At 68.3% G+C, this 53,909-nt stretch carries 61 protein-coding genes and 2 tRNA genes (1 of these 63 cut by a window edge); 28 read left to right on the top strand and 35 right to left on the bottom strand.

The window, feature by feature from the left end; all coding sequences use genetic code 11:
- The first annotated feature begins 127 nt into the window (after window positions 1-127).
- Genes ABD808_RS29015 through pknB form a run of 7 tightly spaced genes read left to right on the top strand, consistent with a single transcriptional unit; the run spans window position 128 to window position 9,300 of the window.
- Window positions 128-883, top strand: coding sequence for an FHA domain-containing protein (locus tag ABD808_RS29015; RefSeq protein WP_328360038.1), 756 nt, complete (start codon window positions 128-130; stop codon window positions 881-883).
- Window positions 884-894: 11 nt separating this feature from the next.
- Window positions 895-1,395, top strand: coding sequence for an FHA domain-containing protein FhaB/FipA (locus tag ABD808_RS29010; RefSeq protein WP_344903065.1), 501 nt, complete (start codon window positions 895-897; stop codon window positions 1,393-1,395).
- A complete protein-coding gene (locus tag ABD808_RS29005) occupies window positions 1,392-2,972 on the top strand; it encodes a Stp1/IreP family PP2C-type Ser/Thr phosphatase (protein ID WP_344903062.1) in 1,581 nt (526 codons plus the stop codon). The genes ABD808_RS29010 and ABD808_RS29005 overlap by 4 nt, the downstream gene beginning before the upstream one ends.
- Complete coding sequence (locus ABD808_RS29000; protein ID WP_344903059.1) at window positions 2,973-4,559, top strand: FtsW/RodA/SpoVE family cell cycle protein; 1,587 nt, start codon at window positions 2,973-2,975, stop codon at window positions 4,557-4,559. It begins immediately after the preceding gene.
- A gap of 10 nt (window positions 4,560-4,569) precedes the next feature.
- On the top strand, window positions 4,570-6,057 hold the full coding sequence (locus ABD808_RS28995) for a penicillin-binding transpeptidase domain-containing protein (protein WP_344903056.1): 1,488 nt from the start codon (window positions 4,570-4,572) through the stop codon (window positions 6,055-6,057).
- Entirely contained in the window at window positions 6,054-7,472 is a 1,419-nt protein-coding gene (locus tag ABD808_RS28990; protein ID WP_344903053.1) for a serine/threonine-protein kinase, read from the top strand. Before ABD808_RS28995 ends, ABD808_RS28990 begins: the two co-directional genes overlap by 4 nt.
- A gap of 22 nt (window positions 7,473-7,494) precedes the next feature.
- On the top strand, window positions 7,495-9,300 hold the full coding sequence (pknB, locus tag ABD808_RS28985; RefSeq protein WP_344903050.1) for a Stk1 family PASTA domain-containing Ser/Thr kinase: 1,806 nt from the start codon (window positions 7,495-7,497) through the stop codon (window positions 9,298-9,300).
- Between the two features lie 174 nt (window positions 9,301-9,474).
- Here pknB and ABD808_RS28980 read toward each other — a convergent pair whose 3' ends face one another.
- The 4 genes from ABD808_RS28980 to ABD808_RS28965 all read right to left on the bottom strand — a co-directional run bounded on the left by ABD808_RS28980 (window position 9,475) and on the right by ABD808_RS28965 (window position 11,919).
- Window positions 9,475-10,614 carry a methyltransferase domain-containing protein gene (locus tag ABD808_RS28980; protein WP_344903047.1) on the bottom strand — a complete coding sequence of 380 codons (1,140 nt, stop codon included), beginning with the start codon at window positions 10,612-10,614 and terminating at the stop codon, window positions 9,475-9,477.
- On the bottom strand, window positions 10,607-11,011 hold the full coding sequence (locus ABD808_RS28975; RefSeq protein WP_344903044.1) for an SPASM domain-containing protein: 405 nt from the start codon (window positions 11,009-11,011) through the stop codon (window positions 10,607-10,609). The genes ABD808_RS28980 and ABD808_RS28975 overlap by 8 nt, the downstream gene beginning before the upstream one ends.
- 8 nt (window positions 11,012-11,019) lie before the next feature.
- Window positions 11,020-11,508, bottom strand: a complete 489-nt coding sequence (locus ABD808_RS28970; protein WP_344903041.1) for an HAD family hydrolase — start codon at window positions 11,506-11,508, stop codon at window positions 11,020-11,022.
- A 129-nt stretch (window positions 11,509-11,637) separates the two neighbouring features.
- A complete protein-coding gene (locus ABD808_RS28965; protein ID WP_344903038.1) occupies window positions 11,638-11,919 on the bottom strand; it encodes a hypothetical protein in 282 nt (93 codons plus the stop codon).
- Window positions 11,920-12,064: 145 nt separating this feature from the next.
- Between ABD808_RS28965 and ABD808_RS28960 the strand changes: the two genes are divergently transcribed.
- Window positions 12,065-13,255 carry an NsdA family TPR-like regulatory protein gene (locus tag ABD808_RS28960; protein WP_344903035.1) on the top strand — a complete coding sequence of 397 codons (1,191 nt, stop codon included), beginning with the start codon at window positions 12,065-12,067 and terminating at the stop codon, window positions 13,253-13,255.
- A gap of 339 nt (window positions 13,256-13,594) precedes the next feature.
- Here ABD808_RS28960 and ABD808_RS28955 read toward each other — a convergent pair whose 3' ends face one another.
- The gene (locus ABD808_RS28955; RefSeq protein ID WP_344903033.1) at window positions 13,595-13,900 is read right to left on the bottom strand and encodes a DUF1330 domain-containing protein; all 306 of its coding nucleotides are present in this window, start codon (window positions 13,898-13,900) and stop codon (window positions 13,595-13,597) included.
- A 201-nt stretch (window positions 13,901-14,101) separates the two neighbouring features.
- On the opposite strand from ABD808_RS28955, the gene ABD808_RS28950 reads away from it, so the two are divergent.
- Window positions 14,102-14,989 (top strand): LysR family transcriptional regulator, encoded by an 888-nt coding sequence (locus tag ABD808_RS28950; protein WP_344903030.1) that lies wholly within the window; start codon window positions 14,102-14,104, stop codon window positions 14,987-14,989.
- A 341-nt stretch (window positions 14,990-15,330) separates the two neighbouring features.
- Here ABD808_RS28950 and ABD808_RS28945 read toward each other — a convergent pair whose 3' ends face one another.
- Window positions 15,331-15,735 carry a MerR family transcriptional regulator gene (locus tag ABD808_RS28945; protein ID WP_344903028.1) on the bottom strand — a complete coding sequence of 135 codons (405 nt, stop codon included), beginning with the start codon at window positions 15,733-15,735 and terminating at the stop codon, window positions 15,331-15,333.
- A gap of 133 nt (window positions 15,736-15,868) precedes the next feature.
- Between ABD808_RS28945 and ABD808_RS28940 the strand changes: the two genes are divergently transcribed.
- Window positions 15,869-16,816 (top strand): alpha/beta hydrolase family protein, encoded by a 948-nt coding sequence (locus tag ABD808_RS28940; RefSeq protein WP_344903025.1) that lies wholly within the window; start codon window positions 15,869-15,871, stop codon window positions 16,814-16,816.
- Between the two features lie 456 nt (window positions 16,817-17,272).
- On the opposite strand, the gene ABD808_RS28935 is transcribed toward ABD808_RS28940, so the two are convergent.
- The 11 genes from ABD808_RS28935 to ABD808_RS28885 form a co-directional block, all read right to left on the bottom strand.
- Complete coding sequence (locus tag ABD808_RS28935) at window positions 17,273-17,566, bottom strand: hypothetical protein (RefSeq protein ID WP_344903021.1); 294 nt, start codon at window positions 17,564-17,566, stop codon at window positions 17,273-17,275.
- A gap of 135 nt (window positions 17,567-17,701) precedes the next feature.
- A complete protein-coding gene (locus tag ABD808_RS28930; protein WP_344903018.1) occupies window positions 17,702-17,839 on the bottom strand; it encodes a hypothetical protein in 138 nt (45 codons plus the stop codon).
- A 76-nt stretch (window positions 17,840-17,915) separates the two neighbouring features.
- Window positions 17,916-18,557 carry a dTMP kinase gene (gene tmk / locus ABD808_RS28925; protein WP_344903015.1) on the bottom strand — a complete coding sequence of 214 codons (642 nt, stop codon included), beginning with the start codon at window positions 18,555-18,557 and terminating at the stop codon, window positions 17,916-17,918.
- Window positions 18,554-19,402 (bottom strand): aldo/keto reductase, encoded by an 849-nt coding sequence (locus ABD808_RS28920; protein ID WP_344903543.1) that lies wholly within the window; start codon window positions 19,400-19,402, stop codon window positions 18,554-18,556. The genes tmk and ABD808_RS28920 overlap by 4 nt, the downstream gene beginning before the upstream one ends.
- Window positions 19,389-19,964, bottom strand: coding sequence for a 3'-5' exonuclease (locus ABD808_RS28915; protein ID WP_344903012.1), 576 nt, complete (start codon window positions 19,962-19,964; stop codon window positions 19,389-19,391). Before ABD808_RS28915 ends, ABD808_RS28920 begins: the two co-directional genes overlap by 14 nt.
- Complete coding sequence (locus ABD808_RS28910; protein ID WP_344903010.1) at window positions 19,957-21,114, bottom strand: hypothetical protein; 1,158 nt, start codon at window positions 21,112-21,114, stop codon at window positions 19,957-19,959. The genes ABD808_RS28915 and ABD808_RS28910 overlap by 8 nt, the downstream gene beginning before the upstream one ends.
- A gap of 135 nt (window positions 21,115-21,249) precedes the next feature.
- Window positions 21,250-22,167, bottom strand: a complete 918-nt coding sequence (locus tag ABD808_RS28905; protein WP_344903007.1) for a helix-turn-helix domain-containing protein — start codon at window positions 22,165-22,167, stop codon at window positions 21,250-21,252.
- A complete protein-coding gene (locus ABD808_RS28900; RefSeq protein ID WP_344903540.1) occupies window positions 22,100-22,570 on the bottom strand; it encodes a DUF6879 family protein in 471 nt (156 codons plus the stop codon). The genes ABD808_RS28905 and ABD808_RS28900 overlap by 68 nt, the downstream gene beginning before the upstream one ends.
- Before the next feature lie 68 nt (window positions 22,571-22,638).
- Window positions 22,639-22,875, bottom strand: a complete 237-nt coding sequence (locus tag ABD808_RS28895; protein ID WP_344903005.1) for a hypothetical protein — start codon at window positions 22,873-22,875, stop codon at window positions 22,639-22,641.
- Between the two features lie 226 nt (window positions 22,876-23,101).
- Window positions 23,102-23,305, bottom strand: a complete 204-nt coding sequence (locus ABD808_RS28890; RefSeq protein ID WP_344903002.1) for a hypothetical protein — start codon at window positions 23,303-23,305, stop codon at window positions 23,102-23,104.
- Entirely contained in the window at window positions 23,302-23,664 is a 363-nt protein-coding gene (locus tag ABD808_RS28885; protein ID WP_344902999.1) for an ATP-binding protein, read from the bottom strand. Before ABD808_RS28885 ends, ABD808_RS28890 begins: the two co-directional genes overlap by 4 nt.
- Window positions 23,665-23,810: 146 nt before the next feature.
- Between ABD808_RS28885 and ABD808_RS28880 the strand changes: the two genes are divergently transcribed.
- The 3 genes from ABD808_RS28880 to ABD808_RS28870 are packed head-to-tail and all read left to right on the top strand — an operon-like array spanning window position 23,811 to window position 25,003.
- Window positions 23,811-24,599 carry a helix-turn-helix domain-containing protein gene (locus tag ABD808_RS28880; RefSeq protein WP_344902996.1) on the top strand — a complete coding sequence of 263 codons (789 nt, stop codon included), beginning with the start codon at window positions 23,811-23,813 and terminating at the stop codon, window positions 24,597-24,599.
- A complete protein-coding gene (locus ABD808_RS28875; RefSeq protein ID WP_344902992.1) occupies window positions 24,587-24,781 on the top strand; it encodes a DUF397 domain-containing protein in 195 nt (64 codons plus the stop codon). Before ABD808_RS28880 ends, ABD808_RS28875 begins: the two co-directional genes overlap by 13 nt.
- A gap of 9 nt (window positions 24,782-24,790) precedes the next feature.
- The gene (locus ABD808_RS28870) at window positions 24,791-25,003 is read left to right on the top strand and encodes a DUF397 domain-containing protein (protein ID WP_344902990.1); all 213 of its coding nucleotides are present in this window, start codon (window positions 24,791-24,793) and stop codon (window positions 25,001-25,003) included.
- Between the two features lie 102 nt (window positions 25,004-25,105).
- On the opposite strand, the gene ABD808_RS28865 is transcribed toward ABD808_RS28870, so the two are convergent.
- Genes ABD808_RS28865 through ABD808_RS28850 form a run of 4 tightly spaced genes read right to left on the bottom strand, consistent with a single transcriptional unit; the run spans window position 25,106 to window position 27,246 of the window.
- Entirely contained in the window at window positions 25,106-25,675 is a 570-nt protein-coding gene (locus ABD808_RS28865) for an anthranilate synthase component II (RefSeq protein WP_344902987.1), read from the bottom strand.
- A gap of 1 nt (window position 25,676) precedes the next feature.
- Window positions 25,677-25,865 (bottom strand): hypothetical protein, encoded by a 189-nt coding sequence (locus ABD808_RS28860; RefSeq protein WP_344902984.1) that lies wholly within the window; start codon window positions 25,863-25,865, stop codon window positions 25,677-25,679.
- Window positions 25,866-25,874: 9 nt separating this feature from the next.
- Window positions 25,875-26,498, bottom strand: a complete 624-nt coding sequence (locus tag ABD808_RS28855) for a class E sortase (protein ID WP_344902981.1) — start codon at window positions 26,496-26,498, stop codon at window positions 25,875-25,877.
- A gap of 13 nt (window positions 26,499-26,511) precedes the next feature.
- Window positions 26,512-27,246 carry a DUF881 domain-containing protein gene (locus ABD808_RS28850; protein ID WP_344902978.1) on the bottom strand — a complete coding sequence of 245 codons (735 nt, stop codon included), beginning with the start codon at window positions 27,244-27,246 and terminating at the stop codon, window positions 26,512-26,514.
- 81 nt (window positions 27,247-27,327) lie between these two features.
- Here ABD808_RS28850 and ABD808_RS28845 point away from each other — a divergent pair, with 81 nt between their 5' ends.
- The gene (locus tag ABD808_RS28845) at window positions 27,328-27,585 is read left to right on the top strand and encodes a cell division protein CrgA (protein WP_344902975.1); all 258 of its coding nucleotides are present in this window, start codon (window positions 27,328-27,330) and stop codon (window positions 27,583-27,585) included.
- A 113-nt stretch (window positions 27,586-27,698) separates the two neighbouring features.
- Here the strand turns inward: ABD808_RS28845 and ABD808_RS28840 are convergent, their stop codons facing one another.
- Both ABD808_RS28840 and ABD808_RS28835 read right to left on the bottom strand, forming a co-directional pair.
- The gene (locus ABD808_RS28840; RefSeq protein WP_344902972.1) at window positions 27,699-28,595 is read right to left on the bottom strand and encodes a rhomboid family intramembrane serine protease; all 897 of its coding nucleotides are present in this window, start codon (window positions 28,593-28,595) and stop codon (window positions 27,699-27,701) included.
- Between the two features lie 40 nt (window positions 28,596-28,635).
- Entirely contained in the window at window positions 28,636-29,217 is a 582-nt protein-coding gene (locus ABD808_RS28835) for a peptidylprolyl isomerase (RefSeq protein WP_425548990.1), read from the bottom strand.
- 114 nt (window positions 29,218-29,331) lie between these two features.
- On the opposite strand from ABD808_RS28835, the gene ABD808_RS28830 reads away from it, so the two are divergent.
- Window positions 29,332-29,796 (top strand): hypothetical protein, encoded by a 465-nt coding sequence (locus ABD808_RS28830; protein WP_344902969.1) that lies wholly within the window; start codon window positions 29,332-29,334, stop codon window positions 29,794-29,796.
- An 84-nt stretch (window positions 29,797-29,880) separates the two neighbouring features.
- Window positions 29,881-30,681 (top strand): acyltransferase, encoded by an 801-nt coding sequence (locus ABD808_RS28825; RefSeq protein ID WP_344902966.1) that lies wholly within the window; start codon window positions 29,881-29,883, stop codon window positions 30,679-30,681.
- A 45-nt stretch (window positions 30,682-30,726) separates the two neighbouring features.
- Here ABD808_RS28825 and ABD808_RS28820 read toward each other — a convergent pair whose 3' ends face one another.
- Together ABD808_RS28820 and ABD808_RS28815 are read right to left on the bottom strand one after the other, a co-directional pair.
- Window positions 30,727-32,220, bottom strand: a complete 1,494-nt coding sequence (locus tag ABD808_RS28820; protein ID WP_344902963.1) for a DEAD/DEAH box helicase — start codon at window positions 32,218-32,220, stop codon at window positions 30,727-30,729.
- 257 nt (window positions 32,221-32,477) lie between these two features.
- Window positions 32,478-32,741 carry a hypothetical protein gene (locus tag ABD808_RS28815; RefSeq protein WP_344902960.1) on the bottom strand — a complete coding sequence of 88 codons (264 nt, stop codon included), beginning with the start codon at window positions 32,739-32,741 and terminating at the stop codon, window positions 32,478-32,480.
- 255 nt (window positions 32,742-32,996) lie between these two features.
- Here ABD808_RS28815 and ABD808_RS28810 point away from each other — a divergent pair, with 255 nt between their 5' ends.
- From ABD808_RS28810 to ABD808_RS28785, 6 genes are all read left to right on the top strand, one after another.
- Window positions 32,997-33,857, top strand: coding sequence for a S1 family peptidase (locus ABD808_RS28810; RefSeq protein ID WP_344902957.1), 861 nt, complete (start codon window positions 32,997-32,999; stop codon window positions 33,855-33,857).
- Window positions 33,858-34,051: 194 nt separating this feature from the next.
- Window positions 34,052-35,467 carry a cytochrome ubiquinol oxidase subunit I gene (locus ABD808_RS28805; RefSeq protein ID WP_344902954.1) on the top strand — a complete coding sequence of 472 codons (1,416 nt, stop codon included), beginning with the start codon at window positions 34,052-34,054 and terminating at the stop codon, window positions 35,465-35,467.
- A 15-nt stretch (window positions 35,468-35,482) separates the two neighbouring features.
- A complete protein-coding gene (cydB, locus tag ABD808_RS28800) occupies window positions 35,483-36,499 on the top strand; it encodes a cytochrome d ubiquinol oxidase subunit II (protein ID WP_344902951.1) in 1,017 nt (338 codons plus the stop codon).
- Window positions 36,496-38,151 (top strand): thiol reductant ABC exporter subunit CydD, encoded by a 1,656-nt coding sequence (gene cydD, locus ABD808_RS28795; protein WP_344902948.1) that lies wholly within the window; start codon window positions 36,496-36,498, stop codon window positions 38,149-38,151. Before cydB ends, cydD begins: the two co-directional genes overlap by 4 nt.
- Window positions 38,148-39,926: a thiol reductant ABC exporter subunit CydC gene (gene cydC / locus ABD808_RS28790; RefSeq protein WP_344902945.1), complete on the top strand. Its 1,779-nt coding sequence runs from the start codon at window positions 38,148-38,150 to the stop codon at window positions 39,924-39,926. Before cydD ends, cydC begins: the two co-directional genes overlap by 4 nt.
- A 102-nt stretch (window positions 39,927-40,028) precedes the next feature.
- Window positions 40,029-40,163, top strand: coding sequence for a hypothetical protein (locus ABD808_RS28785; RefSeq protein ID WP_344902942.1), 135 nt, complete (start codon window positions 40,029-40,031; stop codon window positions 40,161-40,163).
- On the opposite strand, the gene ABD808_RS28780 is transcribed toward ABD808_RS28785, so the two are convergent.
- Entirely contained in the window at window positions 40,147-40,455 is a 309-nt protein-coding gene (locus ABD808_RS28780; protein ID WP_344902939.1) for a putative quinol monooxygenase, read from the bottom strand. The two genes, ABD808_RS28785 and ABD808_RS28780, sit on opposite strands and share 17 nt — an antisense overlap.
- A gap of 170 nt (window positions 40,456-40,625) precedes the next feature.
- On the opposite strand from ABD808_RS28780, the gene ABD808_RS28775 reads away from it, so the two are divergent.
- Window positions 40,626-41,486 carry a helix-turn-helix domain-containing protein gene (locus ABD808_RS28775; RefSeq protein WP_344902936.1) on the top strand — a complete coding sequence of 287 codons (861 nt, stop codon included), beginning with the start codon at window positions 40,626-40,628 and terminating at the stop codon, window positions 41,484-41,486.
- A 280-nt stretch (window positions 41,487-41,766) separates the two neighbouring features.
- Here the strand turns inward: ABD808_RS28775 and ABD808_RS28770 are convergent.
- The 3 genes from ABD808_RS28770 to ABD808_RS28760 all read right to left on the bottom strand — a co-directional run bounded on the left by ABD808_RS28770 (window position 41,767) and on the right by ABD808_RS28760 (window position 42,560).
- A tRNA-Ala gene (locus ABD808_RS28770) sits at window positions 41,767-41,839 on the bottom strand.
- A 126-nt stretch (window positions 41,840-41,965) separates the two neighbouring features.
- Complete coding sequence (locus ABD808_RS28765) at window positions 41,966-42,343, bottom strand: HAD family hydrolase (protein WP_344902933.1); 378 nt, start codon at window positions 42,341-42,343, stop codon at window positions 41,966-41,968.
- 97 nt (window positions 42,344-42,440) lie between these two features.
- Window positions 42,441-42,560, bottom strand: a complete 120-nt coding sequence (locus ABD808_RS28760; RefSeq protein ID WP_211342807.1) for a DLW-39 family protein — start codon at window positions 42,558-42,560, stop codon at window positions 42,441-42,443.
- A gap of 228 nt (window positions 42,561-42,788) precedes the next feature.
- Between ABD808_RS28760 and ABD808_RS28755 the strand changes: the two genes are divergently transcribed.
- Window positions 42,789-42,998 (top strand): hypothetical protein, encoded by a 210-nt coding sequence (locus ABD808_RS28755; RefSeq protein WP_344902930.1) that lies wholly within the window; start codon window positions 42,789-42,791, stop codon window positions 42,996-42,998.
- A 924-nt stretch (window positions 42,999-43,922) separates the two neighbouring features.
- Window positions 43,923-45,716 carry a M64 family metallopeptidase gene (locus ABD808_RS28750; RefSeq protein ID WP_344902927.1) on the top strand — a complete coding sequence of 598 codons (1,794 nt, stop codon included), beginning with the start codon at window positions 43,923-43,925 and terminating at the stop codon, window positions 45,714-45,716.
- A 339-nt stretch (window positions 45,717-46,055) separates the two neighbouring features.
- Here the strand turns inward: ABD808_RS28750 and ABD808_RS28745 are convergent, their stop codons facing one another.
- Genes ABD808_RS28745 through ABD808_RS28735 form a run of 3 tightly spaced genes read right to left on the bottom strand, consistent with a single transcriptional unit; the run spans window position 46,056 to window position 48,177 of the window.
- On the bottom strand, window positions 46,056-47,027 hold the full coding sequence (locus ABD808_RS28745) for a DMT family transporter (protein ID WP_344902924.1): 972 nt from the start codon (window positions 47,025-47,027) through the stop codon (window positions 46,056-46,058).
- 42 nt (window positions 47,028-47,069) lie between these two features.
- Complete coding sequence (locus ABD808_RS28740) at window positions 47,070-47,981, bottom strand: helix-turn-helix transcriptional regulator (RefSeq protein ID WP_344903534.1); 912 nt, start codon at window positions 47,979-47,981, stop codon at window positions 47,070-47,072.
- Window positions 47,944-48,177, bottom strand: a complete 234-nt coding sequence (locus ABD808_RS28735) for a hypothetical protein (protein WP_344902921.1) — start codon at window positions 48,175-48,177, stop codon at window positions 47,944-47,946. The genes ABD808_RS28740 and ABD808_RS28735 overlap by 38 nt, the downstream gene beginning before the upstream one ends.
- 264 nt (window positions 48,178-48,441) lie before the next feature.
- Between ABD808_RS28735 and ABD808_RS28730 the strand changes: the two genes are divergently transcribed.
- Together ABD808_RS28730 and ABD808_RS28725 are read left to right on the top strand one after the other, a co-directional pair.
- Window positions 48,442-48,792, top strand: a complete 351-nt coding sequence (locus ABD808_RS28730; protein ID WP_344902918.1) for a VOC family protein — start codon at window positions 48,442-48,444, stop codon at window positions 48,790-48,792.
- A gap of 1,048 nt (window positions 48,793-49,840) precedes the next feature.
- A complete protein-coding gene (locus ABD808_RS28725; protein ID WP_344902915.1) occupies window positions 49,841-50,107 on the top strand; it encodes a hypothetical protein in 267 nt (88 codons plus the stop codon).
- A 162-nt stretch (window positions 50,108-50,269) separates the two neighbouring features.
- Here ABD808_RS28725 and ABD808_RS28720 read toward each other — a convergent pair.
- Window positions 50,270-50,343: transfer RNA gene (locus ABD808_RS28720), tRNA-Ile, on the bottom strand.
- Between the two features lie 68 nt (window positions 50,344-50,411).
- A complete protein-coding gene (locus ABD808_RS28715) occupies window positions 50,412-50,834 on the bottom strand; it encodes a DUF3566 domain-containing protein (protein WP_344902912.1) in 423 nt (140 codons plus the stop codon).
- Between ABD808_RS28715 and ABD808_RS28710 the strand changes: the two genes are divergently transcribed.
- Window positions 50,815-51,660, top strand: a complete 846-nt coding sequence (locus ABD808_RS28710) for a hypothetical protein (RefSeq protein WP_344902909.1) — start codon at window positions 50,815-50,817, stop codon at window positions 51,658-51,660. The two genes, ABD808_RS28715 and ABD808_RS28710, sit on opposite strands and share 20 nt — an antisense overlap.
- A 41-nt stretch (window positions 51,661-51,701) precedes the next feature.
- Here the strand turns inward: ABD808_RS28710 and gyrA are convergent, their stop codons facing one another.
- A protein-coding gene (gene gyrA / locus ABD808_RS28705; protein ID WP_344902906.1) for a DNA gyrase subunit A crosses the window boundary here: on the bottom strand, window positions 51,702-53,909 show its 3' portion. The gene runs 297 nt beyond the window's last position; 2,208 of the gene's 2,505 nt are visible here — the last part of the coding sequence; its start codon lies beyond the right edge, outside the window; its stop codon occupies window positions 51,702-51,704.

Raw genomic sequence — 53,909 nt, 5'->3', positions numbered from 1 at the left:
CGGGTGTCGACCCGATTTCGGGTCGTTGAAAAGGCTAGCACGGGCCGCGTGGTGGTTAGGTATCCAGATACGCCGCGCGAACCTTCGCACCGATACGATCGTCTACCAGTGGGGAAGGGAGGTGCCCGTGGGCGTCATTCAGCGCTTCGAGCGACGGCTGGAGGGCATGGTCGAAGGGGCCTTCGCCCGTGCCTTCAAGTCTGAGCTGCAGCCGGTCGAGGTGGCCAGTGCTGTGCAGCGCGAGATGGACGATCGGGCGGCGATCGTGGCGCAGGGCCGCACGCTCGTTCCGAACGACTTCGTCGTCGAGATCTCTCAGCAGGACGGGCAGCGGCTCCAGGTGTACGCCGACAGTCTGAGCCAGGAGCTGGCGAACCTCGCGCGGGAGTACGCGAAGGAGCAGGGGTACTCCTTCGTGGGTCCGGTGCGGGTGCGGTTCGAGAACGCGGGCGATCTCGCCACGGGCATGTTCCGTATCCGGTCCGGGGTGATCCGGGGTTCGACGGTGGAGGGCGGTGAGATCCGCCAGCCGGTGAGCGATGTTCCGCAGGGGGCGCGTGGGGGGGTGTTCGGGGGGCATCCGCGACTTCTGGTGACCACCGCCGTCGAAGGGTCGGACACCACTCAGCGCACCTATGAGATCAATACGCCGGTGACTCTGTTGGGTCGCGGCACTGACTGCGACCTGCGACTTGTCGATCCCGGGGTGTCCCGGCACCATGCCGAGATCCGCGTAGAAGGTCCCGAAATCGCTCTCGTGGATCTAGGGTCGACCAACGGCTCGTTCGTGAACGGGCAGCCGATCCGGCGTGTCACGCTGGTGGACGGCTCCCGCGTCACGATGGGCCGGACCACTCTTGTGTTCCGCCGCGATAGGGAGTAACCCCGACTCCGATGTCCCCTTTCACCCTCACGCTGATCAAGCTGGCGTTCCTCGCGGTTCTCTGGCTTTTCGTCATCGCGGCCGTCGGTGTGATCAGGGCCGACATGTTCGGTTCCAGGGCCGCGACGAGGGCGGCGCAGCGCGCGTCGCAGCCGAGGCCGCCCCAGCGGCAACGCCAGTCGAAGCCGTCGCGGCAGCCGTCGCGCAGCGCCCAGCAGAGTGCCCCGACGAAACTGGTGGTCGTGCAGGGCGAACGGGCCGGTACGGTCATCGACCTCACGGGGGTGCCCATCACCATCGGTCGGGCGAATGACGCCACACTCGTAGTGACCGACGACTACGCTTCGAGCCGGCATGCCCGACTTTATGCGCAGGACGGTCAGTGGATCGTGGAAGATCTCGGCTCGACCAATGGCACGTATCTCGGACGCACGAAGGTGAGCCGGCCGATGCCGGTTCCACCGGGCGTACCAGTCCGTATCGGGAAAACCGTGATCGAGCTGCGCAAATGACCCTGGGAATCCGCTACGCCGCGCGCTCCGACGTCGGCATGCTGCGCGAGGGCAACGAGGACTCGGCGTACGCGGGGGCACATCTGCTCGCCGTCGCCGACGGGATGGGCGGGCACGTCGGCGGCGAGATCGCCAGCGCGGCCGCGATCGACGCGCTGCGGGCGCTCGACAAGGACCTTCCCGCGACGGAGCTGCTGGCGGCGCTGGAACGCACCGTCAAGGCCGCGAACGACAACCTGCACCGGATCGTGGAGTCCGATCCCGCGTTGCAGGGCATGGGCACGACGCTGACGGCGATGCTGTGGGCGGGCAACCAGATCGCGCTGGTGCACATCGGCGACTCGCGGGCCTACCTGCTGCGGGACGGCAGCCTGTTCCAGATCACGCACGACCACACGCTGGTGCAGTCGCTGGTCGACGAGGGGCGGATCAGCCCGGACGAGGCGGCGTCCCATCCGCAGCGTTCGCTTCTGCTGCGCGCGTTGGACGGCCGCGGCGAGGTCGATCCCGATCTGTCGCTGCGTGAGGCGGAGGTCGGCGACCGGTACCTGCTGTGCTCGGACGGCCTGTCGGGCGTCGTCACGGCGGAGACCATCTTCCAGGTGCTGACCGACGCCGACGAGCCGGACCAGGCCGTCCGGCAGCTCATCGACCTGGCGAACCGCGGCGGCGGCCCCGACAACATCACCTGCGTGGTCGCCGACGTGGTCGACCTCGAACGGCAGCCGCCGACGGGCGGCCCCGGGCACGCGGTGGGCGCGGCGGCGAACGCGGCACCTCCGGATCCGCCGGGCGGCGGGCCGGGCGCCAACACGACCGCGGCCGACACTCCGGCGGGGCGGGCCGCGCAGTTGCGCGACACCAGGCCGCAGCCACCGGTGGCGGTGGACGAGATGCCGCCGCCACCGCCGCCCGCGCCGATGGCCGACCCGATGGGCGGCCCGCCGATGCCGGGCGCGATGCAGCAGGCCCCCATGGAGCGGATGCGGCGCGGTGGGGCTCGCCGATGGACGTGGCTGATCGTTGTAGCGGGTGTGGTGGTCGTGGGTGTCGTGGCGGGCGGGTTCGTGCTGATTCAGAACGTTCGGAACGGCTACTACATCGGCGCGGAGAAGGGCCAGGCCGTCCTGTACCGGGGGACGCCGCAGTCCGTGCTGGGCTTCAACATGTCCCGCAGGGCGAACGCGAAGAACCTCCAGAAGATCATGGTGGACGATCTGCCCCAGGATCTCCAGCAGCAGGTCCACGAGACGTACTCGGTGGACGGCCCGAAGGAATGGCGGCTGCTGGTCGACCGCGTCTGCAAGTACAGCCTCGTCGACCAGTCCGGCAATGTCGGCATCGTGCGCGGCCGCGGTCAGCAGGCCTGCAAGGAGAAGAACGTCAAGGCCAGCGAGGTCCCGCTCGCCGAACTGCCCGTGTCGGACGCGATGGCGATCACCAGGGGCGACCTCAAGAACATCATCGGGGCCGAGCCGGCGCAGCGGAAGCTGGACGATCTGGCCAAGCGCCGTGAGGAGTGCAAGCAGCGCAGTCCCAGCATCACGGACTGTCCCGCCGGCCGGGGGAAGTCGTAGATGCACTCGATCGGGGACCAGATCCGGGCGCGGCTGCCGTACCAGCGCCGTAACGCGGCCTCGTTCGCGCTGCTGATCTTCGCGATGGTGCTGACGCTGTCGGCGTTCGCGGAGGTCGGGCTGGCCCGTGACGGCAGCATCCCCGCCGGGCTGGTCGTCTACGGCGGCGGCCTCGCCGTGCTGGCCTTCGTCGCCTACTTCGTCCAGATGAGGTTCACCCCGTACGCCGACCCGCTGCTGCTGCCGCTGGCGGTGGCGCTGAACGGCATCGGGCTCGCGATGATCTACCGGCTGGACCTGGACACCAGCGCCGACCGCAAAGCCGCCGCGCTCGCGGGCAAGAAGTTCCTGAAGGACGCCGCGAACGCACCCGGCCAGCTGATGTGGACGTTCGTCGGCATCGGCCTGTTCGTCGCCGCGGTGCTGATCATGCGGGACACCGACAAGACCGACGCGCGGCTGTCGTTCACGCCGAAGACCGCGCAGCGCTACACGTACCTGATCGGTCTGACCGCCGTCGTCCTGCTGCTGCTGCCGATCGTCCCGGGCATCGGCGCGGAGATCAACGGCGCCCGCGTGTGGATCCAGGTGGGCGGGTTCTCGGTTCAGCCCGGCGAGTTCGCCAAGCTGCTGCTCGTCGTGTTCTTCGCCGGTTATCTGGTGAACAAGCGGCAGGCGATGTCGCTGATCGGCAAGAAGGTCGGGCCGGTCAGCCTGCCGCGCGCCCGTGACCTCGGTCCGATCGTGGTGATCTGGTTCTTCTGCCTGGGCGTCCTGTTCATGCAGAAGGACCTCGGTACCGCGCTGCTGTTCTTCGGCCTGTTCATCTCGATGCTGTACATCGCGACGCAGCGGGTGTCGTGGGTGATGATCGGCGTCGTCCTGCTGGCGGTGGGCGTGTTCATCGCGACGCTGCTGCCGTTCATGGGGCACGTCAACCAGCGCATCGACATCTGGCAGAACCCGAAGCCGTACTTCGACGGCGGCTGCCTGCTGGACAGCGGCAAGGTCGTCCCCGTCAACCCCGACACCGCGATCTACAAGAAGTACAAGGCCAAGGGCGACGGTTCGCCCGGTTTCTCCGCGTGCTTCGAGCTCGGCGGCGAGTACTCCGACAGCGCGCAGCTGATGAAGGGCCTGTACGCGCTGGGCGAGGGCGGCGTGCTCGGCACCGGGCTCGGGCAGGGCGAGCCGTGGCGGACGCCCCTGTCGTTCAGCGACTTCATCTTCGACTCGATAGGCGAGGAGCTCGGGCTGACCGGGCTGATGGTGCTGCTGCTGATCTACGCGTTGATCGTGCAACGCGGGATGAAGACGGCCGTGGCGGCGCGAGATCCGTTCCTGAAGTTGTTCGCGGGCGGTGTCTCGTTCGTCCTGGCCCTCCAGGTCTTCGTGATCGTCGGTGGGGTCACCCGGCTCATCCCGCTCACCGGTCTCACGACGCCGTTCCTGTCGCAGGGCGGTTCGTCGCTGATGGCCAACTGGGTCCTGATCGCGATCCTGGTGCGGATGAGCCATGACGCGCGCAAGCCCGCCCCGCAGGCGATCCAGGACGAGGGCATGACCCAGATCGTGAGCACGAGGTGATTTCCGTCCAATGAATATGGACAAGCCGGTCAGGCGGGTGGCGATCTTCGCGTTGCTGCTGTTCTTCGGGCTGATGGCGCAGGTCAACTACGTCCAGGGGAGCCAGGCGGAGGATCTGCGGACCGACGAGCACAACGCCCGCCAGTACGCGGACGTGTTCAACTCGCCGCGGGGGCAGATCTCCGCGGGCGGCGAGGTGCTGGTGGCGTCGGAGGACACCGGCAAGGACAACCCGAAGTACGGCCGCACCTACAAGGACGGCCCGGTCTTCGCGCCCGTCACGGGGTACTTCAACGGCAACGCCACGCAGGTCGAGCGGGCCTACAACTCCCTGCTGGGCGGCAAGGACAAGCGGATCACGCAGCAGCACTGGTTCGACACGTTCATCGGCAAGAAGGCCGACGGCGCGAACCTGGAGCTGACGATCGACCCGGACGCGCAGCGGACGGCGTACGAGCAGCTGAAGGCGAAGACCACGCAGGGTCGCCGCGGCGCCGCCGTAGTGATCGACGTGAAGACCGGCGCGCTCAAGGTCGCGGCGTCGTGGCCGTCGTTCGACCCGAACGAGGTGGCGCCGCAGACGGGCGAGAAGGGCGTCAAGCGGCTGGAGGAGCTGAACAAGGGCCGGGGCGTGCAGCGGCCGCTGGTCGACAACGCGTTGAGCCAGACCTTCCCGCCGGGCTCCTCGTTCAAGATCATCATGGCGACGCTCGGCATGGACGTCCTGAACTTGAACGGCAGCAGCACGGTCGACACCGGTCAGCTGATCCTGCCGGAGTCCGGAAAGGAGCTTCCGGACTCCCACGACGGCGGCAACTGCGCCCAGTCGGCGCCGCTGTCGGGCGCGTTCATCGAGTCCTGCAACAGCTCGTTCGGACGGATGGCGCTGCAACTCGGCATCCAGCAGATGCACGACGGCACCTTCAACAAGTTCGGCTTCGGCACCCGCACCGAGCTGGAACCCGACATGTTCGCGGCCAAGAGCGCCGTCCCGGTGTCGTTCACCGGCGCCGACGGCAAGACGATCCAGACCGGCAAGGACGGGACGGCCCGGTCCGGCATCGGCCAGGAGAACGTGCAGACCACGCCGTTGCAGATGGCGATGGCGGCCGCCGCCGTGGCCAACGACGGCGTCATCATGAAGCCGTTCGTCGTGTCGAAGGTGCGCACGAAGGACCAGAACGAGGTCTACAACGCCGATCCGACCGAGTTCAAGAAGGCGATGCCGAAGGGCGACGCCCGCCAGATCGCCGACTGGATGCGCAAGGTCGTCCAGGAGGGCACCGCGACGAATCTGCGCGGCGACAACATCGCGGGCAAGACCGGTACCGCCGAGCAGGGTGAAGGCATCCCGAACGCCCGCTGGTTCGTCGGGTTCGGGCCGTCCGACGGCGATCCGAAGTACGCCTTCGCCGTGATGTCCGAGGGCCCGGGCGCCGGTGCCGACGGAGCCGGACCGATCGCCGCGGCGATCATGGCCAAGGTTCTGAAGAAGTGAGCACGGGCCTCGTCCTGAACGGCCGCTACCGGCTGCTTGAGCGGCTGGCCGTCGGCGGGATGGGCGAGGTCTGGCACGCGTCCGACGACGCGTCGGGACGCGCGGTCGCGGTGAAGCTGCTGCGGCGCGAGCTCGGCGCGGACGTGACGGCGCGGGGCCGGTTCGCCGCGGAGGCGCGGTTCGCGGCGGAGCTGCGGCATCCGGGGATCGCGCGGGCGTACGACTTCGGCGAGCAGGACGGCCGGGCGTTCCTGGTGATGGAGCTGGTGCACGGCGAGCCGCTGGACCGGATCCTCGCGCGGGACGGCGGCCTGCCGCTGGAGGCCGTGCTCGACCTGCTGGTCCAGGCGGGCCGGGCGTTGACGGTGGCGCACCGGGCGGGGGTCGTGCACCGGGACGTCAAGCCCGCGAACCTGATGGTGTCCCCGAACGGCATCCTGAAGATCACCGACTTCGGGATCGCGCGGCAGCTCGCGGCGGCGTCGCAGACCGCGACCGGGATGGTCATGGGGACGGCGCACTACATCTCGCCCGAGCAGGCGCAGGGCCTGGAGCTGTCCCCGGCCGCCGACCTTTACTCGCTGGGTGTCGTGGCGTACGAGTGCCTGACGGGCGCGCCGCCGTTCGACGGTTCCACGCCGGTGGAGGTGGCGCTGCGGCACGTCCGGGAGGCGCCCGCCGAACTCCCGGCGCGCGTTCCGGCGGCGGCCCGCGAGTTGGTCATGGAGATGCTGGCGAAGGAGCCCGCGGGCCGTCCGGTCAACGCGGCGGCCGTCGCCGACCGGGCCCTGGCGATCCGCGCGGCGCTCGGCACGGGCCGCGCGCCCCGGGTGGACGCCGCCGCCCGGCCCCCGGCCGCCCGCCCCAGAATCGTTACCCAATCGACTACTTTGTCGGGTTTTGACGGTTCCGAGGGGGCGGATAGCCTCACGAAAAGGTCGGTGCGCGGGCACCACCGCCTCGGCGGACGTCCCGCGCTGACGTACACGTCGGTCGCGGCCGTACTGCTGGTGGTCTGCGTCATCGTGATCGGTTCACTCTGGAAGGGCTTCGCCTTCGCCGGATCCGGCGGAGACGAGCGTGACCCGCCCGGAGCCCCGGCCACCCGGCCGGTCGGGGACGGCACCGTCCAGAACCCGTCCGCCTCACCCGGCGGCGCGGGCAGACACCGGTCCCGTACCACAACCAGGCCGACTGTCGTGCCGCGGCACCGAACGCATAGGATCCGTCCGTCAACGCCGGGTAGCCGCAAGACGTCCCCTTCACAGAAGAAGTACACGAAACCGCCCCGCGCGGTGCCCACCACCCCAGAGCCAACACCCGCACCGACGGAGAGATCCACGACTCCGTCAACTCCGAGCCCGGGTCCCTCGCCCACCCAGAACGGGGAGCTAGGTTCGGAGGACAAGGTGTAGACGTACGAGGGAAAGTGCACATATGAGTCAACCTCGGCTGCTCGGCGGCCGCTACGAGCTCGAGACGGTGATCGGGCGAGGCGGCATGGCCGAGGTCTACCGTGCCCGAGACCTGCGCCTCGATCGCGTCGTCGCGGTCAAGACGCTGCGGTCCGACCTGGCCCGTGACCCCACGTTCCAGGCCCGGTTCCGGCGCGAGGCCCAGTCGGCCGCGTCGCTGAACCACCCCTCGGTCGTCGCCGTGTACGACACCGGCGAGGACATGATCGGCGACACCTCCATCCCGTACATCGTCATGGAGTACGTGGACGGGAGCACGCTGCGCGACCTGCTGAGGGAGAACCGCGCGCTGCTTCCCGACAAGGCCCTCGAGGTCACCGACGGGATCCTGCGCGCCCTCGAGTACAGCCACCGCGGCGGCATCGTCCACCGCGACATCAAACCGGCCAACGTGATGCTGACCCGGCAGCACGAGGTCAAGGTCATGGACTTCGGCATCGCCCGCGCCATGGCCGACACCGCCGCCACGATGACGCAGACCGCCCAGGTGATCGGCACCGCGCAGTACCTGTCGCCCGAACAGGCCCGCGGCGAGCGCGTCGACGCCCGCAGCGACGTCTACTCGACGGGCTGCGTCCTGTACGAGCTGCTCACCGGCCGACCGCCGTTCACCGGCGACTCCCCCGTCGCGATCGCGTACCAGCACGTGCGGGAGGAGCCCGTCCCGCCGTCGCAGGTCGACCCGCAGATCCCGCAGTGGGCGGACGCGATCGTGCTGAAGGCGATGGCGAAGGAAGCCGACAACCGCTACCAGAACGCGAACGAGTTCCGGCAGGAGATCCAGCGCGTCCTCCAGGGGCAGCCGGTGGCGTCCACGGCCGCGTCCACGATGCTGATGGGCTCGCAGCAGCCGCACGGCACCCAGGTCATGAGCGGCTACCCCGGCCCCGCCCACACCCAGGTGCGGCGACCGCAGGACGACTACGGCCTGCCACCCGCCCGCTACGACGACGACCTGCCCGAACGCGGCGGCGCCGGTAAGAAGGCCGCGCTGTGGATCGGCCTCGCCGTCCTGTTCATCGGCGGCGCCGCCCTGATCGGCTGGATGATGAGCGGTGGCGGCGGCGGCGACGAACAGGTCGCCATCCCGCAGAGCATCGTCAACGTCTCCCAGGAAGACGCGACGGCGCAGCTCACCAAGCTCGGCTTCACCGTCGAGACGAAGAAGGAGAACAGCGACGAGGTCAAGGCGGGCAACGTCATCAGCTCCGACCCGCAGCCCGGCACGAACGCCAAGAAGGGCTCCGCGGTGACGCTGGTCGTCTCCCAGGGCAAGAAGGCGCCCCCGGAGGTCGAGGTGCCGGACGTCACCGGCAAGCCCTACGCCGTCGCCAAGAAGATGCTGGAAGAACAGGGCTTCGAGCCCGAGAAATCGGTGGAGACGAACGACAGCGTCACGCGCGGCAACGTCGTCAGCACCGACCCGTCCGGCGGCTCCAAGGCGCCCAAGGGCTCGTCCGTCACCGTGGTCGTCTCCAACGGACCGGCCAACCTCAAGGTGCCGAACCTCTTCAACAACAGCCAGCGCGCCGCCTGCGGCCAACTCGAACGCCTCGGCCTGAAATGCCGCGTCCAGAAGGGCCCCGCCCCCATGGACAAGCCCGTCGCCCCCGGCTTCGTCTACGACCAGCAGCCGACCCCGGACGCCACCGTCGCCCCGGGCGACACCGTCACGATCTTCGTGGCGGAAAAGCCCCAGCAGCAGTCGCCGCCCCCCGGCGGCACCGAGAGCCCCGAACTCCCCTGGCCCCCCAACGGCGGCCAATGAGTTTGGCAGAGCCCTCCTCGTTCAAGCGCCCAGCGCTCGAACGAGGAGGGCTGTGCTGATCGCAGCGCGATTGCCGCTTCGGCCCTGGGGGGCTCCATCGTCGTGCACTGCGTGCGATCGCTGCGTCATCGCGGCCCTCGGCAGTGAGCGGCCCCGCTCCTATTCAGCGTGCGTCTATTCGGCGATCACGGCGGACCAGTGCCCTCGGTGCAAGGTGATCGTTCCCTCGGGGTTGATCGTGACCCTGGCTCCGCGTACCGGCAGCTCGCCGCTCATGTTGAGGCGGTGGCGGATCGCCTCCAGGACGTCCCACAGGCGGCGCGGGCCGGCCTGGTGGACGGTCGGAGGGTCGCCCCGGTGCCCGGTCGCCCTTGCCCATGACCCGTCAGCGTGGAACATCCAGGCGGTTCGCCGCTGGTCAGGGCGCTGCTCGAAGCGATGCTGGATATCAGGCGCGGTGAGTTCGAGCATGGATTGCAGGTCCCACGCCTCGACCACGTCGAGGACGGGATACCGGCCAGTTGTGACGGTGTCGCCGTCGAGGTCCCGCACGGCGTCGAGGACGTCGGCGGGCGGGTAGTCGCCGGCCGATCGCGTCGCCATGAATCCAGCGCGGTCGCGTTCGACCCACCCGACCGCGCCGCCGTCCGCGGTTCTGTCCGCGGTGATGATCAGGGTGGTGTTGGTGACGGTCGTCACCAGCCGTCCTCCGGGCTTGAGCGCGGCGAGCCAGGTCGGCGGGATCGGCCGGACGGAGACCATCGACACGATCCGGTCGTAGGTGCCGGGCAGCGGTCCCGTCGCGTCGAGGGTCACGATGTCAGGGCGCCGGTCGATCCCGGCGAGCCGTTCGGCGGCGATCTCTGTCAGGTACGGGTCGATGTCGACGCTGGTGACCTGCCCGTCGCCGAGGTGAGCCGACAGGACCCCAGCCGAATAGCCCGACCCGGTACCAACGTCCAACACGGAGGAGTCGTCAGCGATGCGGGCGTGCCGGAGCATCCCCACGACCAGGCCGGGCAGCGTCGACGACGATGTAGGACGGCCGGTCGCCCGACCGCTTTCAGGGGCGTGGTCGGCGTGCGTCGTCCCGACGCGTGTCACCAACGTGCGGTCGCTGTAGGCGACCCGCAGCCATTCGGATTCGTCGGCCATCCCGTCGCGCACGGTCCACGCGTCGCCGTCGGCCTGCCACCAGCGGGGGACGAAGCGATGCCGGGGCGTGGTGGCGATCGGCGCGTACCACCGCGACCCTCGGTGCGCGACCGTCTCCGCGAGCCGTGCGGCGTGATCTTTCCAGACGTGATCAGTCATCGTTGTAAGCAGGGTTGCACGCCTCAGTCTCGGCGGGGGAGCAATCGTTGCCGTCGCTATTGGGGTTGCAGCCGTGACCGGCCCCCGCTCGGCGGGGGATCCTCGCCACGATCCGGCGCCACGCCGCGCCGTCGAGCAGCTCCGCCAGCGGCGTCTCGGTCACGTTCCCGGCGTCGAAGCCGCGTCCAAGGACACACGGCATGAGGCGCCCGTGGGTGTCGATCGCGGCGCGGCCGTCGCCGCACCGGCCGCACAGATCGCCGCCGGTCGCCGGGCTTCCCCGGCGCGAGGCGCGGCCGACCGGGCGGGTGTGGTCGCGGGTGATATCGGTGATGCCCAGCATCGTGAGCATCTCGACGCCGCCGGTGAGGTCCTGGTCGCTCAGGACCTCGATCATGCCGACCTTCAGTTCGATGCCCAGACGGCGGGCCGCGGTCGGACCAGGCACGCTTGCATACCCGCGCGCATGGGCCCGGCCACGTCATCGGCGATGCTGTTCCCGACGAACAGCACCTCCCGGGCCGGACACCGCGCTGCGGTGAGGACCAGGTCGTAGAACAACGGCTCGTCCTTGGCCACCCCGAGTGCGTACGAGATGAGGCCCACCGAGAACAGCTCATGCACGCCCGCCGCCTGAAGCGCTGGCCAACGGGTCTCTGGTGCCAGCGCGTTCGAGGCCAGCAGGAGACGCACCCCCATCCCGGCGATCTCGTGCAGTGCGGCGGCAGCCCACTGTTCCACCCTCTTCTGCCCGAGGATGAGGTCCTCGTGATCGGTGCTGATCGTGCCACCGAAGTCCAGCGCGACCGTCCGGCATCGCACCCGTCCCGGCACCGCCTGCTCGGCCTGGTGGATCGACTCGACGTTGATGCGTGCCGTGTCGTCAGCGGCCACGAGTCACCTTTTCGCAGGCGCAGCAGCCGGGCAGCGTCAGCCACCACGAGCCGAGACCCCCGAACCAGAACAGGGCACCCATCCACACCCGCCGCGCCGCGTCGCACCGCCGGGCACAGCACGGTGCGGTCACCGCACACACCTCTCGGAGGGAACCGCATCGGCGGTCCGTGCGCCGTCCTCGGCGTCGAGCTGTGCCTCGAGTTGGAGGACGCCGCCGACGAGTTCGCGGAGCCTTTCCGGGGTGGTGGTCTCGATCCAGGAGACGCCGCCGCCGGGTGGAAGACGGAACGGGTAACGCTGGGCCTCCCATGGAGCCTTGGAGTACCGCGCGTACCCGAACGCCCAGCCGGGGAAGTCCTCATGGAGGCGGGCGAGCTGCTGCTGGATCTCTTGTGGTGCAGGGGACATGAGACCGTCCTGGCTGCGATGCACGTGATTCTTCGGTCACCATCAGTGAACCTGTGGCGGTCGCCACACGGCCAGAGGCAGACTGAAGGAGGGAAAGGGAGGGGCCGGGAGGTCCTCCGCTGATCGGCGAGAGGTGCGTCGCATCATGTCCGCCGCAAAGAAGATCATCGGCGCACGTCTGCGTGAGATACGTGAGGCGGACCCGTACTGGTCACGCGGCGACCTCGCCCGCCTCCTTCGCGCCGCCGCAGCCCCCGAGGAACTGCCGCACGTCGCGCACGTGCCGAGCCTCACCGACATGATCAAACAATGGGAGGGCGGGAAGTGGACGCCCGGCATCCGGTACCGGAGGCTGTACGCCCGCGTCACCGGCAGGCCCGACGCAGACCTGTTCGAGACCGACCAGCCTGCGCCGTCCCTGTGGCGTCCGGACGGCCTCAACGGGACGTTCACACCTGACGATGAGGAGCGGCTCGTCCTCGCTACCGCACGGCCTGTCCGGACAGACATGGTCGTCGTGAAGTCCCTCGCGACCATCCTTGCGGCGCAGCGACGCCTGGAGGACTCCATCGGGTCCGCGCCGCTCATCGCCCCGGTGCAGGCGCAACTGGCCGCGATCGAGGGCATGATCGGAAACGCCCGGGGATCGATCCGCAGCGAACTGCTCGACATCGCCGGGCAGTGGGCGCAGTTCGCTGGGTGGCTCTATACCAGCAACGAACGGCACCCCGACGCCTTGACGTTCCTTGCCCGCACGCTGGAGTGGGCGACCGAAATCGACGACCGACACCTCATCGGGTCTGTGATGTCCTGGCGAGGCTACATCGCCGAGCGCCATGGGCAGATCGGGTCCATGATCGGCCTGTCGCAGGCCGGGCAACGGGTCCGCCACGGCACCGCCGACAGGGTCACTGCGCTCTACCAGGAAGCGCGCGCCCGCGCGCTGCTCGGCGAAACCGCAGAGGTGGACCGGCTGACGGAAACCGCAGCGGCCGAGGCGGAGCAGACACGGCCCACGGAGGCGCGCCCCTGGGAGTACTACTACGAACGGCCCGGCATCTTCGGCCTGGAGCACGGCCTCATCTACCGAATCCTCGGCCGCACCGACCGCTCCCAGAACGCCACCGCCGTGGAGCACCTGAACGCGGGCCTGGACGTTTTGTCGGCGGATATGCGGTCGTCGGAGTGGGCGGGCATGTTCCTCTATCAGCTCGCGCTCGCCTACCGGCAGGCCGAGGAGCCCGGGGAGGTCGCGCGCATAGCTGGGGAGTTGGAGGAGATCGTGAACCGGCTCGGGTCGGATCCGCTCCGGCGGCGCCTGGACGAACTACGCTGACCCTGCTCGCACGCAGCGTTCAGGCGGTCGTACGGGTTTGCGCTGCGCGTCCTCGTCCAAGCGCCGTCCAGCTCACCGGGCAGCCACCCCCCATCCACGTCCGGCCGGTACGCGGCCAGTGCCTCGGCGAACTGCTCGCAAGCGGCCTCACCGGTGAGTGTCGCGGCGGCGGCGCGGAGGTACCGCTCGGCCAGTGCCCGCCGCAGGCAGGGCGGCCGCCCGCTGGCCCTGCGGCGACGGCCGCGCTGCGGCCAGGGCTTCGTACTCGTCTCGTGAGTCGTCGTTCAGCACCGTGTGCGTTTCAGGTGACGGATGCTCAGCGATGGCTGGGCCCGCCGGTCAGTCGATACCTTCGATGATGCGGAAGTCGCGCTCGAAGCCGTCGGGGAGGGCGACCAGCGCCTTCTGGTATGCCTCGCTCTCGTATGCCGCGACGGCCTGTTCAAAGCTGTCGAACTCGATCAGAACGACGCGTTGCGTGACTCCGGCCTCGTGGGCGACGACTCGACCGCCACGGGACGGGAAGAGGGACAGGTTGCGCCCGCCCGCGGCCTGGACAGCCTGACCGGCCAGCTTGTCGTAGGCAGCCAGCTTCTCAGGGTCGGAAGTGGCGGGGTAGACGCTGACCCAGTAGCCCTTAGCCATGGAAACCTCCTGTGTTCGGCCGGACACGTCCGACTTCGAATTGACGCTCAGATCGATAGGTACCGACGACAGGTACTGCGGTCGGCTGAATCGTCATATGGGCAGGTTAGGGCTCGATGTGCGGTCGAGGGAAAGACCAATGCGGGATAGACTCAGAACGGATCGTTATCAATCGGCGGGGGGCACGTGGCGCCGGATACGGTGAGCCTGCGGTACTTCCTGGTGCTGGCGCAGGAGCTGAACTTCACCCGCGCGGCCGCTCGGATCGGTATCGCGCAGCCCGCACTCAGCGCCCGGATGCGCCGATTGGAGGCGGAACTCGGCACGGCCCTGCTGGTCCGCAACACACGTAGCGTCGTATTGACCACGGCCGGTGCGGCTTTGGCGGAGTCCGCGCCGTCCGCGCTGGCGGCGCTGGACCGGGCATGGGACACCGCCCGGAGCGCGGCGGCCGGTGAACTGGGCACGCTGCGCATCGGATACAGCCTCAGCACCGGGGCTGAGACGGCACCGGCCCTGGTGGACAGGCTGATGCGCGGCAACAGCGGACTTGAGGTCGGCGCGGTCCCGATGGCGACGCCGGAAATCTCCCCCGCGGTCGCCGACGGCCGCATCGATGCCGGGATCACCCGCGGTGAACAGCCCGGCCGTGGCGTGCGCCGGTTCCCGCTGCGGCGTCAGCGCATCGGGGTCCAGCTGGCGCAGCACCATCCGCTGGCCGAACACCCGGAGATCGAGATCGCCGACGCGGCCGCGTATCCGCTGCGACTCCCGAACCGTGCGGCCAACCCCGTGATCCACGATCAGCTGTCCGCACTGTTCCGCGACACCCGACCACACCCCCGATTCCACACGCCCGCAGTCTCTTTCGACTTGTCTCAGCACGACCTGCGCGACGGGGTCACCCTCGCCCCGGCCGGAGAAGCCGCGGTCACGGCACAACCGGCCGGTCTCACCTGGCGACCGCTGCGGGGAGCGCCCAGCCTGACGATCCACCTGGTCCTCCCACGCGAGCAGTCGCCACTACACCGCCGCATCCGTGCCGTCGCCAAAACCCTGGCGCACGAGCTGCACTGGCTGCCGGACTGACGCGCAAGAGGGCAAGCGGACCGACGCCTGCGGTGGCGAGGCCGAAGACCTTTGCGCCCGGCGAACTTCGCGGTGAAGACGACGGCGGTCTTGAAGATCTTGCGGGGGGGTGGCGCCCCTGAGTCCAGGGCCCGGCGGACGGTGCGGAGGCAGGGGATGGGCTGTCGGCCCGCGCTGTGATGCGCAAGCACGGCGTCTCGCACCTGATGCTGCGTTAGGCGCTGGAGTCGGCGTGGCCGTGGCCGCGCAAGAGGATGGCCCCGTGGGCGACGCGGTTTGATCCCTGCAAGCCTGTGGCTCGCTCCCCTCCTACGAGGCCTTGGAGCACGTCGACGGGACACTCACCCCGGGGCTTGGACGGCGGTGTGCGGGACGTCCTCGGCGCGACAGGACCGGCCGGTGAGCATGGTGGTGCCGGCGCCGGTGATGACGGAGTCGAGCCGGTCGCGGGTGTCGGTCAGGTCGGCGATCTGCCTGTCGATGTGGTCGCGCTGAGCGGCCAGTCGGGTGAGCAGTTCGGGCGTGGCGCGCCCGTCGACGACGCACGGGATGAGTTCGGCGATGGTCTTGCTGGACAGCCCGGCGGCGTACAACTGCTGGATCAGCCGGACCCGTCCGACCGCGCCTTCAGGATAGTGCCGCTGACCGCTGGCGCTGCGTTCGGCGGCGAGCAGACCCTGCTGCTCGTAGTACCGCAGGGACCGGACGCTGACGCCCGTCTTGGCGGCGAGATCCCCGATGCGCATCTGACCCCTCCGTGATGTGCGGCACACACCTTTGCCTCTGACATCAATGTCAGGTTTTAGCGTACCCGGTGTGAGGCCAACTGCCTCCATCCCGATCCGCCACCGCACACAAGCCCCAAGGATGGAAACACCTATGACCACTCCCGCTACCGCGATGACGGGGATCATCGGTGACCTCGCCGCCCTGATCGTCTCAGTCAAGCCGATCGTGCTGCCCGCCCCCGAGCGCGGCGAGGACCTGCATGTGCGCGTGTCCGCGCCGGTCACCGGACGCGACCTGCCGATCATCCTGTTCGCGCACGGCTTCGGCTCCAACCTGGACGGCTACGCGCCCCTGACCGACTACTGGGCCGCCCACGGCTTCGTGGTGATCCAGGCCACCCACCTGGACTCCAGAAGGCTGAACCTCACCACGGACGACCCCCGCAAGCCTCAGATGTGGCGGATCCGCGTCGACGACATGAAGCGCATTCTCGACGACCTCGATGTGCTGGAAGCCACCGTCCCAGGCCTGGCCGGACGCCTGGACCGCGACCGCATCGCCGCGGCCGGGCACTCCTTCGGCGGCCAGACCGCCGCGATCCTACTGGGCCTGCGCGTCACCGACCCGCAAACCGGAGCCACCGAAGACCTGTCCGACCCGCGGGTCACCGCGGGCGTCCTGCTCGCGACGGCCGGACGGGGCGGCGACCATCTGACCCCCTACGCCGCCGAGAACCTCCCCTGGCTACGGGAAGTGGACTTCTCCCACCTCACCGCACCGGCCATCGTGGTCGCCGGTGACAAGGACCACCTACCGGTGACCACGAGGGGACCGGAATGGACCACCGAGCCCTACACCTTCAGCCCCGGCGACAAGAGCCTGCTCACCGTCTTCGACGGTGAGCACCTCCTCGGCGGCATCTCCGGCTACGACGCCGCCGAGACCACCGACGAGAACCCCGCCCGCGTCTCCCTTGTCCAGCAGGTCACCCTCGCCTATCTGCGCCACGTCCTCAGTATCGGAAGTTCCACCTGGATCACGGCGCAGGCGGCCCTGACCGGCACCGTCCACCCGATGGGACGACTCGAATCCAAGTGAGGCGCCGGAAGGATCGGCGCGTCGGGAGCGAACGGACGGAAATCATCGGACCTCCTCGCCCCGGCGCGTCGCCCGTACTGCCCCGTGGTCAGGGCTCCGGGGCAATCGCCGCACCGGACACCGCCCCCGGACGCCCACCCACGGACTCCTCGTCTGCGGCCAGCCCGAACGGCAGAAATCCGCACCGCTTCTCACGGCCGCACCCAGCTTGGGTCCTTTGTGGTGCGTTGACCTGCACGTTCGCGAGGGAGGCCGCTGGATCTCAGGTAGATCTGAAAATTTCGGTTGAAATCCGTAACGTCCCGGGGGCCCGTGACGAAGACCATATCGAGGGCTTCCGCCATTGCCCCCGAGTGGCGGAAGCCCTCTTGCTTATTGCAGTGCACTCCTCCTTCGGCCCTGGCGGGCCTCCATCGTCGTGCACTGCGTGCGATTGCTGCATCGCTCTCGACTCGCCTAGCGGCTCGCTTCGCGATCTGGGTCTCGCTTCGCTCGCCCCAGCCTTCGGACGCAATCGCAACGGTTGAGGTCCTGCATGGTTGCGGAGGGGGCTGGGGTTGTTGTGTTCGGGAGTTGCTTTGGTGGACGGTCCCGCGCCGCTTCAGGCTCCGCCGGTCCGCCGGGCCGGGTCTGCTCTACCCACCCGTAGGGGACCTCGGCCACGCCGACCGTGGCGTAAACACGGTCGTAGGGTGCGTTATCGAGGAACCCGGCCCGGCCGTCCTCGTCCGCGTGGTACACGCCGCTCATGGGCTTGTAGACAACGGGAGTGCTCAGCTCCTCTGCCCAGTCGTAGGCGGTCTGCGGTTCCGAGGTGATCAGGGTGCGCGAAACCCTCAGCCCAACCTCGGTCGCCGCGTAGGCGAACGCGCGCTCAAGGGAAATTCACCCGTCCATGACGAGCTGGGACGGCCGACGCTGCCACACGGACGTGACGTCGCTTAGCTCAACCTCCGGGCCGTTCTGGTCGGTGAGGAGCCCGAACCAAGAGCCCGAGCTGTCCAGGTAAGCGCCGATCGACATCCGGGTGGGAAGCCGGAGGGGTTCACCTTCGCCACAGTGTCGCCTCGGGCACGGTGACCGTCTCGACCACGCCCGCTCACCCGGCAGCCGGAGCGAAGAAGGTCAAAAGCCGGTCGCGGATCAGCGCTGCGGACTGTTCGGGGGGCCGCTTGTTCACGTCAACTCGCAGCACGTCGTAGCCCGCCTGAATCAACCGCTCCGTCACCTGGCGGTAGAAGTGGCTCTCAGCGTGCGAACTGCCCGGCGACAGCTGGAAGCGGTTATGCGGCCCGCGCTCCTGGAGCCGTTCCGAGATGACCTCGGGGTCGGCTTCCAGGATGACGGCGAGGTCGGGTCGGTCAGCCTCGGCGTTGAGTCCCCAGAGGAAGGCAGGATCGACGCCATCGAACCGCTGCATGACGAGACCTGACGGGATGTACCTGTCCGTCAGCACGACGCGGCCGACCTCGGTGTTGGGACGGACTTCGGCCTCAAGGTGGTGGTAGCGGTCGGCCGCGTACAAGCAGGCGAGGGCGTGACCGATGGTCGTCTCGGTCAGCTCCCGGCACAGCGCGCCGATGGGGCCGGTGCTCGGCTCAGCGGTGACATGAACCTCTTCGCCAGCGGCCGCCAGGAGTTGCGCGAGGCACTGGACGATCGTGGACTTCCCAGCACCGCTCGGCCCGTCGACGCTGACGAACAACCCCCGCTGGTGATCAGAGAAGGGCCTGAGGCTCATCCTCGCCCCCTCCCGGTCTGTTCCGCCTTGATTGTCGCCGACTCGATAATGGTTCTATCTTCGCGGGTGAGGCTGATCTGTTGCGCCGCCAGGTTCTCGCGGAGACGAGCGCTGCAACTGGTTCCGGGGATCGGCGTGATGACCGGGGACCGATGCAGGAGCCAGGCAAGCGCGAGCTGGGCGGGTGTCGCGCCGTAGTCCTGAGCGATCTGGCCCAGAGCATCGGGCGTGGTGAGCGCTCCGGCTGCGAGAGACGCGTACGGCACGAAGGAAATGCCAGTCATCTCGCAGTGCCGGAGCACGTCTTCTGATGCCCGGTCGGTGACGTTGTACTTGTTCTGCACGGCCGCGACGTCAATCAGCTCGCTGGCCGTGCGGAGCTGTTCCAAGGTCACCTTGGACAGTCCGATGTGGCGGACCTTCCCTTCTGCCTGCATGTCCCGCAGTACGCCGAGCTGGTCTTCCAAGGAAACGGCGGGGTCGATGCGGTGCAGGTAGTAGAGGTCGATCCGTTCGACCTGGAGCCGACGGAGACTCATCTCGACGCACTGGCGCAGGTACTCCGGTCGCCCACACGGCGTCCACCGGTTGGGACCTTGGCGAGTGAGACCGCCCTTGGTGGCGATGACCAAGCCCTCGGGGTAAGGATGTAACGCCTTGCGAATGTACTTCTCCGCCGTGAACGGGCCGTAGGCGTCGGCGGTGTCGATGTGCGTCACGCCCGCGTCGACAGCATCGCGGAGTACCTGCATAACCTGTTCCGGGTGTTCCGGTGCGTCCCAGTGGCCAGGGCCGGTGAGCTGCATGGAGCCGAAGCCGATGCGCCTGCCGTTAGAAAAGAGCATCTTCGTCAACCTCCTTGGGAGGTTGGCCACGCAGGTCTTCCAGGCTCGCGGCCTTGGTGGCGAGCAGTACGAACAGCCGTGCGGCGACCAGCGCGTCATACGTCGCCCGGTGGGGACTGAGGTCGTGGGGCAGTCCTTCGGCCAGGCTGTACACCTCCACCAAGTTGCCGAGCCGGTAGCTGTCGAGGCCCGGTACCAGTCGCCGCGCCAGCTTCAGGGTGTCGAACACCTCGGGAGACTCCCAGCCGGTGAGCTTACGGCTCAGCACGCCGAGATCAACGTGGGCGTTGTGCGCCACGAGGGCATCAGCGTCCAGTGCGGGGAGCACGTTGCCGGTGATGGCCTCGAACGACGGGCAGTCGGCCACGTCCTTGTTGGTCAGGCCGTGGATGCGGGTGGCGAAGTGCTTGATCGGAGCGTCCGGCTTCACCAGCCAGCGCAGCGGCTCCCCGATGACACCGCCAACCACCGGAACGGCGGCCAACTCCACCAGGTCGGGCGGCTGCTGACCATTGCCCTCGACGTCCACGACCACGAAGCTCAGGCTCGTCCAGTCAGTCATCTTGCTTCTCGCCTTTCCAGCCGATGTCGGCACGGCCGTGCCGACGTTCACGGTGCGGGTGGCGCACGTCGTGAACCTGGAAGCCGAGTGCGTGTTGCAGGTAGTAGCGCGACTGCTCGCTCTCCAGGCCGGACACCACGGCCGCCCGCTCGGTGATGTCCATGACCACAAGACCACGCGTCTCGGGAAGGCGCTCCGCGACATCCCGCAACCGCTCGGGTGACGGTTGCGTGTGTGCGTTCCGGCAGAGTTCGAGCTGACTCAGCGGGCAGATGTCGCACAGCTCCGGGATGCCGATGTGGCCGTTGTAGTCCGGCAGGCCATGTGCGTAGGCGACCGCGCAGCTGGTCTTACGGAACAACGGCGTCGCGGCGTCGAACGTGGCGAGTACCCGCTCTTCCAGCGTCTCGGGCACGATCTTGCGCCGGGCGGTGTCCTCGTACGGCTCGGGCAGGCCATTGCCCTTGTAGTAGTCCGCGATCTCGTCGCGGTAGAACAGGCCGGTGAACACCGTGGCGTCGGCGTGCTGGGCGAGGCGGTAGGCCGCGTCCAGGTGCTCGGGTGAGTCGTTGAGACCAGGGACCAACGGACGCCAGTAGAGAATTGTGCGGTACCGGCGCCGCGCCGGCCTGCTCATGAGCTTCAGGGAATCAGCCGCCACGGACGACGGGTAAGGCTCGATCTCCTTGTTGGCGATCCCGCTGTAGGTGAACAGCAGCGTCAACTTGATGTGCCGGAGCTGGTTCAGCCACTCGACATCCTCGGGCTTCATTTGGTGCCTGGTGATGACGAGCACGTGGTTGGTCAGCTCGCGCTCGTCCAGGTCTTCCAACACGGCGAAGGTGTGCGGGCGGACGACCGGCAAGAACGGGTCGGTCGCCCGGTTGAACACCTGCACCGGGGTCACGTGCGGCTGGAAGTACCGGTGAGCAACCAGCTCTTCGACGGCCTGAGCGTCGGACATGAGTGCCCGCGGCACCCGCTGATCCCACAGGCCGTAGGTGTGCCGGATGCAGTACGCGCAGTCGAGCGGGCAACCCTGGATGTGATTCAGGCTGAGGCCGCTCTTGCGGTACTCCACGACCTCGCGGGCGCGCTCCGGTAGTTGGTCGATTTGATCCCTGCTCAGCAGGGCAACACGGGTGGCCACCTGGCTAACTCCCAAGTCCCTTGAGGACGGACGCGGTTCGCGCCCTCAACGGGAGAATAGAGAGGAAAGGCGGCGGTGAACAGAAAGTTTCTTGGCGTTTCTCGAAATGTCCCGGACAAGTGAATGGCCCGGAAATCAGTCGCCATCTTCCGGGAGTGCAGGAGCGAGATCGTCAATGACTCGGTTGATGATCGCTCGGGCACTGCGGCCGTAACTGGCGACAGCGGCAAGCTGTTCGAAGGCATTGCCATACAGCTCGATCTCTTGTGGTTGGCGCAGGTCGAGCGCTGCGCTAAAGGTCTCGACCAGCACGCGCTCGTTGTCGTTCATCCAGAAGCCGTGCCACGGCGAGGTGGCGTACTGCGTCTCGAAGCCGATGATTCCGAGCCGCACGTTGGTCAGTTGAGAGCAAGAGACCAAGCGGTCGAGCTGACCGAGCATGACCTCTGTCGGACAGAGCCGGAACCGGAGCGCTGCCTCGGTCAGGACGAAGTGGAACCGCTTGTCGGGTCGGTACAGGATGTCCTGGCGCTGCACGCGAGCGGCTACCGCCTCGTTGATGTCGTTGGGCAGCTTCAACCGGCGGATGCCTTCAGCGAAGCGGGCGCGTGCGTACTCCGCAGTTTGGAGGAGACCGGGAATTACCGTCGCCTCGAACGCCCGGAAGAGCCGCGTCTTCTGATCCCACTCGATGTGCTCTTGCTGACGAGGTTTCAAACCAGTGCGCAGGATACGCTGCCACTCGGCGTGCTGCACTTCAAGCGTATGCAGTGAGGCAAGGAGACTTTTGGCTTCGCGCTCGCTGTTGGTTGCCCGCGTCCAATCACGTATGTCGTCGTCAGTCGGTGTCTGTCTGCCATTCTCCAGCTTCGACACTTTAGAAGGAGGCCACGACAACAACTCCGCGAGCTGCCGACCACTGAACCCAGCGGCCGTGCGCAGCTCGCGGAGTCGCTTGCCCAGGACGTTGCGGGCCTCGTGGACGTTAGAGGCGCCCGAGGTCTTGTTCGGCGGCAAAGTCATCCCGTCGTACGGCGTGATGCCAGGCGGCATCACGCCAGTAGTTGTGCTTCACGATCTCGGCGGGGTCCTCGACGACCTCGCCGCCCAAGAAGGCGTCGTTGTCATCGAAGTGCATCCGCACCAGCTTGCGTGAGTCGAACAGCCAGTAGTCGTGGTTGGGCAGTCCCACGGCCTCAGCCTTGTCCCGCGTGAGGTAGCGGATGTCTTCGCCCGCACCGTTGGTGAACTGCGCGCACCACACACCGAAGCGGCTGTAGTCGGTGAGCGGCGAAGTCACCACGCGGACACGAGCGAAGCGCCGACCCTTGGCCGTGGCCTCGCGCAGCATGTCCAGCCAGCTCTGCATCCACGGCAGGTCGTCCGGTTCGCCTGCGAGGAACTTACGCAGCGACTCGTTCTCGTAGCTGGCGTCGTACTGGTCACGAGCTTCCAGCCGGTAGGCGGTGTGCTCGAAGGAGTGGAAGAGCTGCCGGAACTCCGGGCCGGGTCGGATGAGAAAAGTCAGCTCTGCCCCTCCTGCTCCTGGTAGCGGTGCACGTACATCTTGAGCACGTCCTCCGGGATCTCGATCAGGGTCTCGTGGTCGGGCACCGGACCGATGTCCGCTAGGGTCTGCGGGTCGGTGACCCTCCAGCCCTGGGCGATGTAGGTCGCGCGGTCGGTGCGGTCAGTGGCGAACAGGGTGGGCGAGTTGTCTACCTGCGAGTCTGGGTCCTTGCCGAGGAACCGGGCGCGCATCTGACCTCCTGATGATCTTGCTAGAAACTTGGCGAACCGTTCTAGCCCATGGTCGCGCGGGCATGCGGGGACGTCAACGGCCTCTATGGGCTCGCTTCGCGATCTGGTTCTCGCTTCGCTCGCACCAGCCTTCAGACGCAACTGCAACAGTTGGCGTCAATGCGTGGTCGCGGAGGGGGCTGGGGCGGTTGCGCCGCTTCGAGCTCCACCGGCCGCTGGTTGTTGGTCAGGGGTTAGGGCGGACGGCTCCGCGGTTGGGGTGTGGAGGCTCCGCGTTGCGGATGGCCAGGATCAGGCGCGCGTGCTGGACGCGTGACATTGCGTGGCGGCGCTCCGCTCCGGGCAGGATCTCGGAGGTGACCCAGGGGCCGTACACGCGGAGGACGGCGCGCTGATACAGCGTGTCGGCGGTGATCTCCTCGGGAGTCACGGCCTCGTCCACTCCGCGTAGACGATCTTTCCGCCGTGGTCGTGGTCTGCGCCCCAGTTGGTGGCGAGTTTGGCGACGAGGAGCAGGCCCCGGCCGCAGGGGGAGCCCGGTTGGGGGCTGCGCAGGACGGGAAGCCGCACGTCGGCGTCCCAGACCTCCACCGTGTACACGCTGGCGTCGGTGTTGGAGTAGGCGTCCACCCGTATCTCGTCGGTCCGAGCGTGCCGGACGGAGTTGGTGACCAGTTCCGATGTGACCACGCGGACGAAGTACTCGTTGATCGGCCAGTCAGCCGCGATCTCGGCGACGTGATCCCGTGCGGATTTGATCTTCTCGACGTCCGGCTTAAACACGATCATGTGAGAGTCGCCCCTTCTCTGGCCCTGCCTGCGGATTTGCCGTTCCCAGGCTGCGAGCGGGCGGCTAGGCTTGTCCTCGCATAACACGGCCAGTCCGACCAAGTACAGATCGAGCTGCCGGGACTACGGAGGATTGCGGAACGATCATGGCGGTTCACATGACAGCCAAGTCCTTCGTCGGCATGGAAATCCGTCGCGCCCGCGAGGCTCAGAAGATGAGTCGGGCAAAGCTCGCAAAAACGGTACTTGTCAGCGAGTCCCTTGTAGCCGCATGGGAAACCGGCAGGCAGGCCATACGCCCAGAACACATCAGAGAACTCATCGGGGTTCTAAAGTTCGATGCCGAGATGATTGAACGGATCGTCACGGAACTCGTGAACGGGGAAGGCGTACCCGAGTGGGAGGGCCGTTGGCTGGCGGCGGAGAAGCTGGCTACATCGCTGTGGTCATTCGAAACCACTCTGGTCAACGGGCTACTGCAAAGCCCCGAATATGCGCAGACTGTTCTCTCGTCAGATGAGCTTATCAAGGAACGCCTGGAGCGGCAGCAGCGAGTACTGGCGGGTGATTCGAAGCCAACCCTGGTCGCCCTCATGGATGAGAGCATTCTCCGGCGCAAAGTGGGGAGCGCCGAGACGATGGCGGCTCAGTTGGAATTTCTGGCGGACTGCGCGATATGCGACAACGTTTTTATTCACATCGTACCAATGGACTGCGGAATATGCTCGAAGTTTTCGACTCCGTTCTTGATTGCCACCTTGGATGACGGTCGAAACGTAGCTTATACTGATGGCGCCATCAGTGGGGAGGTCATAGAACGTCCCGAGGATATCGCTGCATTACGCAAGATGTTTGAGCTATTCAGAGCCGACGCCCTCAGACAAAACGAAACCGTAGAACTTATCCGGAAGGTTGCACAGCAATGGATGGAGTGAAGTGGCGCAAGGCGTCACGCACTACCGCTAACGGAGAAAATTGTGTTGAGATCGCGCGCACCTCCGGCGAGATGGCCATGCGCGACAGCAAGAACCCGGACGGCCCACAACACAAGTTTGGCCTATCCACGGTGGCGGCGTTCTTCGACGAGATTCGACGCGGCCTATATGACTTGTCCTGATTACTTTGAATGGGGCATGGTGCAATGAAGAAGCTGACGTGGCGGAAATCATCATACAGTGGCGCCAATGGCGGGACGTGCACGGAACTTGCGAGGTCACCAGATGGGACTATAGCGGTTCGCGACAGCAAGAACCCCAACGTCCCTCATCACAAATTCAGCGCCGGAGAGATGGCGGAACTCATTGAGAAAATCAGGCGAGGAGAGTTCGACCTAACTTGACCGGAAACGCGAACCCCCTGAGTCGTCCTGCTCAGGGGGTCTACTTTTCCCTCGTCACGTCATGCATTCGGAGGATCACGGGGCAACTTTGCTCTTGGCTAGTTAGGGGGTGGGGGTTAGCCAGGTGTTGAGGAGGTGGTGGCCGTGGGTGGAGAGGATTGATTCGGGGTGGAACTGGATTCCTTCTATGGGGTGGGTGCGGTGGCGGAGGGCCATGATGGTGCCGTCGGGGGTTTGGGCTGTGACGGTCAGGGTTTTCGGGACGGTTTTGGGGTCGACTGTTAGGGAGTGGTAGCGGGTTGCTTGGAAGGGGGTGGGGATGCCTCTGAAGACGCCTGTGTTGTTGTGGATGATTTCGCTGGTGTAGCCGTGGACGGGCTCGGGGGCTCGGGAGACCTTGGCGCCGTAGGCGTGGGCGATGATCTGGTGGCCCAGGCAGACGCCGAGGAGGGGCGTGCCTCGGTCGGCGGCGTCGTGGACCAGGTCCAAGCAGATGCCGGAGTCTGCCGGGTGGCCGGGGCCGGGGCTCAGGAGGACGGCTTCGGTGGTGGCGGCGTCCTGGAGTGTTGTTTCTGAGCGGTCCTTTACTGTGCAGTCCGCGCCTAGTTCTTGTAGGTACTGGACGAGGTTGTAGACGAAGCTGTCGTGGTTGTCGACGACCAGGACGCGCACGTCAGCTCCGGGGTGCGGAGGTGGAGGGCGTCGGGTGGTCGACTACGCCGTGGTCGAACTGGACCTTTGGTTCCACCCAGGGGAACACCGCGTACCAGAAGATGGCGCCGACGGCGATGATGACGCCCAGGGCGGTGGCGAGTTTTGTCGGCCACTCGCCTGGGAGGCGGCGCCAGATCCAGGCGTACACGAGAGCCTCCTAGGCGGTCACTCGGGGCAGGGTGGACGTCAGCTCGCCGAAGATGATCATTCGTTTGGCGGCGGAGTACTTGGGGTGGCAGGTGGTCAGGGTGATCATCCGCTTGGTGGGCCTGCGGTTCGGGTGGAGTGGGACGGGCGCGGTGACCTGGGTCGCGGACGGTTTCACGATCTGGCGGTCGGTGACCTTGTAGACGTACTGCTCGTCGCGGGTGTCGATGAGGATCTTGTCGCCGCGGTCCAGCTCGCCCAGGCGGTTGAAGGGGGCGGAGTACGTCGTGCGGTGGCCGGAGACGACGAAGTTGCCCAGTTGGCCGGGGAGCGCGGTGCCGGGGTAGTGGCCGGGGCCCTTGCGCAGGTCCTTGCGGGTGACGCCCTCGATGATCACGAAGTGGTAGTCGTCGCCGAAGCGGGGGATGCGGATCATCGCCATTCCCTTGCCGAGCTTCACCTGTTCGTGGGTGACCTTGGTGGCGCGCCAGGTCCGCTGGAGTTCGTCGCCGAGGTGGTCCTGCTGGTCCTGGGTGTAGCGACCGGTGCCCCACAGCTCGTAGGTGACGAAGAGCATGACGATCAGCCCGGCGGTGATGAACAGTTCGCCCAGGCCACGGATGATCGTCCGCAACGCGCGTCCTCCTCTACGGCACGGTGGCGTGCTTCATCGTCACGTTGCCGGTGTAGGGGGGCAACGTGGCGCGTTCCACGGTCCGCGCCGTGTAGCCGAGCCCGTAGGCGCGGACGTACCTGCGGTAGATCGCGATCTCGCGGGACGCGCCGAGCGCCGCGTGCAGCCGGGCCGGGTCGCCGACGGCGGTGATCCGGAACGGCGGCGAGTACACGACGCCTTGCAGGATCAGCGTATTGCCCACGCACCGGACCGCGCTCGTCGCGATGACCCGCTGGTCCATGATCTGCATTCCGGTGGCGCCGCCCGCCCACAGCGCGTTCACGACGGCCTGGACGTCGGCCTGGTGGACGACCAGGTCGTCCGGCCGCGCGTCGCCGGGCAGGTCGCCGGACTTCGGCAGCGGCGCGTCGTCCAGCGAGACGCGCACCGCCCGGCCGGTGAGCGGGGTGAATCCGGCGCGGGCGGCCAGCCGGTCGGCCTCGGACTGGGCACGTTTCACCCTGGCGTCGTGACGTCCGGCCTCGCGGGAGATACCGTCGACGTCGTGGTGGAGCCGCCGGTACTCGGCGCGTTCCTGACGGCTCCGACGCTGTTCGGCGGCGATGAGGTCGGTGATCCGGGTGCGGCCCTGCTCGCGCAGGCTCGTGCCGCGGGCCGTGCTCGCGCTCGCCGCGAACAGGGTCCCCGCGAGGAGCGTGAGAACTGGGATGATGCTTCCCCACGCTGGAAGCCGTACTCTGCACACCAGCGACTACGCTAACCGACAAAACACCCATGCGCGGTCCGGCGCTCCGGCCGCCGGACGCCCGAGGAGATCGAATCCACCGTGGCCAAGTCGAAAGTGCGCAAGAAGGCCGTTTACACGCCCCCGCAGAGGTCGAAGGCGCCTGAGGTCAGCCCGCGTTGGCTGGTGCCGACGATGGTCGGCCTGTGGCTCATCGGTCTGATCTGGATCGCCGTCTTCTACGTGACGGCCAGCACCGGCACCGACGTGCCGTACATGTCCGACCTGCACAACTGGAACCTCGGCATCGGCTTCACGGCGATCATCCTTGGCGTGATCCTGTCGACCCGCTGGCGCTGACCGGAAGTTATCCACAGGCCGGGGACCTCCCACCCCGGTTATCCCCAGGTTTTCCACAGGTCGTCTCGCCCCCCGTCGGACGCCGCCGAGCGGCGGCGCCCACGGGGCACGGCTCACAGCGACGGGTTCAGGTCGATCGTCCGCACCACGACGAGCACCGTCAGCAACGCGAGGGTGACCAGCGGCGCCCCGATGTGGATCAGACGGCGCCGTGCCTCCGGGGCATAGGCGTACGCGGCGGCGAGTATCGCGCCGACGACGAGGCCGCCGATGTGCCCCTCCCAGGAGATGCCCTTCACCGAGAACGTGATCACCAGGTTGATCACCAGTAGGAACACGATGGGCCCGACCGGGGCACCGATCCTGCGGCCGATCACGAAGAACGCGCCGAACAGCCCGAAGATCGCGCCGGACGCGCCGACGGCCGACTCGTTCGGGGCTCCCACCAGGTACAGCAGCACCGAACCGCCGAGGCCCGACAGGACGTAGAGGACGAGGAAGCGCCACCGTCCGAGCACCTGCTCCAGCGCGGGGCCGATCGCCCAGAGCGCCCACATGTTGAACAGGATGTGGGTGATCCCGAACGACCCGTCGCGCTGGTGCAGGAACATCGTGGTGAACAGCCGGTACCACTCGCCCTCGGCGACGCCGGCCACCTGCCCGTCGGGCATCACCGCGCGGCCGAGCATCATCAGATCCCACACGACGCGCGCCGATGCCAGCTCGGCGAGGTACATCGCGACGCACGCGCCGATGAGCGTGTACGTGACGACGGGCGTGGTGGACGTCGCGGCCCGCGCGCCGAGCACCGTCCGGGGAACGCCCCTGCGGGCGCCGCGGTTGCCCTCGGCGACGCATTCGACGCACTGGTGTCCGACGGCCGCGTCCCGCATGCACTCGGGGCAGATGTAGCGGTCACACCGGGTACAGCGCACATAGGTCTCCCGCCCCGGGTGCCGGTAGCAGGTCGGCACCGAGGTCTCGGGAGGTGAGCTGTGGTCTGCGGTCATCTGTGACTCCGGCCGTCGCGGGTTCTCACATGAGGAACGACTAACGGCGTTCGATCGTCACCGACTCCAGGACGACGTCCACTTTCGGGCGGTCCATCCGGCCGGTCTCGACCTTGCCGATCTTGTCGACGACGTCGGTGCCCTCGATGACCTTGCCGAAGATGGTGTGCCGACCGGTGAGGTGCTGGGTGTGGCCGACGTCCAGCGTGATGAAGAACTGGGAGCCGTTGGTCGCGGGCCCGGCGTTGGCCATCGCCAGCAGGTACGGCCGGTTGAACTTCAGGTCGGGGTGGAACTCGTCCTTGAACTCGTAGCCCGGACCGCCCGAGCCGGTGCCCAGCGGGTCACCGCCCTGGATCATGAACTTCTCGATGATCCGGTGGAAGACGGTGCCGTCGTAGAGCGGCGCGTCCGACTTCTGTCCGGTGCGTGGGTCGTGCCACGTCCTTTTGCCTTCGGCGAGGTCGACGAAGTTCGCCACCGTCTCCGGCGCCTGCTCCGGATACAGCTGGACGACGATGTCGCCCATGGACGTCTTGAGCTTCGCGAAGATCTCGTTGGCCACGCTGGCCGCCTCCTTGTGAATGGGTTTCGTGCCGTCCGACGGCGCGGTCTCGGTCATGCCCGAATCGGTCACGCCCGGTGATCGGACAGTCGCGTCTTCAATGTTTACCCCCCGGTCGATGGGAAGGCTGCATGACAGGACCTCGCAAACAGGGAGGTTAGCGTGTCCCTAATGATCAGTATCCGCCGAAAGCCGCAGGAGCAGGTTCGGACGCGGTTCACGCGAGCGCAGGAGGCGGCCCGCCAGGGCGCCGAAATGTGCCGGAACGGCGCGTCCTCCGCGGCGGATCGGATCGTGCCCGTCGCGGGCGAGCGCGTCATGGTCGTCCGCGGCTGGAGCGCGCCGAGACTACGGCGGGCGGCCCGGTACGTGGAGACCGGGCTGGCTCCGCGGGTGAGTACGTTCCTGAGTGATGTCGCCCACCGGGTCGAGCCGCCGAAGCGGTCCAGACCCGGGCGTGGCGCGCTCATGGCCATGATGGGCGTCGTCGCCGCCGTCGGCGTGGCCGGTGCGGTCGCGACGCGGCGCGGTGGCCTGGCCAAGGGTTCCGGTGACGATGTGGGGGACGCCACGTCGGCCGACTCCATGACCGTCAGCGGTACCGACGTCGACGGTCAGGTGCAGTCTCCGCACTAGGCGCCCACGGTAGGAGTTGTCGAAGAGCCCGGCCGGTAATGGCCGGGCCCTTCGGCGTGTCCGCCTACCGGTACGGTGAACGCCATGTCGCGGATCGGGCGAATGCTGGCGGCGCGGGTCGGACGGGGGACGCGCCAGGGCGTGCACATCGCCGTCCACCACGCCTGGGAGTGGGCCCGGCGGCAGGGCGAGATCACGCCGCGGACGCCCGGTCGCCGCCGGTTCGCCTACCTGGGGGAGGGCGCGTGCATCGGCTTCCCGGTCGGCGCCATCTACGGCGAGCCGTGGATCTCCATCGGCGACCACACGCTCGTCGGGACGCATGTCACGATCTCGGCGGGGTTCGTGCCCGGTCTCGACCTCGGCCCGGACGTGATCGTCCGCATCGGCGGGAGCTGTTCGATCGGACGCGGCACCCACATCGTCGGCCACCAGTCCATCGAGATCGGCAACGACGTGTTCACCGGGCCGAACGTCTACATCACCGACCAGAACCACACGTACGGCGACCTGCACACGCCGATCGGGCGGCAGTGGCCGGAGAACAACCCGGTCGTGATCGGGGACGGCTGCTGGATCGGCGCCGGCGCGATCATCCTGCCGGGCACCCGGCTCGGCCGTAACGTCGCGGTGGCGGGCGGCGCGGTCGTCCGCGGCGAGTTCGCCGACCACGCGGTCATCGGCGGCGTCCCCGCGAAGGTGCTGCGCAGCCATGACGCGGAGAACGGGTGGCAGCCGCCGCTTCGGGGTGCCCCGCTGATGTCGCTGGACGAGCTCGCGGCCCTGTCGGTGGACGGCCTGGAGGGCCTCCAGATCCTTCAGGACAAGCTCCGCGAGGCGTCCGCCTCCCGCGAGGACGAGACCGTCCACAAAGAGGCGGGCTGACGAAAAGGCCCCGCCCTGATAGGGGCGGAGCCTTTCACGCGTGGGTCAGTTGTAGCGGGCCGCTCGGCGTCCGCCGCCGCTGGCGGAGGTGCCCCGGCGGTTGCCGTGGGAGCCGCCACCGGTGCGGGGGCCGCCACCACGACGGTCGCCCGACGAGTACGACCGGTGCTCGCCCCGGCCGCCACCGCCCTCGCCCTCGCGGCGCGGAGCGCCGTCCCTCCGCTCGAAGGAACGCGGCCCACGGCCACGACGGCCCTGGCGACCTCGGCCGCCACCGCCCTCGCGGCGCGGACGCTCGGGAATGATCGGCCCCTCGATCGGGATCCCGGACGGCGGCCGCGCCCCGGTCAGCTTGACCAGTTCGGCGTCGCCGGTCGAGACGCGGACGCGGGGCGCCTCGATCCCGGCGCGGCGCGTCATCGAGGACGTGGCGCGCACCTGGTGCGGCAGGACGAGCGTGACGACCGTGCCGCGCTCGCCTGCCCGCGCGGTACGGCCCGCGCGGTGCATGTAGTCCTTGTGGTCGGCGGGCGGGTCGACGTGCATGACGAGGGTCACGTCGTCGACGTGGATGCCGCGGGCAGCGACGTCCGTGGCGACGAGCACGCTGATGGAGCCCTCGCGGAACTCGGCGAGGGTCCGGGTGCGCAGGCCCTGGCTCTTGCCGCCGTGCAGCCCGGCCGCGCGGACGCCCGCCTGGACGAGCTGCTTGGCGAGCCGGTCGACGCCGTGCTTGGTGCGGGCGAACAGGATCGTCCGGCCCTCCCGGTTGGCGATCTCGGCGGTGACGGCGGCCTTCTCCTTCGGCGCGACGAGCAGCAGGTGGTGGTCCATCGTGTCGACGGACTCGTCCACCGGGCCGATCGCGTGCCGTACCGGGTCGCTCAGGTAGCGCCTGACCAGGACGTCCACGTCCTTGTCGAGGGTGGCGGAGAACAGCAGCCGCTGCCCGCCCGGCTTGGCGGCGTCGAGGATGTCGGTGACGTCGGGCAGGAAGCCCATGTCGGCCATGTGGTCGGCCTCGTCCAGCACCATGATCTCGATGTCGGACAGGTCGCAGGCGCCCTGGCGCATCAGGTCCTTGAGGCGGCCGGGGGTGGCGACCAGGACCTCGACGCCGCGGCGCAGCGCGTCGATCTGCTTGAACATCGAGGTCTGGCCGATGACGGTCTTGAAGCGCAGCCCGAGACCGCGGCCGAGCGGCTCCAGGTTGGTCTGCACCTGCTGGGCCAGCTCGCGGGTGGGCACCAGGATCAGCGCCAGCGGGCGCTTCGGGGCCGCCTTGCGGTTCGCGAGGCGGGAGAGCAGCGGCAGGCCGAACGCCAGCGTCTTGCCCGAGCCGGTCTTGCCGCGGCCGAGGACGTCGCGTCCCGCCATGACGTCGGGGATCGCGGCGGCCTGGATGGGGAACGGCGCCTCGATGCCCTGACGGGTGAGGGAGCTCACCAGCACCGGCGGGATGCCGAGCTCGGCGAACGTGGGAACCCGCTCGTCGCCCGTGGGCATGGACGGGTTCTGTGCAGCGTCAGCTGTGGTCACGCATTACCTTCCGAGAGGGGGGCACGTCTCGGGAGGCACCACGGTCCGCGTGGGCTGCAAGGACGAGCCTGACGCCATGGGGGCGTCGAAGAATGATTCGTAGAGTCTAACGTCGGCGAGGTCCCTCGTTATGCCCCGACCCGGACGGAACATTCGGGCTCCGGCCCGTCAACGACCCCAGGCCACCCCCCAGACCACCAGAAACGGACCGTTCTGTTGTGGGGGTCGCCCCCCACGCCCCCCGAAACAAGCTCGTTTCAGGGACGATCAACGGACGCTTGGCGGTCGATCTCGCGGCACATCACGGTGACCATCTGGTCGAAGGCGGCGGCGCCGTAGCGGGTGTGGAGGCCGGGGCAGACGTTCTTGCGTGCCGATTCCCTGAGCATCCAGCTGAGGTCGGTGTGCGGCACCTGCCGTCCGAGGGCGAGGCTGTCGTGCGCCTGCCGGGTCACCCGGAGCAGCTCCGGGTGCGCGGCCGACTCGGAGAGGATCATGCGCGTCGCGTCCCTGAGGTCCATGCCGGGAGTCTAGATGAGCGCGTGACCGGCGGCCGAGGGGGTAGGACCGCTTTGCAATGCCTGCCGAATTCGCCGCGTTTCCCCAGGTCAGTTGGATCCCTTTCTTCCTGCCTGCCGGGAGCGTGGTTACCATTCCGCTGCCAGCACGTTCGTGTCCGATCTGAGCAGTGCCGGTACCGGGGGGCCGATCACCGCCATTGCCGATCCCCAGCTCCTACCCGCCAGAACCAGAGATCATCGAGAGGACCCCCCGCCATGCAGAGACGCATTCTCGGGGCGCTCGCCGCCACGTTCGTCGGCGCCGCGATGCTCGCCGCCGGAGTGTCGGCCGCCGAGGCGGCCGCCCCGGCGCCCGCGCCCGCGGCCGCCCCGGCCACGGTGAAGGCCGCCAACTTCACCGCGATCGTCGCCCTCAGCAACTGCTCCGGGTCGGTGGTGCGCGTTCCCGGCGCCGCCGATTCCGATCCCGCCATGGTGCTCACCAACGGGCACTGCCTGGAAACCGGCGAGCCCCGCGCGGGAGAAGTGATCACGAACCGGTCGTCCAGCAGGACGTTCACGCTGCTGAACTCCAGCGGGAGCGAGATCGGTTCCCTGCGCGCGACGACGATGCTCTACGGGACGATGACCGACACCGACGCGGCCCTGTACAAGCTCAGCAGCACCTACGCCCAGATCAAGCAGCAGTACAACACGACCGCCCTGGAGTTGGTGCTCGACCGTCCGACCTCCGGCGGGACGCTGCACGTGGTCTCCGGTTACTGGAAGCGCATCTACACCTGCCAGCTGGACGGGTTCGCCTACCGAATCCGTGAGGCCGACTGGACGTGGAAGGACTCGCTGCGCTACACGTCCCAGTGCAACGTCATCGGTGGGACGTCGGGTTCGCCCGCCATCGACGACGCCTCCGGCAAGGTCATCGGTGTCAACAACACCATCAACGAGAGCGGCCAGCGCTGCACCCTGAACAACCCCTGTGAGGTCGACGAGCAGGGCCAGGTCACGGTGCACAGGCAGATCGGGTACGCCCAGCAGATCTACCCGCTCGCCCACTGCATCGCGCCCGGCACGGTTCTCGACCTGAACCGTCAGGGCTGCACAGTCCCACGCGGCTGACCGAACCCCGTACGGCCGAACCGGCCGAGCCAGCCGAACCTGACGACCCGCCGATCCCAAGAGCCCGTGGCCCGCACCGGCCGCGGGCTCTTGGTGTGAGCGGGGTAACGACGCGCGGTAGTACTACAAGCCGTAGTATGTCCCACAGGACGTAGTACTACAGCTTGTAGTAGATAGCCGGAGAGGCCCGCGCCATGGACACGGTCGACATCGCACGGTGGCAGTTCGGGATCACCACCGTGTACCACTTCCTGTTCGTCCCGCTGACGATCGGCCTGTCCGCGCTGGTCGCGGGCCTGGAGACGGCCTGGGTCCGGACGGGAAAGACCGCCTACCTGCGGGCCACCAAGTTCTGGGGCAAGCTCTTCCTGATCAACTTCGCGATGGGGATCGTCACCGGAATCGTGCAGGAATTCCAGTTCGGCATGAACTGGAGTGAGTACTCCCGGTTCGTCGGCGACGTCTTCGGCGCGCCGCTCGCCATCGAGGCGCTGCTCGCCTTCTTCGTCGAGTCCACCTTCCTCGGGCTGTGGATCTTCGGCTGGGACCGGCTGCCGAAGAAGATCCACCTGACCTGCATCTGGCTCGTCGCCATCGGCACGCAACTGTCCGCCTTCTTCATCCTCGCCGCGAACTCCTGGATGCAGCACCCGGTCGGCTACCGCATCGACCAGGAGAGCGGACGGGCCGTCCTCACCGACTTCTGGGCCGTCCTGACCAACTCGACGCACCTCGTCGCGTTCCCGCACACGATCACGGCGGCGTTCGTCACCGGCGGCATGTTCATGGCGGGCGTCAGCGCCTGGCATCTGGCGCGGCGCAAGAACGTGGAGGTGTTCCGGCCATCGCTGCGGCTCGCGCTGGCCGTCACGGCGATCGCGTCGATCGGCGTCGCCGTCACCGGCGACATCCAGGGCAAGGTCATGACCGAGCAGCAGCCGATGAAGATGGCCGCCGCCGAGGCGCTCTACGAGACCGAACAGCCCGCGTCGTTCTCCGTCCTCACGGTCGGGACGCCGGACGGCGACTCGGAGGTCTTCGGGATCAAGGTGCCGCGCGTCCTGTCGTTCCTCGCCACCGGCAGCTTCGACGGCGAGGTCAAGGGCATCAACGACGTCCAGGCCGCGCAGGAGGCGCGCTACGGCCCCGGCGACTACCGGCCGTTCGTCCCGGCCGCCTACTGGAACTTCCGGATCATGGTCGGGGGCGGGATGCTCACCGCGCTCGTCTCGCTCGCCGGGCTGTGGCTGCTGCGGCGCGGGCGCCTGCCGTCCAACCCGTGGGTGTACCGAATCGGGATGCTCTCGCTGACGCTCCCGTTCATCGGCAACTCCGCCGGGTGGGTCTTCACGGAAATGGGACGGCAGCCCTGGTCGGTGTTCGGCGTGATGAAGACGTCGGCGAGCGTGTCGCCGGGCGTGACGGCGACGTCGATGCTCATCTCCGTCATCTCGCTGACCGCGCTCTACGCCGTCCTCGCCGTCATCGAGGCCGGGCTGATGCTCAAGTACGCCAAGGCGGGGCCGCCGACCGAGGACGAGGCACTGCCGATGGCCCCGTCGGACGAGGACGACGACGCCGCCGAACGCTCGCTCGCTTTCGCCTACTGAGAGGGCAGGCCGGTCATGGAACTCACCACCGTCTGGTTCATCATCATCGCCTTCCTGTGGACGAGTTACTTCTTCCTGGAGGGATTCGACTTCGGGGTCGGAATGCTGTTGCCCGTCCTCGGCCGTACTGATGTCGAACGCCGCGTCCTCATCAACACCATCGGGCCAGTGTGGGACGCCAACGAGGTGTGGTTCATCGTCGCGGGCGCCGCCATGTTCGCGGCGTTCCCCGAGTGGTACGCGACGTTGTTCAGCGGCTTCTACCTGCCGCTCCTCGCGATCCTGCTGGCGCTGATCGTGCGCGGTGTCGCGTTCGAGTTCCGCGGGAAGCGCGACGACGCGCGGTGGCGGTCCCGCTGGGACAAGGCGATCTTCGGGGGGAGCCTCGTCCCCGCGTTCGTGTGGGGCGTCGCGTTCGCGAACATCGTCCGGGGGGTGCCGCTGGACGCGAACCACGACTACGCCGGGACGCTCGGCGACCTCCTCAACCCGTACGCGCTGCTCGGCGGGCTGACCACGATGACCCTGTTCGTCCTGCACGGGGCGGTGTTCCTCGCGCTCAAGACGTCAGGGACGATCCGGGTGCGGGCCCGGTTCGTCGCGAGCGTCGCGGTCGTCGCCGCCGTCGTCGCGGGCGGGAGCTTCCTGCTGATCACGCAGGTCAAGTACGGGGAGCCCGTGACGTGGCTGACCGCCGGGGGAGCCGCCGCCGGGCTCGTCGTCGCCGCGGTCGCCAACCGGGCGGGCCGTGAGGGGTGGGCGTTCGTCGGGACGGGCGCCGCCATCGTCCTCGCCGTCGCGACCCTGTTCACCGCGCTGTTCCCGGACGTCATGCCGTCCACCCTTGACGCCGCGAACGGGCTGACCAGCTCGAACGCGGCCTCGTCCCCGTACACGCTCAAGATCATGACGTGGTCGGCGGCCCTGTTCACCCCGGTCGTGATGATCTACCAGGGCTGGACGTACTGGGTGTTCCGCAAGCGCATCGACACGTCCCACATCCCCGCGCGCAAGCCCGAGCCGATGCCGTGAAGCCCCTCGACCCGCGGCTGCTGAAGCACGCGAGGACGACCCGGACATTCCTCGTCGCGTCCGTCGCGCTCGGCACCGCCACCGCCGGACTGATCATCGCGCAGGCCACGCTGCTCGCCGACATGCTCACCCGCGCGTTCCTCGGCGGCGCCTCACTCGGTGACCTGCGAGTACCGATGCTCCTGCTGCTCGCCGTCGTCCTCGGCCGGACGCTCGTCGCCTGGCTCCAGGAGGTCGCCGCGCACCGGTCGTCCGCCGCCGTGAAGTCGCAGCTGCGCGCCCGGCTCCTCGCGCACGCGCTGCGGCTCGGCCCGCGCTGGCTGTCCGGCGAACGCAGCGGCGAACTCGCCACCCTCGCCACCCGGGGGATCGACGCGCTGGACGGCTACTTCTCCCGCTACCTGCCACAACTCGTCCTCGCCGTGACCGTCCCGGTGGCCGTCGGCGCGCGAATCCTGCTCGGCGACTGGCTGTCGGCGGTGACCATCGCCGCGACGCTGCCGCTCATTCCCGTCTTCGCGATCCTGGTCGGGCTCACCACGCAGCGGAAGATGGACCGGCAGTGGCGCGTCCTTTCCGTCCTTTCCGCGCATTTCCTGGACGTCGTCGCCGGACTGCCCACGTTGAAGGTCTTCGGCCGCGCCCGCGCGCAGGCGGACAAGATCCGCGAGGTCACCGACCGGCACCGGCGCGCCACGATGTCGACGCTGCGGATCGCGTTCCTGTCGGCGCTGGTCCTGGAACTGCTGTCGACGCTGTCCGTCGCGCTCGTCGCCGTCTCGATCGGGCTTCGGCTCGTCGAAGGCGGACTCGGGCTGGAGACGGCGCTGCTCGTCCTGATCTTGGCGCCGGAGGCGTACCTCCCGTTGCGGCAGGTCGGCGCGCAGTACCACGCCAGCGTCGAGGGCCTCACCGCCGCCGGACGGATCTTCGAGGTGCTCGAAACACCCGTGGCGTCGTCGGGGGCTCGGGTCGACGTCCCCGACCTGAGCCGCGCCACGATCCGCTTGGACGGCGTGACCGTCGCCTACGAGGGCCGCGACGCCCCCGCGCTCGATGGGCTGTCCTTGACCGTCCACCCTGGCGAAACGGTCGCGCTCACCGGCCCGAGCGGCGCCGGGAAGTCCACGGTGCTCGCCGCGCTGCTGGGATTCGTCCGGCCCGACTCGGGCCGCGTCCTGGTCGACTGGGCGGACCTCACCGACCTCGACCCGGACGCCTGGCGCGCCCACATCGCCTGGGTCCCGCAACGCCCGCACCTGTTCACCGCGACGATCGGCGCCAACATTCGCCTCGGGCGTCCCGACGCGACCGACCCCGAGCTGCGGGAGGCCGCTCGTGCCGCCGGTGCGCTGGAGTTCATCGACGCACTGCCCTTGGGTTTCGACACTCCGCTCGGCGAACGGGGCCTCGGCCTGTCCGCCGGGCAGCGGCAGCGCGTCGCCCTGGCCCGCGCCTTCCTGCGCGACGCGCCGCTCCTCCTGCTGGACGAGCCGACCTCGAACCTTGACGCCGAGAGCGAGGCGACCGTCTTGGCGGCCGTTCGCCGACTGACCGTCGGGCGCACCGTCATCATGGCCGCTCACCGTCCCGCCCTCACGGCCTTGGCGGACCACACCATCCCGCTCGCTTCCGCTGCGGTGACGTCATGACCCCTCCTCGCGCACCGCGTCGTCACGGCAGAGGCGGCGTGATCCTCCGGCTGCTCACACTGGCCCGTCCCGCCCGGTGGCGGCTCGGCCTCGCCGTCCTGTTCGGCGTCCTGGCGCTCGGCAGCGGCGTCGGCCTGATGGCCACGTCGGCGTGGCTGATCTCGCGCGCCGCGCAACACCCGCCGGTGCTTTTGCTCATGGTCGCGATCGTGGCCGTCCGCGCCTTCGGCATCGGACGCGGCGTGTTCCGCTACGTCGAACGGCTTGTCGGGCACGACGCGACCTTCCGCGTCCTCGCGGACCTGCGCGCCCGCGTATACGAACGCCTGGAACGACTCGCGCCCGGCGGGTTGCCCTCCGTCCGGGACGGCGACCTGCTGAACCGGCTTGTCGCGGACGTCGACGCCGTCCAGGACCTGTTCCTCCGCGTGCTCCTGCCTTGCACGGTCGCCGCTGTCGTCGGCGGCGCGTCGGTCGGCCTCGCCTGGACGCTGCTGCCCTCGGCGGGCGCCGTCCTCTTGTGCACGCTCCTCCTCGCGGGCGTCGTCGCCCCCTGGCTGTCGGCGCGCACGGCCCGCCGCGCCGAACACCGCACAACCGACCTGCGCGCCTCGCTGACCGCCCACGTCGTCGACACCCTCCAGGGCGCCCCCGAACTCATCGCCTACGGCGCCGCACCCTCCCACCTGGCCGAGGCAACCCGACTCGACCGCGACTTCACCCGCGCGTCGGCCCGCTCCGCCACCACCGCCGGTGCCGGTGCCGCGCTCTCAGCCCTCGCGGGCGGCCTGGCCGTGTGGGGCAGCCTCGCCGTGGGCGTACCGGCCGTCCGCTCCGGAGCACTCGACGGGGTACTGCTCGCGGTGGTCGTCCTACTGCCCTTGGCCGCATTCGAGGTCGTAGCTGGCCTGCCCCTGGCCGCGCAGTACCTGGAACGGGTTCGCCGCTCCGCCACACGCATGTTCACCGTCCTGGACACTCCCGAGCCCATCAAAGACCCGGTTAGGCCCGCATCCCTCCCCGCGCCGCCCTACACCCTCAAAGTCGAAAACCTCCAAGCCCATTGGACACCCAAAGCACCCCTTGCCCTGGACGACATCTCCCTAGACCTGACACCAGGCCGCCGGTGCGCGATCGTCGGCCCGAGCGGCTCGGGCAAGACCACCCTCACGGCCGTCCTCCTCCGCTTCCTGGAACCCAGCAGCGGCCGGACGACCCTCAACGGCACCGACCTCAACGCCTTCACCGCCGACGACGTCCGCCGGGTCGTCGGCCTGTGCGCCCAGGACGCCCACCTGTTCGACTCGACGATCGGCGAGAACGTCCGCCTCGCCCGTCCCACCGCTACTGAGGGCGAACTCCGCGAGGCCCTCCGCCGCGCCCGCCTGCTCGACTGGATCGACGCCCTTCCCCAAGGACTCGACACCCGCGTCGGCGAACACGGCGCGCAGGTGTCCGGCGGCCAGCGCCAGCGCATCGCTCTGGCCCGCGCCCTGCTCGCCGACTTCCCGATCCTCCTGCTGGACGAGCCCGCCGAACACCTGGACATCGCGACCGCCGACGCCCTCACCGCCGATCTGCTGACCGCCACCGAAGGCCGCACGACCCTGCTCGTCACCCACCGCCTCACCGGTCTGGACGCCGTCGACGAGATCATCGTCCTCGACAAGGGCCACGTGGCCGACCGCGGAACCCACACCGAGCTGACGTCCCGTCCCGGCCTCTACAAGTCACTCTGGCATCACGAGACAACAGCCGAACCATCCACAATTTAAGTGGATAAAGCCCGAATCACGACATTACCGAGAACAATTCCCCACCGTCCGGCATCACACCGAAGTACAGGATCCATCGACCGGATCGGGGGGATTCCACAGATGAAGATCTTGCCGCGCACGCTGCTCACCCTCGCGGTCACGCTCCTGGCGATCATCGCCATGCTGGGCGCCATCCAAAAGGCCAACGCGGACGGCCCGCCCACCCCAACAAGCTCCATCACGTCGCAGTCGTGACCACGTCGGTCAGGCGGCGCAGAGTGAAGGGCTCGGCGAGGATCTCGTCCAGAACCTCGGCGACATGCTTGAAGTGCGGCAGCGAGAAGTGGTGGTCAAGCGCGTCGCCGTCGGCCCACTCCTCAACGATGACCATGCGGTCGGCCCGGTTCGGGTCGACGTAGGGCTGGTAGCCCAGGCAGCCCTCCTCGGCCAGCGACGGTGCGATCATCGCGTTCAACTCGTCCCGCAGACGCTGCTCCTGGCCGGGCTTGGCGCTGAAGCTGGCGACGATGGTGAGGGTGTTCGACATGGCAAGGACTCCTGATCCCCAACAGCTGTAGTGCTGTGTTCCGCTGGCAACGGTGTCCATCCTGCGGGCCTGTCGCCCAGCCGCCCAGGGCTCTGTCCAGCCGGGGACGCCCCTGCCTGGGCCTGCCAGGACCAGGCAGAACACGCCGACCGTCGTCGATACTCTGGTTCATGGATCGTGCTCAGCAGCTCAGCGAATTCCTCAAAGCCCGGCGCGGCCGGCTGCGTCCCGAGGACGCCGGTGCGGGCACGTTCGGCGGCCAGCGGCGCGTGCCCGGTCTGCGCCGGGAGGAACTGGCGATGTTGGCCGGAGTGAGCGTCGACTACTACACCCGCCTGGAACAGGGGCGCGCTCGTAACGTCTCCACCGACGTCCTGGACGCCGTCGCCAGGGCACTGCGGCTGGACGCCGACGAACGCGCCCACCTGCACAACCTGGCCAAGCCCCGCACCAGCCGCAAACGCCCGAGCCGCCCGCAGCAGGTTCCCGCCGAACTGCGCCAGGCCCTGGACGCACTGTCCGCCGCCCCCGCCTACATCATCGGCCGCCGCCTGGACGTCCTGGCCTGGAACGAACTGGCCCGCCTCCTGGTCGCCGACTTCCCCGTCCTGCCCGCCGCCGAGCGGAACATGGCCCGGCTGGTCTTCCTCGACCCGGCGTCCCACACCCTCTACCCCGACTGGGAGACCAAGGCCCGCGACACCGTCGCCAACCTCCGCTTCGACGCCGGTCGCCACCCCGACGACCCGCTACTGGCGTCCTTGGTAGGAGAACTCTCGTTGCACAGCCCCGACTTCCGCCGCCTGTGGGCCGACCACAACGTCCGAGGCAAAACCCGTGGCCGCAAACGCTTCGCCCACCCCCAACTAGGCGAACTGGCCCTCGACTACATCGCCATGCGCGCCCCCGACGACCCGGACATGACCATGATGATCTACAGCGCCCCCACCAACTCCGACGCCGCCACCTCCCTGAACCTCCTCACCACCCTCACCGCCCCCAAGCAACAAACCAGCAAGAACGCTCGATGATCCCCCTCACAGCCCCGAAGCCCAACAATGACCCCGCCCCGATCGCCCACCTAGCCGAATGCCTCCAACGATTCGCCCTAGTCGATTTCGTTGAGAGAGCTCGGCGCCCGACCAGTCCGTCCCCCTGAGGTCGGCACTCTCAGCGCGACGGCCAAGGCCGAACTCAAGCGCAAGACGCGATCGGCATACAACGGGCGTGGAAGCGTGGAAGCGATCTTGAGAGACAAGAGAGCCCAGGTCGGAACCTCGGCTCTGACCTGGGCTTTTCTGGTGGGCAGGGTGGAGCCTAGGGGATTCGAACCCCTGACACCTGGCTTGCAAAGCCAGTGCTCTACCAACTGAGCTAAGGCCCCTCGCGGCGGGACAAGCCTACCTGTGGTGAGCGGGTCATCGCGTCATCGGCTTCGGGCGGGAGGACGAGAGCGGGGAGGGTTGCGACGCTGGGAAGGATGTGGGTGGCTCCGGCGGCGAGGAGGCGGTCACGGTCGTGGGCGCCGGTGAGGACGCCCGCGACGACAGACGCGGACACCAGCCTCACGGAGACGCAGGAGGACGTCGTCGGCGCCGGGGACGGGTTCCAGACCACGGCGGTCGACAATGTCGTCATAGGAGCGTCGGAACGCCAGATCCGCGGCCTGGGCGCGAGGCTCGTCGAAGAGCGAGCGGAAGATGTCGATTTTCGACCCGCCACGAGATTCGTGGAAGCGGGCTTGGGCACCGTCGTACGCCGCCGTGCCGGAGACGATCCCCAGCGTGGCGATCGCCTCGGCGAAGGCGGTCTGGACGATGTCCCCGTCGGCGACAGTGGTCCCGGCGAGATCGAGGCAGACGAGGGTGATCGGGGCTGCTTCGGTCACGCCGGGGCCTTGATCGCCGGCTTCTGCGCGAACACCTGTCATCCTCGGTCGGCCCACACAGGCCCACGCCTGTGCGGACAGCCCGGATGAACGATGTTCAGTTGTCGGACGACGTGGCCTCGGTCCACAGGTCCAGCTCGGCGCGGTCCTGCTGCAGCCGACGCCAGACAGCGAAGCCGCCGAGTGCGACAACGGCGAGAATGAGCAGCTTCTTCACGGTGGGACCCCTTCACCTCGACTATGCAGTCACCCTGGGGAATGGTTGCGTCATCTCTGCTTCCCCCGGGGCTCTCCGCAGCCTAGCAACCGTTCCCGGGCGATCCGCACCCCGTCACCGGTATCGGACCCAACGTCCAATCCTGGTACGGGGGCCGTCACCCCCACGCCATATCGCGGGACGGCCCGGCCCGCCGCATAATCCGGGGGACGACCTTCGGGAGTGCCGATGGCAGAGGACGACTTCCGGCGCTGGGAACGCGAGTTCGACCCCGGCGTGCCGGACGAGGACCCGTCCGGCGGCCGAGGGCTGGTCCTAGCCGCAGGAGTGACCGCCACGGGCTGCACCGCCATGATCGTGATCGGCGAGGTCACGTTGGGCACCCTCGGCCTCGTCCTCTCCTCGATCATCTTGCTCCTATGGCGCATCGGCATGTGACCACCCCCTCCGGCACTCCCACCCCGCTAGCAACAGTCCAGTGGAGCCCAGCGACGCCGAGACAAACCACCCTCCCAGTCACGAGCAGGAGCCCGGGCGGCGGCGACACACCCAGCAGGTGCAGTGCACGACGTTCTGATGGCCCCCAAGCGGCCCCTGCGAAGTGCGGCCAGCAGCGCCGACACAAGCGACCCCCGGTCACCGGTGCGAGGCGGACCACAACCGCGTGCCAGGCAGGTGTGGCTCTGACACTGCCACCGAGCGATTCCACGCCCTGTTGCGAAGCCGTCCTCAAGCCGCCAGCGGCGCCAACGTAAGCGAACCTCCTGGTCGCCAGCGGAGACGGGCCACATCGGCGCGCCGGGCAGGTGTAGTGGACGGTCGTTCTGAAGTTCTCGCCGGGCGATCACCGGCCGACTTATCGGTCCGTGAGACCGGCTGACGCTGGACGCGAACTTGCAGGTAGCGAAATTTGGGTGTGCGGATGGCCGATCGTGGCCGTCGACGCCCGGTACTCGTCTCGTCGCTGCCTGCGAACGCGATCCCGGGGAGTGCGGGCCCTATATAAGACGACCTGGTTCGTACTTGGGCAGTGTGGGGCGATTCAGTGGTTGTGTCCGGGCGTGAGCAGGGGCGACGAAGCTGGGTCGTGTCGGCGTCCGGGGGCGGCGGGCTCGTCGCGCTGGTCAGTCCTCGCAGCGAGCGGGCGACGAGATCGTGGACCGGGTGACGCGGCTGAGGGCGGCGTGGTGCGGGTCGGGCGGAAGTGGTCGGACGGTCGGCAGGGTGAGGGGTAGCGACAAACAGGGATCTTCAAGTCATAATCCGGGCAGTCCCGTTTGATCAGCGGGATGTGACGGGCGCAGCGTCCGCCCGGGCGACACCCCGCCTGACGCGCGTGCGCCGCCGCGAGGAGGTCTGCGCATGTGGACGGGTAGGACGACGGCGATCGGGGCGGCGGTCGCGACCGTCCTGTCCCTGACCACGGTTCCCGCGCGGGCGGCGGACCCCGCGGACGCGACGGTGGTGCCGGTTCAGGTCACCGGCGACCCTGCCAAGCGGTTCAACCTGGTGATCCTTGGCGACGGCTACACGTCGGCAGACATGCCGAAGTTCCGCGCCCACTACGCCAAGCATCTCAACGACCTGTGGACGATCGAGCCGTTCAAGTCGTACCGCAGTTACTTCAACGTGTACGCGGTCGAGATCCCGTCCGGCGAGTCGGGGGTGAGCTGCGACCCGTCGTTGTCGTCCCCGCGCCGCACGACCCCACTGAGCATGGCGTTCTGGAGCGGCTGCCGGGACGACGGCGTCCAGCGGCTCCTCGTCATGGACGCTGCGGCGGCCAAGACGTACGCCGACCTCGTCCCGGGGACATCGACGGTGAACCGGCAGATTCTGGCCCTCGCCAACAGTGACACCTACGGCGGTGCGGGCGGCACCTACGCGACGGCGTCTGGCGGTAACGCGATGTCCGCACTCATCGCGCCGCACGAACTCGGCCACTCAATGGGTGGGCTGGACGACGAGTACGACTACTACCAGCGTGGTGTGCCCGGCGGGACGTACACCGGTCCTGAACCGAATTCCCTACACCACACACTGCTGACCGAGCAGGAGATGACGGCGCAGAAGAAGAAGTGGTGGCGGTGGCTCGGCGAACGAAGCGAGTCCGGAGGCGTCATCGGACGGTACGAGGGCGGGCTCTACTTCAGTAAGGGCGTGTGGAGGCCGAGCCAGCACTCGATGATGAAAACGCTCGGCTACTACTTCGACCAAGTCGCGCGTGAACGAATGACCCAGCGGATCTCGTCCAAGGTCAACCTCATCCAGACCAACGCTCCGACGTTCACTCCCGTGGGGAGCGACCGTGTTCTGTGGGTCGAAACGCTGCATCCAACCGGCCACCAGCTGTCCGTCACGTGGACGGTGGACGGGGAGCCCGTCCGGGAGGGCCCGAACCTGGATCTGTCTAGGTTGCACCTGAAGGCGGGCATGCACACCGTTCAGGCAGCGGTCACCGACCCCACTCCGTTCGTCCGCGACCCTGCCCTGGAGTCGTCGGCCGCACTCACCCAGGGCCGCACGTGGACGGTCGACACCAGCGTCAAGACCCCGCCGGACGACGTACCGGCCGACTTCAGCTCGTCCACACCAACCGACAAGCCCGTGAGCAGCGCATCAGTCGTGTACGCGGAAACCACACACCCAGCGAAGTCCGTGCCCACCGTGCGCTGGGAACTGGACGGGCGGCGCGTAAGCGGCGGCGACCGAGACATCGCGCTCAGCCAGTTCCACATGTCCAAGGGCACTCATCAGCTGGTCGCGCGCATTGGTTCCAAGAGCCGCACATGGACGATCGACGCACAGGCCCCGACGGTGAAGTACGAACTGTCCAAGGCAACGACCAGCCAGACACGCCGGGGGCACACACCCGAGTACGTCTTCGACGGCCCGTTCACCATGCGCCTGACAGGTAGCGACGACCGTCCCGGCGTCGTCGTCTCCGAGTTCCGCGTTGACGGGGACGGCTGGTTCAACTACTTCGGTTGGCCCACCGACTCGTCCGCCCCCTGGATGTTCACCGAGAACGGCACCGTCATCGACAGCCTCACCTACGGCAAGCTCGGCAAGGGACGGCACACCATCGAGTACCGAGCCATCGACCCCGCAGGCAACACCGGAAAGCCCGGCAAGTTCATAGTCACCCTCCGCTGACCCACGCCGCCGCCCGAGCGCGGAAGTGGTGTCAGCGCTTGAACTGGCTCACGCTCAGCACCACTGCGCCGCCCCAGGCCTGCGGCCGGCGTCAGCACGCCTGAGACTGGTCGCGCTCAGCGCCGTAGCGTTCGTCTAAATGTGGAAGTGGTGCCATCACGCTTGGGACTGGCTGGCACTCGGCATTGCAGCGACCCCTTCGTGGAGGGTGGTGTCGCACACCCGAAGGCTGCCTCGTGCTCGGTGCCGCAGCGGCGCCCCAGCGTGCTGGTGGTGGCAGCACGCTGGGGCTGGGTCCCTCGGTGATGCGGCGGGTCTTCGTGTCTGGGGTTGGTGTTGTTATGCCTGGGCTGGTTCGTCGTGTTCGCTGGGGTGGTGTCGTGGTTGGGTCTGGGCGGCCTCGGCCAGCTCGGTAGGGGTGTTTTGGGGCTGGTCGGCTGAGGGGCGGTCCGAGGAGCGGTGGGTGGCGGTTGCCAGGACGGAGCCGCCGAGGATGAGGACGAACGAGGCGATGATCGTTCCGGTGAGGGGCTCGTTGAGGAAGGCGATTCCGGCAACGACCGCGATCGCCGGGTTCACGTAGGTGAAGACCATGCCTCTGGACGTGCCGACCTCGCGGATCAGCTCGAAGAACAGGGTGAAGGCCAGCGCCGTGCACACCAGGCCGAGGCCGACGAGCGAGAAGAGGACGCGGCCGCTGGGCACTGTCTCCGGCCAGGTGGCGGCCGCCGGGGCCGCGTAGGCGAGGGCGGCGATCGTGAGGGCGAACGCGGCCATCTGGAGGCTTGGCAGGTCCTGCATTCGCCGGGTCGCGATCATCGGGGCGATCGAGTAGCCGAGCGCGACCAGCATGACCTCGCCGATCGCCCAGCCGCTGCCGCCGTCGAGGTGCGGACCGGCCAGCACGCCGACACCGGCCAGCCCCACCAGCAGCCCGGCCCACCGCACCGGGCCCAGCCGCTCCCCGTCGCCGGTGAGCCTGGCCAGCGCCACCGCCACGATGGGGACGGCCGCGATCAGCAGGCCCGTCATGGAGCTGGTCAGCCGGTTCTCGGCGTCCGACAGCAGCGCCCACGGGCCGAGGATCTCCACGGCGGTGAACACCAGGAGTGGACGCCAATGGCGGCGGACCACGTCCAGGTTCCCGGCCCGGATCGCCAGCGGCAACAGGACGGCGGCGCCGAGCGCGGTCCTGGCGAACACCACGACGGGGACCGAGACTTCACCGACCGCCACTTTGATCATCAGATAGGGGATGCCCCACAGCACGCTCATCAGCGCGAACAGCACCCAGCCGCGGCGACTCACCATGACCTCCGTTCCGTCCGCCCGCACCCGTTCGGGTGGACGTTCTCAGGATGCGGGTCGACGCACGATGCCGTCTTGAACGCTGTTGCGATACGCGCCTGGTGTGACGCCCACCACGCGGCGGAACCACCGCGTGAGGTGCGCCTGGTCGGCGAAACCGACGAGCGACGCGGCGTCCGCTGGGCGGTGTCCGGCGTCCAGTAGCGCCCGGGCGCGCGTCACTCGATGCTGGGCGAGCCACGCATAGGGCGGCATGCCCATGGCGTCGCGGAACGCGCGCAGTAGTTGGTACCGCGAAAGGTCCAGGTCACCGGCGACGTCGGCGAGCGTCGGCGGGTCGAGCATCTCGTCGGACAGGCGTGCCGCCACCACGCGCGCGATCCGCCGGGAGTCGGCACCGTGTCGTCGCGGGACGTCCTTCGGCCCGGGAGCCGCGTGGCGCTGGACGAGTGTGCCAAGCACGCCTAGCAGGCGAGACTCGCCCTCCAGCGGGTCTTCGCCGAGCCGCAAGGCCCGGTGCGCGAACCGGAGCGCCTCCCCGAGTTGACGGTCGTCGATGATCGGGCCCCGGAAGTGCGGCCACGCCGTTCCCTCGTCCAGGGACGTCACCGCGCCCAGCAATTCGGCGCCCGGGTAGACGCACAGGTAGGAAAAGCCCTCGGGGTGGGCAGGGCCGCCCGTGTGCGCTTCTCCCGGCTCGACCACGACGACGGTCCCGGCGCTCGAGTAGACCCGCTCGCCCCGGTACCGCATCGTCTCCATGCCGTCGAGGGTCACCCCGATGGCGTACTGCTCGTGGATGTGGGGCGCGTAGTGGCGGCTGCCGATCCGCGCCGCCAACAGGTCGAGCGGCACCCCCTGAATACCGTCGACCCGTGTCCACAGCGTCTGGTCGTCGCGGCCGGGGCTCGCGCGCCGGTCAGGCCGAGAAGACGTGCCGGATCCGCCAGCGATCATCGTCACGACCGAGCTCCGCCACCGCCACGCCCTCGGCGCCCGTGACCCGGACGCGGTAGACCCGGCCCTCCCGAGCCGTCCCGTAGGTCTTCAGCACCGCGTCCACGGCGTAGCGCGTCCCCCGCCACTCGTACGCGGTCAGCCTCCCCGCCGGGTCGTGCTCGGCGCGGACCGGCTCGTTCAGCAACTGCCCCATCCCGGGAGCGTAGCACGCATTCGAACTGGTGTTCGCAGGTCAGACCGGCTCCGAAGCGCGTCCCGGAACTGGTCACGGGCCATCGTACGCATGTGCATTCCCACGCCACCGGGCGTGGCGCGACGCGGACGGCGATCTGGAACGTGCCCACCATGTACAACCCAACAGTGAGCACCACCTCCCTCATCCCGCACCCGGCGAGGCTTCCTCGCGCATCGTCCCGTATCTCGGGGAAAGAACCGGACGAGGACCAAGGGGGGAGCCATGATCAACGGGGCACATGTCATCTTGTACAGCCGAGACGCCGAGGCCGACCGCACGTTCATCCGAGACGTCCTGGGCTTCGCGAACGTCGACGCGGGCCACGGCTGGCTGATCTTCAAGCTGCCACCGGCCGAACTCGCCGCCCACCCCGCCGAGGGCGAGCCGCGGCACGAGTGCTACCTCATGTGCGACGACATCCAGTCCACGCTCGAAGGGCTGGGCGCACGCGGCGTCCAGGTCGACGTCCCGGTCACCGAGCACAACTGGGGCCTGCTCACGGCGATCAGGCTGCCAAGCGGTGGAGAACTACCGCTCTACGAGCCCCGACACCCGCTGGCGAAGGACCTCTAGACACGGTTATCCACAGGGTGGGGACAACATTCGCACACACCTCCTTTGCCCTGCCAGCAGGCGCTCCCGAAGGCCCGTCCACAGCCGGATCCCCAGAACAGCGGGACCTTCCACAGGTTCGCGCGTCGCATCACGCGCTACTCCCCCAGGATCCACGGAACCGACCCGCCGCACAGGAAATCCACAGCCTGTGGATAACTTCCGTGCACAGCGTGGGGACAACCGGCGGCCGCGTCGTCCACCATTCTTCCCCAGGTTGTCCCCAACCCCTAGGACCACTTATCCACGTCGTGGATAACCCGCTGACCAGCGAATAGACGCCTTCTCCGCGCCATCGCCCACACCACGTTCACACGCTGTGGACGACCACCCTCCACAACCCCGCCACCCCGGTGGATACCGTTACCCACCGAGAATCCCCAGCCGTGTCCCCAACCCCGGGCCGGAACCCAATGCCCCCTCAACCCCCACCGACCGCCGCGCCCGCCACGCCTTCCTTCCATGGCCGGTCGATCTCCGGCTGAGCTAGCCACCAGGCACACCCGACCACGCCGATCACGCACCCAGCGACGGCCGCCGATTTGGAAGAGCGGGAGCCGCCACCGTTGGTCAATAGGGCAGAGTGCGCGTACTCGCAGCACCTCTCCCTTCTCCGTGCTGAGCCGAATGCAAGCACGGCTGGCCATGTCGATCACCCCGTGGCGCAAGGCGCCCCAGGACGTCCACCAATCCGGCGGAGGGGGCACGCCATCCGTCGGTCAGGGGCGTACGACAAGGAGGGGACGCCCGGCGCCTACCGCTGTAGACAACCTCAGCGAACTCGGGCGGTCTCCGACTGCAACTGGCCGATGCCCACGCCATATGGCCAGACCGCGCCACAGTCCTGCGAACGATGGAGACTTACGACGCCGGAGACGTCCGACCTCGTCGCCCCCGATTTACGAGGGTGACGAGTACGCACCGCAAGAGAAACGTTCGCGCAGAACGGCGACAACGTGGACGGGAACGCCCGCGAGGGGCAACGTCGTCGCGCGGATGTGATGAGGTCGTGAAGCCGAGCATGGGGGTAACGCCTCAGGCAGCGGCGTCCGTGCTCAACGAGGAGAACGGGATCAAGGTCGGCCGGGGCCGGGGCGTAGTCGCTCACGGTCCGGCTGCCTCACTGAGTTCGAGGTGGACGACGCTTTTCGCCGAGCGCCAGTCGGTGCTTCGAGTGGGTGGCGGGACGATACTTGAACTGTGGGTACTGGACGACTTCAACGTCCACATCGCGCGGGTCGCGTCGAGCTTGTCTACGCATTCCACGCTGGGCTGACAGACCCCGTCCCACGGGTTGTGAATCGAGTTATCCACAGGCTGTGGAGAAATGCGGCGCGTCCATTTCGCAGCTGGGCGTGCGGTCCCGAGTCCGTAGAACGCCGGGCAGCATTGGGGATGGCGAAAGCCCCCGCCAGGTGTCTGGTGAGGGCTTGGGTTGTGGGCCTAGGAGGACTTGAACCTCCGGCCTCATCCTTATCAGGGATGCGCTCTAACCGACTGAGCTATAGGCCCGGGTTGTGCCGCTGGTGTGGCGGCGCTGACGTGAGGTTACCCCATCTGGCGGGACAACCTGTAATCGATTACTCGGCCTCCTTCAGGGTCACTTCGACGCCGCCGACGAGGTCCGCGGCGAGGTTGTAGATGACGGAGCCGACCGTGGACAGGGCGGTGACGAGTAGGACGTTCAGGGCGCCCACGAGGACCGTGTAGCCGAAGACGCGGAAGAAGGAGAACCAGTTGCCCGCGTCGACGCTGCCGGTGGTCTCGCCCTGCTCCTTGGTGAGGCTGTTGATCGTGTCGCTGATGGCGTCGAACACGCCGAGGCCGGACAGGATCGTGTAGAGGACGATCACCGCGACGAGGAGGACGACGAAGCAGACCAGCGACATGACGAAGCTGAACTTCATCACCGACCACGGTTCGAGCCGTGCGAGCTGTAGCTGGGCCTTGCGGGCCGACTTGCCGCCGAGGGCGGGCTTGGTCGTGCGTTTCGCCGGTGGCATCGACGTGGACGGACGGTCGTCGAGCACGGTGCCCGCGAAGCCCGGACGGTTCGAGCCGCCCGAGGGGGACGCCGACGACGAGTTGCCCGAGCGCGGCGCGTTGAACGGCTGCTCGGAGCGTCCCGCCGGGGCCGGGCCGGGGGGCTCGGTGGGCTGGGACCAGGACGGTGATCCCGAAGACGACCCTGTGGACTGGCCGGATCCGGAACCCGATGCCGCGCTGGAAGACCGGCCTGAGCTGGAACTCGAGGACGACGACCGGCTGGTCGTGGGGGACGAGCCCGAGGAGCGGGGAGAACTCGACGGCGTGCTCGGGGTCGTCCTGCTCGGGCTGGACGCCGCGCTCGTGGAGGCGCTGGACGACCTGCCAGAAGACGAACCGGACGACGGACGGCCCGAGCCGGATGCCGCCCCGGTGGAACCGCTGGACGTCCGGCCGGACGACGGGCTCGACGCCGACGACGACGCCGACGACGTCGAGCCGCCGGAGCGGGGGCCGGGGTCGGGCTTCGGCTTGTCGTCCTCGACGGTGTCCTCGACGGGGGCGATCTCCGGCGGGTCGGACTTCTTCGCCTGGTCGCCGACCTTGGCCAGGTCGGTCCGGGTCTCGTCCGTTCCGATGTCGACGGTCGTCTCGTCCCGGCCCGGCTTGGCGGACGCGGCGGACACGACCTTGCCCGGCTTGGCGTCGGACGTGCGGGAGCGTTTCGCGCTCGACTTGGCCGCGGGCTTGTCGCCGGAACCTTCCGGCTCACCCGTGCCGGGCCCGTCCTTGCTCTTGCCGGGCTCGGTGCTCACGTGTCCTCCTGGCCTATCGGTTCGGTGACGGCGGGGAGGAAGGCGAAGCGGGCCCAGGAGTGATGTACGTCACTCACCGTCGCTCCCCTCGGTTTCGTCGGAGTCCTCCATGGACTCTACGTTCCTCGCGATGGCCACGACGCTGTTCCCGTCCGCGAGGTTCATCAGGCGGACGCCCATCGTCTGCCTGCCCGACTGCTTGATCTCCGCCGCGGTGGTCCTGATGACGCCGCCGTTCGACGTCATCGCGAACACTCCGTCGTCCGGACCCACCATGAGGGCGCCGACCAACATTCCGCGTGACTGCACGATCTTAGCGGTGAGGACTCCCTTACCCCCACGACCCTGCAACGGGTACTGGCCGACGGGCGTCCGCTTGGCGTAGCCGCCCTCGGTCGCGACCAGGACGTCGTGGTCCGTGTCCTTCACGACGAGCATGTTGAGGACCTCCTGGTCCTCGTCGAACCGCATGCCGATGACGCCGGACGTGGCGCGTCCCATCGGTCGCAGCGACTCGTCGTCGGCGTGGAAGCGGATCGCCTGGGCGCCGGTGGAGACCATCAGCAGGTCGTCGTCGGCGGAGACGAGCCGGGCGGCGATGACCTCGTCGTCCTCGACCAGGTTGATCGCGATGATGCCGCCGGTGCGGGGCGAGTCGAAGTCGCTCAGCGCGGTCTTCTTGACGCGGCCCTTCTTCGTGCCGAGGACGAGGTAGGGCGCCACCTCGTAGTCGCGCAGGTCCATGACCTGGGCGATGTGCTCGTCCGGCTGGAAGGCCAGCAGGTTCGCGACGTGCTGGCCGCGCGAGTCGCGCCCGGAGTCGGGCAGTTCGTACGCCTTCGCCCGGTAGACGCGACCCTTGTTGGTGAAGAACAGGATCCAGTGGTGGGTAGTGGTGACGAAGAACTGGTCGACGATGTCGTCCTGCTTGAGCTGCGCGCCGCGGACGCCCTTGCCGCCGCGCCGCTGCGCCCGGTACAGGTCGGTGCGGGTGCGCTTGGCGTAGCCGCCGCGGGTGATGGTGACGACGACGTCCTCTTCGGCGATGAGGTCCTCGTAGGACACGTCACCGTCGAACGGGATGATCTGGGTGCGCCGCTCGTCGCCGAACTTCTCGACGATCGGGGCCAGCTCGTCGCCGACGATCTGCCGCTGCCGGTCGGGCGAGGCCAGGATGTCGTTGTAGTCGGCGATCTCCGCCATGAGCTTGTCGTACTCGTCGGTGATCTGCTGGCGTTCCAGGGCGGCGAGCTTGCGCAGCTGCATGTCGAGGATGGCCTGCGCCTGGATCTCGTCGATCTCCAGCAGCTCCATCAGGCCCCGCTGCGCCTGCTGGGCGGACGGCGAGCGGCGGATCAGGGCGATGACCTCGTCGATGCGGTCGAGGGCCTTCAGCAGGGCGCGCAGGATGTGGGCGCGCTCCTCCGCCTTGCGGAGCAGGAACCGGGTGCGCCGGACGATGACTTCGATCTGGTGCGCGACCCAGTGCCGGACGAACTGGTCGACCCGGAGGGTCCGCGGCACGCCGTCGACCAGCGCGAGCATGTTCGCGCCGAACGTCTCCTGGAGCTGGGTGTGCTTGTACAGGTTGTTCAGGACCACCTTGGCGACGGCGTCCCGCTTGAGGACGATGACGAGCCGCTGACCCGTCCGGCCGGACGTCTCGTCGCGGACGTCGGCGATGCCGTCGAGCTTGCCCTCCTTCACCCCGTCAGCGATCTTGAGGGCGAGGTTGTCCGGGTTGACCTGGTACGGCAGTTCGGTGACGACGAGGCAGTTGCGGCCCTGGATCTCCTCGACCTCCACGACGGCCCGCATGGTGATGGAGCCGCGGCCGGTGCGGTACGCCTCCTCGATGCCCTTGCGGCCGACGATCAGCCCGGCGGTCGGGAAGTCGGGGCCCTTGATCCGCTCGATCAGCGCCTCGAGGAGCTCCTCGTCGGTCGTGCCGTAGTTCGCCAGGTACCAGCGGACGCCGTCGGCGACCTCGCGCAGGTTGTGCGGCGGGATGTTCGTCGCCATCCCGACCGCGATGCCCGCGGACCCGTTGACCAGCAGGTTCGGGTACCTGGACGGCAGGACGTCCGGTTCCTGCGAGCGGCCGTCGTAGTTGGAGGAGAAGTCGACGGTCTCCTTGTCGATGTCGCGCAGCAGCTCCATCGCCAGGGGCGCCATGCGGCACTCGGTGTACCGCATGGCGGCGGCGGGGTCGTTGCCGCGCGAGCCGAAGTTGCCGTTCCCGTCGACCAGCGGGTACCGCATCGACCACGGCTGCGC

It is taken from the genome of Actinomadura meridiana (assembly GCF_039537545.1).
Classification (GTDB): Bacteria; Actinomycetota; Actinomycetes; order Streptosporangiales; family Streptosporangiaceae; genus Spirillospora; species Spirillospora meridiana.
The sequence above is the reverse complement of the archived record's forward strand: the minus strand, read 5'-3'. Positions and strand labels throughout refer to the sequence as shown.

Excerpts from the sequence above, each read along its gene's own strand:
- ABD808_RS29010 (WP_344903065.1), top strand. The coding sequence starts at position 895 with ATGTCCCCTTTCACCCTCACGCTGATCAAGCTGGCGTTCCTCGCGGTT.
- ABD808_RS29005 (WP_344903062.1), top strand. The coding sequence starts at position 1,392 with ATGACCCTGGGAATCCGCTACGCCGCGCGCTCCGACGTCGGCATGCTG.
- ABD808_RS29000 (WP_344903059.1), top strand. The coding sequence starts at position 2,973 with ATGCACTCGATCGGGGACCAGATCCGGGCGCGGCTGCCGTACCAGCGC.
- ABD808_RS28995 (WP_344903056.1), top strand. The coding sequence starts at position 4,570 with ATGAATATGGACAAGCCGGTCAGGCGGGTGGCGATCTTCGCGTTGCTG.
- pknB (WP_344903050.1), top strand. The coding sequence starts at position 7,495 with ATGAGTCAACCTCGGCTGCTCGGCGGCCGCTACGAGCTCGAGACGGTG.
- ABD808_RS28980 (WP_344903047.1), bottom strand. The coding sequence starts at position 10,614 with ATGACTGATCACGTCTGGAAAGATCACGCCGCACGGCTCGCGGAGACG.
- ABD808_RS28975 (WP_344903044.1), bottom strand. The coding sequence starts at position 11,011 with ATGATCGAGGTCCTGAGCGACCAGGACCTCACCGGCGGCGTCGAGATG.
- ABD808_RS28965 (WP_344903038.1), bottom strand. The coding sequence starts at position 11,919 with ATGTCCCCTGCACCACAAGAGATCCAGCAGCAGCTCGCCCGCCTCCAT.
- ABD808_RS28960 (WP_344903035.1), top strand. The coding sequence starts at position 12,065 with ATGTCCGCCGCAAAGAAGATCATCGGCGCACGTCTGCGTGAGATACGT.
- ABD808_RS28955 (WP_344903033.1), bottom strand. The coding sequence starts at position 13,900 with ATGGCTAAGGGCTACTGGGTCAGCGTCTACCCCGCCACTTCCGACCCT.
- ABD808_RS28945 (WP_344903028.1), bottom strand. The coding sequence starts at position 15,735 with ATGCGCATCGGGGATCTCGCCGCCAAGACGGGCGTCAGCGTCCGGTCC.
- ABD808_RS28940 (WP_344903025.1), top strand. The coding sequence starts at position 15,869 with ATGACCACTCCCGCTACCGCGATGACGGGGATCATCGGTGACCTCGCC.
- ABD808_RS28935 (WP_344903021.1), bottom strand. The coding sequence starts at position 17,566 with ATGAGCGGCGTGTACCACGCGGACGAGGACGGCCGGGCCGGGTTCCTC.
- ABD808_RS28930 (WP_344903018.1), bottom strand. The coding sequence starts at position 17,839 with ATGTCGATCGGCGCTTACCTGGACAGCTCGGGCTCTTGGTTCGGGCTC.
- tmk (WP_344903015.1), bottom strand. The coding sequence starts at position 18,557 with ATGAGCCTCAGGCCCTTCTCTGATCACCAGCGGGGGTTGTTCGTCAGC.
- ABD808_RS28920 (WP_344903543.1), bottom strand. The coding sequence starts at position 19,402 with ATGCTCTTTTCTAACGGCAGGCGCATCGGCTTCGGCTCCATGCAGCTC.
- ABD808_RS28915 (WP_344903012.1), bottom strand. The coding sequence starts at position 19,964 with ATGACTGACTGGACGAGCCTGAGCTTCGTGGTCGTGGACGTCGAGGGC.
- ABD808_RS28905 (WP_344903007.1), bottom strand. The coding sequence starts at position 22,167 with ATGCCGCCTGGCATCACGCCGTACGACGGGATGACTTTGCCGCCGAAC.
- ABD808_RS28895 (WP_344903005.1), bottom strand. The coding sequence starts at position 22,875 with ATGCGCGCCCGGTTCCTCGGCAAGGACCCAGACTCGCAGGTAGACAAC.
- ABD808_RS28885 (WP_344902999.1), bottom strand. The coding sequence starts at position 23,664 with ATGATCGTGTTTAAGCCGGACGTCGAGAAGATCAAATCCGCACGGGAT.
- ABD808_RS28880 (WP_344902996.1), top strand. The coding sequence starts at position 23,811 with ATGGCGGTTCACATGACAGCCAAGTCCTTCGTCGGCATGGAAATCCGT.
- ABD808_RS28875 (WP_344902992.1), top strand. The coding sequence starts at position 24,587 with ATGGATGGAGTGAAGTGGCGCAAGGCGTCACGCACTACCGCTAACGGA.
- ABD808_RS28870 (WP_344902990.1), top strand. The coding sequence starts at position 24,791 with ATGGGGCATGGTGCAATGAAGAAGCTGACGTGGCGGAAATCATCATAC.
- ABD808_RS28840 (WP_344902972.1), bottom strand. The coding sequence starts at position 28,595 with ATGACCGCAGACCACAGCTCACCTCCCGAGACCTCGGTGCCGACCTGC.
- ABD808_RS28835 (WP_425548990.1), bottom strand. The coding sequence starts at position 29,217 with ATGACCGAGACCGCGCCGTCGGACGGCACGAAACCCATTCACAAGGAG.
- ABD808_RS28830 (WP_344902969.1), top strand. The coding sequence starts at position 29,332 with ATGATCAGTATCCGCCGAAAGCCGCAGGAGCAGGTTCGGACGCGGTTC.
- ABD808_RS28825 (WP_344902966.1), top strand. The coding sequence starts at position 29,881 with ATGTCGCGGATCGGGCGAATGCTGGCGGCGCGGGTCGGACGGGGGACG.
- ABD808_RS28815 (WP_344902960.1), bottom strand. The coding sequence starts at position 32,741 with ATGGACCTCAGGGACGCGACGCGCATGATCCTCTCCGAGTCGGCCGCG.
- ABD808_RS28810 (WP_344902957.1), top strand. The coding sequence starts at position 32,997 with ATGCAGAGACGCATTCTCGGGGCGCTCGCCGCCACGTTCGTCGGCGCC.
- ABD808_RS28805 (WP_344902954.1), top strand. The coding sequence starts at position 34,052 with ATGGACACGGTCGACATCGCACGGTGGCAGTTCGGGATCACCACCGTG.
- cydB (WP_344902951.1), top strand. The coding sequence starts at position 35,483 with ATGGAACTCACCACCGTCTGGTTCATCATCATCGCCTTCCTGTGGACG.
- cydC (WP_344902945.1), top strand. The coding sequence starts at position 38,148 with ATGACCCCTCCTCGCGCACCGCGTCGTCACGGCAGAGGCGGCGTGATC.
- ABD808_RS28785 (WP_344902942.1), top strand. The coding sequence starts at position 40,029 with ATGAAGATCTTGCCGCGCACGCTGCTCACCCTCGCGGTCACGCTCCTG.
- ABD808_RS28780 (WP_344902939.1), bottom strand. The coding sequence starts at position 40,455 with ATGTCGAACACCCTCACCATCGTCGCCAGCTTCAGCGCCAAGCCCGGC.
- ABD808_RS28775 (WP_344902936.1), top strand. The coding sequence starts at position 40,626 with ATGGATCGTGCTCAGCAGCTCAGCGAATTCCTCAAAGCCCGGCGCGGC.
- ABD808_RS28755 (WP_344902930.1), top strand. The coding sequence starts at position 42,789 with ATGGCAGAGGACGACTTCCGGCGCTGGGAACGCGAGTTCGACCCCGGC.
- ABD808_RS28750 (WP_344902927.1), top strand. The coding sequence starts at position 43,923 with ATGTGGACGGGTAGGACGACGGCGATCGGGGCGGCGGTCGCGACCGTC.
- ABD808_RS28745 (WP_344902924.1), bottom strand. The coding sequence starts at position 47,027 with ATGGTGAGTCGCCGCGGCTGGGTGCTGTTCGCGCTGATGAGCGTGCTG.
- ABD808_RS28740 (WP_344903534.1), bottom strand. The coding sequence starts at position 47,981 with ATGATCGCTGGCGGATCCGGCACGTCTTCTCGGCCTGACCGGCGCGCG.
- ABD808_RS28735 (WP_344902921.1), bottom strand. The coding sequence starts at position 48,177 with ATGGGGCAGTTGCTGAACGAGCCGGTCCGCGCCGAGCACGACCCGGCG.
- ABD808_RS28730 (WP_344902918.1), top strand. The coding sequence starts at position 48,442 with ATGATCAACGGGGCACATGTCATCTTGTACAGCCGAGACGCCGAGGCC.
- ABD808_RS28715 (WP_344902912.1), bottom strand. The coding sequence starts at position 50,834 with ATGCCACCGGCGAAACGCACGACCAAGCCCGCCCTCGGCGGCAAGTCG.